The organism is Candidatus Benthicola sp., assembly GCF_058719085.1.
Genome location: NZ_JBZQEK010000058.1, coordinates 57672 through 115342, shown reverse-complemented (window position 1 = coordinate 115342; position 57671 = coordinate 57672). Strand labels below are relative to the sequence as shown.

Genomic DNA, 57671 nt, shown 5'->3' with positions numbered 1-57671 from the left:
AGCGAAAGATCCGCTCACACGACCCGGGAGAGACGGTGGACGTCACGGTCGTCCGGGCCGACGACCTCAAGCCGGAGACGATCCCGGTCCTGCTGGCGGATGCGGGCGAGTTGAGTCGCGAGAGCCAGCCGCGAGTGGCCGAAGCGGAAAGCTCCGACCCGCTTGGAGTCGAGGTCGAGAACCTCACCGGAGAGATCCGCCGGGCACTGGATCTCCCGCGCAGTCTGGACGGCGTGGTCGTCGTGTCGGTCGACCCGAACGGTCTGTATTTCCGCCGTGTGGGCCGCAGCATCGGAACCGAGGGGCTTCGGGGCTCGGTGATCACCTCGATCGACCGTGAGCCGATCGGCGACCTGGACGACTACCGGGAGGCCGTGAATGCTTTCGAGCCGGGCGACGTGGTGGGACTCGACGTCTACAACCCGTTGACCGGTACCACCATGCCGGTGACGCTGGCCATCCCCAACTAGGCCCGGGCTGACCTTAGCGGCTCCGCGGCGGTACCGGCGCGGCGTCCTCTCGTGATCGGGAGGGCGCCGCCGCTTCATTCGGGCCCGCGTGCCGGACTCGACCCGTCCGGTTGGCCGCACCCCCACGCAGGGGTTAAAATGTCGGGCCGTGCGAAGCGCGGATCCGGCGGGCGCGAAAGTGGCGGAATCGGTAGACGCGCCAGCCTTAGGAGCTGGTGGCCCGAGGGCCGTGGGGGTTCGAGTCCCCCCTTTCGCATTCAGGACCCGCGATTCCCGGGGCCGGGTCGAAAGCGGCCCCGGGGCGAGGCGATTCACCACCTGAATTCACACCCATGAGGATTGGTTGATGTCGGCAGATACATCGATTCAGGCTGACGACCGGCAGCTCGACGTGGCGGTCGAAGTCGGCGACGGCTGGACGCGCAAGCTCACGATCACGCTCTCCCCGGAGAGGGTCGGTCGTGCCCGGGCGGCGGAAAGGAAGCGTCTCGCGAAGCGGGTCCGGATCAAGGGCTTCCGGCGTGGCAAGGTGCCGACGGACGTGATCGAGCAGCGCTATGGGGACTTCCTCGACGAGCACGTCCGCAGCGTACTCGTCGAGCAGGCCTACCGGGAGGCGGTGGACGAGACGGAGCTGCGCCCGGCCGGGGCGGCTCAGATCACGAACGTACGCTACGCGCCCGGCGAGAGACTGACCTTCCAGGCCGAGTTCGAGATCATGCCTGCCGTGGAGCTCGAGCGGACCGGCGGGTTCCGGATCGAGCGGGACGTCGCCCCGGTGACCGAGGAAGAGGTCGAAGAGATCCTCGAGCGCATACGATCGGAGCATGCGGACTGGAACGGCGTCGATCGTTCCCCCGAGGAGGGAGACCGGGTGTCCGTCGTGATCGAGCCGCTCGACAGCGCCGAGGCGGAGCCAACGGGAGAGGCCCGACCGTATCAGTTCGTGCTCGGCTCCGGACAGGCCCTCGACGATGTCGAGAGCGCCATTCGAAGCCTTGCACCGGGTGAGGAAGGCGCATTCGAAGTCACCTTCGAGGCAGAGACGGAGGGCGAAACGGGCGAGAAGCGACACCTGCACATCCGTCTGGACACGGTGGAGGAGCAGGTCCTGCCGGAGCTCGATGATGATCTGGCCGGCAAGGCGGGCGATTTCGAAGGGCTCGAGGCCCTTCGGTCGGCGGTTCGTGAGGACCTCGAGAGGCACCATGCGGAACAGGCCGAGGAGCGGCTGCGCGGACAGATCATGCAATCGGTGATCGACGCCAATCCCTTCGCCGTCCCTCGCGCCCTGGTGGAGCGGTATCTCGACGAAATGATCCGCGCGCCGGAGGGGGCCGATGTGGAGAAGGTGCGACAGGCCCGACGCGAACTGGAGCCGATGGCGGAAGCCCGCATCAAGGAGCAGTTGATCCTCGATCGGCTGATCGAGCGCGAAGAGCTCGAGGCCACGGACGCGGAAGTACGGGAAGAGATCGAGCGCATGGCGGAACGGCGCGGCATTTCGACCCAGGAGCTGCGACGACGTCTCGCCCGGGAAGGCCGGTTCGAGTCGATCGGCCGGAATCTTGCTGTGGAGAAGGCGTTCGAATACCTCAAGAAGGAATCCGGGATCGACTGACCCCGCAGGAACCATGGTCCGAGACCGGGTAGGATGAGCATACAACCACGCTGAGGGACGATAAGAAAGGGGACAATGCCAATCTACGCGCCGTACGTGATCGAGAGGTCGAGCCGGGGAGAGCGCAGCTACGACATCTTCTCGAGGCTGTTGATGGATCGCATCGTCTTCCTCGGAACCCCCATCAACGATGACGTGGCGAACGTGGTCATCGCGCAGCTCCTCTTCCTGCAGGCGGAGAACCCCGATCGCGACATCAACATCTACATCAACAGCCCCGGGGGAAGCGTGTACGCCGGGCTCGCCATCTACGACACCATCCAGTATCTCACGGCGCCGGTGGCCACGATCTGCATGGGGATGGCCGCTTCGATGGGCGCTTTCCTGCTGGCTGCCGGGACGAAGGGGAAGCGTTCCGCACTCCCGAACTCCAGGATCATGATTCACCAGCCGTCCGGCGGGTCACAGGGCACGGCGTCGGACATCGAGATCCAGGCGCGCGAGGTGCTCTTCGCGCGCGAGAGGCTTAACGAGCTGCTGGCCCACCACACGGGTCAGAGCATCGAGCGGATCGGCGAGGATGTGGATCGCGACCGATACATGTCGCCCTCGGAGGCCGTAGATTACGGGCTCATCGATCGCATCATCGAGCCGGGAGCCCGGCCCTCATCGTCGGAGGATGGGGAGAACGCGGGCGACGGGACGTCGGGAGAAGTGAAAGCGATGCCGAACGAGGACTCCGATCCGGAACCGGGTTCGGAGACCCGTTGAACGCGGACGTCGTCAGGAGATTCACGCATGGCCGGTGACAAGCACTTGCGCTGCTCGTTCTGCGGGAAATCGAAGGACAGCGTCAAGAAGTTCATCTCGGGGCCGAACGTCTACATCTGCAACGAGTGCATCTCGCTGTGCAACGAGATCCTCGCGGAAGAGGAAGATCGGGAGACCGCGAGTCAGATCGCGGAGGTCCTCACTCCGATCGAGATCAAGGACGTCCTCGATGAATACGTGATCGGTCAGGAAGTAGCCAAGAAGACGCTCGCCGTGGCCGTCTACAACCACTACAAGCGCATCAACAACCAGAGCGTGGTGGACGACGTCGAGATCGAGAAATCGAACATCCTCCTCCTCGGCCCCACCGGCGTCGGCAAGACCCTTCTCGCCCAGACGCTCGCTCGCATGCTGCAGGTTCCGTTCACGATCGCCGATGCGACCACGCTGACCGAGGCCGGATACGTCGGAGAGGACGTCGAGAACATCCTGGTGCGACTGCTGCAGGCCGGTGACTACAACGTCGCCGAGTGCGAGCGGGGCATCGTGTACGTGGACGAGATCGACAAGATCGCACGAAAGAGCGAGAACCCTTCGATCACCCGTGACGTGAGCGGAGAGGGAGTGCAGCAGGCGCTTCTGAAGATCCTCGAGGGAACGGTGGCCTCGGTTCCGCCGCAGGGGGGCCGGAAGCATCCGCAGCAGGAGTACATTCAGATCGACACCAGCAACATCCTGTTCATCTGCGGAGGCGCGTTCGACGGGCTGGAGGACATCATCCAGGATCGGCTCGGCAAGAGGCAGATCGGCTTCGACGACTCCGGCAAGCGTTCTCCGAAGGATGACGAGGACACGCTGGCACACGTGGAGCCGGAGGATCTGCTCCGATACGGCCTGATTCCGGAACTCGTCGGCCGCCTTCCGGTCATGGTCACCCTGCACGACCTGGACGAGGACGCGTTCGTGGAAATCCTCACCCGGCCGAAGAACGCGCTGGTCAAGCAGTACACGAAGATGTTCGAGCTCGAGGGCGTCGGTCTGACCTTCGATCCGAAGTCGCTGCGGGCCGCGGCCAAGAAGACGATCGAGCGCGGCACCGGGGCCAGGGGGCTGCGCGCCGTTCTCGAGCGCGTGATGACGGACATCATGTTCGACCTGCCCTCCCGCGAGGACGTTCGGGAAGTGGTGATCACCGAAGAGACGATCAACGAGGAGAAGGACCCTCTGCTCATCCTCGAGCCGGAACCGAAGCGGCGCGAGGCGTAGCGCGTCCGTGAGTTCGGACCGCACCGGATCGAGTCCGCCCCGCATTCACCGGGTGGAGTTTGCGGGCGCGATCGCCACCCCCGATCAGTCTCCACCCGGAGACCTTCCCCAGATTGCCGTCGCCGGGCGTTCGAACTGCGGCAAGTCCAGCTTGATCAACGCGGTGCTCGGACGAAAGAAGCTGGCCCGCGTATCGGGAACTCCCGGAAAGACCCGCGAGATCAACTTTTACGCGGTGAACGACCTCTTCTTCCTGGTCGATCTCCCGGGGTACGGGTACGCGCGAGCGCCTGAGGAGCTGCGGGACCGCTGGCCCCGCATCATCGACGCGTATCTGCAGGACAACCCTCGCCTTGCAGGGGTGGTGACACTCCTCGATGCTCGACGGGGTGTGTTGCCGATCGATCGTCGTCTGCTGTCGTTCCTGGCCGAAGCCGAAACGCCCGTTCTCTACGTGCTCACGAAGATCGACAAACTGAACCGGTCCGGCCGGCGCGCGGCGGTGGATTCCGTGCGTCGCGAACTGGAAGCGCCGGCGGACCAGGTTCTCGCTACCTCGTCGCGGACCCGGGAAGGACTCGAGTCCCTGGTCGAGAGCATCTTCGCCCTAGTGAATCCAGTGGAGGCAACGTGATCAGCAGGAGACCTTCGAACCCGGCCAACCCGGTGTCTCGCGCGGCCTCTGAGCCGGGCGACTTCGTTCGTCGCACGATGATGGGTTTCGCGGTGATCGTCGCGGCAGCGTGCGGAGGCGCCCCCGCCGGCGAATCTCCGGTCGGGGCGGAACGGGCGATGGCGCAGAACCCGGACGATGGGTGGAGCGAGTCTCTGGAAATCCCGGGAGCCCGACCGCTCCCTCCGGCCGGCTATGGCACCCTGTCACAGGACGACATCACGATCCAGTTGAAGGTTCCCGAGGGAAACCTGTTCATCAAGGCCACTCCGCTCACGGAGTGGGTCATCCGGATGACCGCGCCCGACACCTACCGCCGGCTCAACGGATACAAGGTCTCGCGTGGCGAGAGGATCCTGGACAGCGCTCGCAGGAATGGCGAGCGCGGGTGGCCGCTCGTGCTCTTCGTCACCTTCTACACCATCGCGGTGGAGAGCACGTACGATCCCTTCGATCTTCAGATCCGGGCCGCCAACGTCGTGTACCGGCCGTTCGACATCATCCCCGTCACCCCCGACTTCAATCGGGAACGAATCAGGCAGCAGGAGAGCCAGATCGCCCTCTACCTGTTCGACGGAGACATCGACCTGGATCTCCCGATCGATGTCGAATACAACCGGGTGACCAGCGGGCGGTGGTCGGGAATTCGCAGCCTTCTCGACCGGGAGCTCGCCAAGGTGATGGCGAGGGCGACCCCGTAACGGTGGGATTTCCGGTAGCCATACTCACGCGGGGGTAGCTGCGGGGGCAGGACCGATACGGAGGAAGCCTCAGACCTCGAGGTCGTACTGCCGCAGCTTGCGGTAGAGGGTCCGCTCGCCGATGCCCAGTCGCTCCGCCGCCTTGCGTCGATTGCCGTCCATCTCCTCCAGCGCGATGCGAATCGCCTCTCGCTCGACCTCGTCCATCGTCATGTCCGGGGTCACGCGGATGATGGGGACGTCCTCGGCCATCGGCTCAATCTCTTCGGCCGGGACGAGGTCCCCATCGCGCACGGTAATCTCGATCGGCGCGGCCGGCAGGTCCTCCAGGGGAAGACCCGAGACCAGCTCCCTGTGCCTCCCGCGATATCTCTCGAACTCCGCCCGCAGGTCCTCGAGGTCCATCTTCATCTCGACCAGCGTTCGGAAGATGAACTCCATCTGCGGAATGCGGGCGGCCACCGAGTCGCCGGCCCCGGCCTGGGACTCGATCTCGTAGGCGGAACTGAGCGCTCGCGTCGGCAGGAGCGAGCTCCCCCGTCCCGACCGGATCTCCGGTGGAATGTCCGCCGCCCGGATCACGGAGCCGGGGGCGAGCACCACCATGGACTCGACCAGGTTCCGGAGCTCCCGAACGTTGCCGGGCCAGTCGTACTCCAGGAGGATCCGCATCGCCTCCGGTGCGAGACCCTTGAACTCCCTGTCATGCGCTTCGCTCACGACCCGTATGAAGTGTCGGACCAGAATGGGGATGTCCGGCTTTCGGTCTCGAAGAGTCGGCAGCTCCAGGTGCAGCACGTTCAACCGGTAGTAGAGATCCCGGCGGAACCGGCCGCGGCTCACCGCCTGCCGAAGATCCTGATTGGTGGCCGCGATCACCCGGACATCCACCTGGATCTCCGTATCCCCTCCCACGCGCATGAACCGGCGTGTCTCGAGGACGCGGAGAAAACGGGTCTGCAGCGGCAGCGGCATCTCACCGATCTCATCCAGCAACAGCGTCCCGCCGTCGGCCAGCTCGAACATTCCCCGGCGTCTCGATGTGGCGCCGGTGAAGGCCCCTTTCTCGTGTCCGAACAGCTCGGACTCCAGAAGAGACTCCGGCACCGCGGCACAGTTCATCGCGATGAACGGGCGCGTGTGACGCGGCGACAGCGAGTGAATCGCTCGAGCCGCCAGTTCCTTCCCCGTACCGCTCTCTCCGGTGATCAGCACGGTGGAATTCACCGGAGCGATGAGGTGAATGCGGTCCAGGACCTCGCGGATCGCCTCGGTGCGTCCGACGATGCCGGTTTCCCTCTGCAGTCGGTAGCGATCGAGCTGGCTGCGGAGCGCGACCTGGACCTCGTCCGGGTCGGGGGGAGACGGAATTGCCTCATCGAGATCGAAGAGCTGGGCCGTTCGCCTCAGCTCTTCGGGATCGCTCTCCGGAACCACGGCGAGAAGAGGTGGCCGGGGGATCTCCCCCGAGAACACGCCCGTCACGTTGGCAGCCACGTCCTCATCCAGTCGACCGGTGAGCACGAGAGCCGGCTCCTCGATGCCGGGGCGGAGCCGGGACTCGACCTCCGAAATCGCCTCCACCATGATGACCTCGTGGCCATCGGCCTCGGCCGCCTCACGCACGGCGACCGCGGTCTCCAGGTCACCCATTTCGACAAAGACCTTCGCCACGACTATCTCCGCTCAGTCATGGGGTGCGTGTTCACCGCGAAGCAGCGCGATCGCGTGGTCTGCCAGCGGGGAAAGGACCTCGAGGCCGTCCGTTACCCCACCGGGACTGCCGGGTAGGTTCACCACGAGGGTGCGGCCGCGGATGCCCGCGAGACCGCGGCTCAGGGCCGCCCGGGGAGTGTTCTCCAGGCCGGCCAGCCGGATCGCCTCGGAGATGCCCGGGGCGAGTCGTTCCAGCACGCTTCGCGTTGCCTCGGGGGTCACGTCCCGCGGCGCGACTCCCGTTCCACCCGTCGTCACCAGCAGGTCGCACTCCGCCTCATCGCACATGCGAATCACGGCCGCGGCGATGTGGGCCGTATCGTCAGGCACCGTGGCGCGGGCCACCAGTTCGTAACCGCGGCCCTCACCCCACCGTTCGACCCGCTCGCCGGACTCATCCCGTCGCGTGCCCGCGACCACTCCATCCGACACGGTCAGCACACCGAGGCGCACCTTCGAGCTCGAGCTCACCGCTCCAGCGATCCGCCGTCGTAGAAGGGGAGACGCGTGATCTCACCGGGGACCTCACGATTCCGGATCGTGACCCGGACGGCCTCGCCGGGAACCGCTTCCGGGGGAAGATATGCCGTGCCGATCCCATACCCGAGGGTCGGGCTCATGGTGCCGCTGCGCACCGGCGCAGTGATCTCTCCCCACGTCACCTCGTATCCGGGACGTGGGAACCCTCGTTCGGTCAGCCTGAACCCCCTCAGCCTCCGACCCAGACCGGCCTCCTTCTGCGTTTGCAGGGCGCTCCGGCCCACGAAATCGTCCTTGTTCAACTTCACGAGCCACGACAGCCCCGCTTCCAGCGGAGACGTTCCCTCGTCGATGTCGTTTCCGTACAGGGCGTATCCCATCTCGAGACGAAGGGAATCCCGGGCGCCCAGACCGGCCGGAATCAGTCCGTGGCTCGCGCCGGCCGAGAGCAGCGCATCCCAGACGGATCGCGTGCTCTCGGGTGGCAGGTAGAGCTCGAACCCGGCCTCGCCGGTGTACCCCGTGCGGCTGATGATCCCCGGCACCCCGGCCACCCGACCGGGCTCGAACCAGTAGAAGCCGATGGAAGCGAGCTCGACGTCCACGAGAGGTTGAAGGATGGCCTCCGAGGCGGGTCCCTGAAGCGCGATCAACCCTACGTCATCGCTCTCGTCCGTGAGCTCCGCGTCGAAATCGCCCGCGTAGGAGCTCACGTGGGCCCAGTCCTTCTCGATGTTCGCACCGTTCACGACCAGCCGGAAGCGTTCCTCGTCGAGCCGGTAGACCAGGAGATCGTCCACGATGCCGCCATCGGGAAGACAGAACACGCTGTACTGGACCTGTCCGATGGCGAGAAGCGCCGGGTCGTTGGTCGTGAGGTGCGACACCAGGGCCAGCGCGCCCGGGCCTTCCACCAGGAACTCCCCCATGTGGGATACGTCGAACATGCCGGCCGTCGAACGCACGGCCTCGTGCTCCCGGGTGATCCCCGTCGGATACTGGATCGGCATTTCGAATCCGGCGAACGGGACCAGCTTGGCCCCGAGGGCCACGTGTGCCTCGTGGAGAGGCGTTCGCTTCAGAGTGCTCATGATGGGCTGCCTGGGTCCTTTCCATTCCGACGGCCGCAAATCAGGACGCCGGACCCGGTCGTGATCGAATCAGAGTATGTACCGCCGAAGGTCGTCGTCCTCGACGATCCGCGCCAGACGCTCGCGGACCGTCGGGCCGTCGATCTCGAAGCTCGACGGACCGTCTCCGTTCGGAAGGTCGAACATGATGTCTTCGAGCAGTGTGGTGAGCACCGTGTGAAGGCGGCGCGCCCCGATGTTCTCGAGGCTCTGGTTGACCTCCGCCGCGATGCGGGCGATCTCGTGGATGCCGTCTTCCGTGAAGCGGAGGTCGGCCCCTTCGGTCGCCACCAGGGCACGATACTGCGTGAGCAGAGCGTTCTTCGGCTCCAGGAGGATGCGGATGAACTCCTCACGCCCCAGGCTGTGGAGCTCCACCCGGATGGGAAACCGGCCCTGCAGCTCCGGAATCAGGTCCGAGGGGCGGGAGACGTGGAAGGCGCCCGCGGCGATGAACAGGATGTGCTCCGTTCCGACCATTCCGTACCGGGTCTGCACCGTGGACCCTTCCACGATGGGCAGGAGGTCCCGCTGGACGCCCTCGCGGGAGACATCCGGACCCTGGTCTCGACGGGCACCGGCGACCTTGTCCAGCTCGTCCAGAAAGATGATGCCCATGTTCTCGGCCCGCGCGACCGCCTCGTCCACCACCTCGTCCATGTCGATCAGCTTGTCCATCTCCTCGGAGAGGAGGATGCGCCGGGCCTCGGCGACGGTGACGACACGGCGACGCGTCCGCTTCGGGAGCATGTCCTGCAGCATCTCCCCAAGGTTGAAGTCCATCGACTCCATGCCCATCGTCCCGACATCGAGCGACGGAATCGAACTCTCCGAGACCTCGACCTCGACCTCCCGGTCCTCGAGCTTCTCGTCTCTCAGCAGGCCGCGCAGCTTCTCCCTGGTGCGACGGCGGCGGCCGTCGAGCGAGGCGTCCTCATCCTCTTCGAGCGCCGCCGCCCCGCCGGCACCGACCACGAAGGTGCGGGAAGATCCGTCCGGGTGGTGGGTGCCCTGCGAGCCGATCTCGGTCTCGGCGATGGGAGGAAGAAGCAGGTCGAGAAGCCGGTCCTCGACCCGGTCCGCGGCATGGTCCCGGACCTCCTCCTCCCTTTCGCTGCGGACCATGTTGACCGCGATGTCCACCAGGTCCCGGACCATGGACTCCACATCCCGCCCGACGTAGCCCACCTCCGTGAACTTCGAGGCCTCGACCTTGACGAAGGGGGCTCCCGCGAGCCGGGAGAGACGTCGGGCGATCTCCGTCTTCCCGACCCCCGTCGGCCCGATCATGATGATGTTGTTCGGGAGGATCTCGTCTCGCAGGTCGGGCTCCACGTTCTGCCGCCGCCAACGGTTCCGCAGCGCGATGGCGACCGCCTTCTTGGCTTCGTCCTGCCCGACGATGTACTTGTCCAGCTCCTCCACGACCCTCCTGGGCGTGAGCCATCCGAACCCGTCCGCACGATCCCGCTCGGCCGCGTCGCTCATCCGCCGAGCTCCAGGACCGTGATGTTCGAGTTCGTATAGACGCAGATGTCGGCCGCCACACCCAGGGCCTCCCGCACGATCGCCCGGGCCGGAAGGTCGGAGTGGGCCGCGAGGGCTCGGGCCGCGGCAAGGGCGTACGACCCGCCCGACCCGACGGCGAGGATACCGTCGTCCGGCTGGATGACCTCTCCCGTGCCGGACACCAGCAGACTGTGCTCCCGGTCGGCCACGATCATCATCGCCTCGAGGCGGCGTAGATACCGGTCGGAGCGCCAGTCCTTGGCGAGCTCCACGGCCGCCCGCATGAGATTGGCTGGATGCCTCTCCAGCTGGGCCTCGAACTTCTCGAACAGGGTCAGCGCATCGGCCACGCCGCCGGCGAATCCGGCGAGGATGTCGCCGCCCTTCATGCGGCGCACCTTGGTCGCGCCGGCCTTGACCACGGTATCCTGCATCGTGACCTGACCGTCGCCTCCGATCGCGACGTCGCCATCCCGCCGGACGCACAGTATGGTCGTTGCTCGAAGCGAGCTCACGGTCCGCTCCTCTCGCGGCGGGGTCACCGCCGTTCGTCCGTCTATCGTTCAGTCGGCTCGCGGGTGGGCCTGCTTGTAGGCCTTCACAAGCCGCTCCCTCGACGTATGAGTGTACACGCGGGTCGTGGAGAGGCTCGAGTGGCCGAGCAGCTCCTTCACCACGAGCAGGTCCGCTCCCTCGTCCAGCATGTGGGTGGCGAACGTGTGCCGCAGGGCGTGAACGGACAGCCCCTCCCCCGAAGCCACGCGCTCCAACCACGCGCCGATCGATCTCTGGGCCTGACGCCGCGACAGCCGGATCCCGCGGCGGGACACGAAGAGCGGCCGTCCCGCCCCTTCGAGCTGTCGATTCGACACTTCGGATCGCCGCTCAAGATACGCTTCCAGCGCCTCGCGGGCGCGCCGTCCGAGCGGAACGATTCTCTCCTTGCCGCCTTTTCCCACGACCTTCACCTGCTCGCGGTCCAGGTCCACGTCCCGGTCGTCCAGACCCAGCAACTCTGCCAGCCGCAACCCGCACGAGTACGCGAGCTCGATCAGGGCCCGGTCGCGCACGGCCAGTGGACGGTCCGCGGTGGCGTATTCCTCGAGCAGGACGAACAGGGTGTCGGCCTGGCTGCGGGTCAGATACCCCGGAAGCTCGTTTCCCTTCCGGGGCGTCCGGACCAGCCGGGCGGGGTTGTGGGATACGGCCGAGGTACGGTGTAGAAACCGATAGAACGCCCGCACGGCGGACAGCTTGCGGGCGACGGTCGATCGCGCCAGGCCCCGAGCACCGAGAGCCCCGAGCCACGAGCGGATATCCAGGCGGTCGACATCGTCCCAGCTCCAGTCGGCAAGGTCCACGTGTTCGGTCAGGAACGACTGGAAATCCGCGAGATCGCGCCGGTATGCCTCCACCGTGTTCGGAGACAGTCCTCGCTCGCTTTCTGCGTAGACGAGGTAGTCCTCCAGGGCCGAGCTCCGTCCGGCGCTCACGACGTTGCCCCGGCCGGGGTGCCTCCCGGCCACGCGTGTTCGGCCGCCCACGCCTCGATCGCCTCCAGGGCTCGCCGGGAATGAGCCCTGCGCCTCGCCTTCCGACCCCCGCGGACTCGCTCCTCGAGCGGATCGAGCAGACCGAAGTTGGCGTTCATCGGCTGGAAGTGCTCCGGCTCCGCCTCCCGGAGATAGCGGCACAGCCCTCCGAGCATGGTCGTCCCGGGCGGAAGCACGGGATCGAGGCCACGCTGCATCCGGTCCAGGTTGAGGGCCGCCATAAGACCGCTGGCGATCGATTCCGTGTATCCTTCCACTCCGGTGAGCTGGCCGGCGAATACGATCTCGGGATCGTCCGGGAGCCCACCGTGCGGAGTGAGCGCGCGAGGAAAGCACAGGTACGAATTGCGGTGAATGGAGCCGTAGCGCAGGAACTCGGCATTCTCGAGGCCCGGGATCATGCGAAACACGCGCTCCTGCTCCCCTCGTCTCAGTCGCGTCTGAAAGCCGACCAGGTTCCACATCAGCCCCCGACGGTCCTCGGCTCGCAGCTGGGCGACTGCGTGCTGCCGGCGGCCGGTCTCCGGGTGGTGCAGGCCGACCGGTCGCATCGGCCCGAAGCGAAGGGTGTCCCTGCCCCGATGCGCCATCACCTCGATCGGCAGGCACCCCTCGAAATACGGAACGTTCTCCCAGTCATGCCCCGCGTGAACATCCGCCTCGAGCAGGGCGTCGATGAACGCCTCGTAGGTCTCCTCGTCGAGGGGACAGTTCAGGTAGGCGGCCTCTCCCTTTCCCCACCGGGACCCCAGCCACGCGACGCTCTCATCGATCGATTCCCGCGAGAAGATCGGCGCGATCGCATCGAAGAAGGAGAGGCTCTCGGATCCGAGGCGCTCGCGGACCGATGCCGACAGGGCGTCCGACGTGAGCGGGCCCGTCGCGATGATGACGGGCGATGCCGGCACGAGATCGACCTCCTCCCGCAGAATGCGGATCCGAGGTTCCGACTCGAGACGCCGGGTCACGGCATCGGCAAACAGCCGTCGATCGACGGCCAGAGCGCTTCCCGCTTCGACCCTGCACTCGCGCGCCACGTCCAGGAGACGGCAGCCCAATCGCTGCATCTCGGCCTTGAGCAGGCCGTGCGGCGTGTCGAGGTCCTCGGACTTGAACGAGTTGGTGCAGACGATCTCGGCCAGGCGGTCCGTCTGGTGAGCCGGCGTCGGGCGCTCGGGCCGCATCTCGTACAGGTCCACGGAGTAGCCGAGATCCGCCAGCCGCCACGCCGCTTCCGAACCGGCGAGACCTCCCCCCACGACGGTGACCCGACGACCTGTCATCTCCATCCAGCCATCGATGGACCTGTCGATCTCAACGCCCTATTTCTTCCCGCGACGCTTGCTCCGGCGCCGTCCGCCGCGGGCGGCCCGGGCGGCCAGCAGATCCATCGCCTGTTCGAGCGTCACCTCATCGGGTGACACTCCCTTCGGAAGGGACGCGTTCACCTTTCCGTGCTTCACGTACGGCCCGTAGCGTCCGTCCAGCACGTTTACGGGCTTGCCATCCTCGGGGTGCGGCCCGAGCTCCCGAAGGGGTTTCGCCGCACCGCGCCGGCGCCCGCCCTTGGGTTGCGCCAGCAGCTCCAGCGCCCGGTCCAGCTCGACGGTGTAAACGTCGTCGGATTTCGCCAGAGACCGGAAGTCTCCCTCGTGTACGACGTAAGGCCCGTATCGGCCGATCCCGGCCCGAACGGGCTTGCCGTCCTCGGGGTGCGGGCCGAGATCGCGGGGCAGCGACAGGAGACGGAGCGCCTGTGCGAGCGTCACATCGCCCGTATCCACGCCCTTCGGCAGGGAGGCGCGCTTCGGCTTCTCCCCTCCCTCTTCCTGCTCCCCCAACTGGACGAAAGGCCCGTAGCGGCCGGTGCGGACGTACACGGGGAGCCCCGTCGCGGGGTCTTCGCCGATCGGATGTTCGGCGCGCTCCCGGTCCGCGATGAGCTCGGCCGCCTTTCCAGGCGTGAGGTCGGCGGGAGCCACGTCCTCCGGGATCGAGACCCGGATCGGATCCCCCTCGCCCTCGGCCTCCAGGAACGGCCCGAACCGACCGATTCGGAGCTCCCCTTCGAGGTCGTCGAAATCGCCGAGCGTCGAGGCTTGCCGTGGATCGATCTCGGATTCCCTCTTCTCGAGACGACCTTCGAACCCGTTTCCTCCGCGATAGAAGTCGTCCAGGAACTCGCGCCAGTCGACCTCACCATCCGCGATCGCATCGAGCCCCTTCTCCATCTCGGACGTGAAGCCCGGGTCCACCAGGTCTTCGAAGTGGGCCTCGAGAAGGCCGGTGACCGCGAACGCGATGAAGGTCGGCACGAGCTGCTTCTCCCGATCCGCCACGTATCCGCGCTGGCGGATCGTATCCACGATGGTCGCGTACGTCGACGGCCTGCCGATTCCCTCGTCCTCGAGAGCCTTGACGAGGGCCGCCTCCGTGTAGCGGGCCGGCGGCCGGGTCTCGTGCGAGTCCGGACGAAGTTCGAGGGTCTCCACCCGGTCGCCCGCCTGGAGCGGAGGAAGAAGTACCTCCCGGTCCTCGAGAGCCGCCTCCGGATCGTCGCTTCCCTCCACGTAGGCGCGCAGGAAGCCGGCAAACTCGAGCGTGTTGCCCCGTGCTCGGAACTCGACCCCGTCTCCGAGGATCGAAGCCGACACCCGGAGCTGCCTCGCCTCCGCCATCTGCGTGGCCACGGTCCGTTTCCAGATCAAGTCGTACAATCGGGCATCCACCCCGTGCAGGCGGAGCTCCTCGGCCGTCTTCATTGCGGTTCCCGCGGGCCGGATCGCCTCGTGTGCCTCCTGGGCCCCCTTCGCCTTGGTCTTGTAGTTACGCGGGGACTCGCTGAGATACTCCTCCCCGTACAACGACTCGACCTTCCGACGGGCCGCCCCCAGCGCCTGCCCGGACAGGTGCACCGAGTCCGTGCGCATGTAGGTGATGTGCCCGGCTTCGTAGAGACGCTGCGCCACCTGCATCGTCTGCCGCACGCTCAGGTTGAGCTTTCGGTTCGCCTCCTGCTGCAGCGTAGAGGTCGTGAACGGCGGTGAGGGATGTCGGCGTACGGGCTTCTTCTCGACGTCGGCGACCTGGAAATCGACTCCATCCAGCCGGGTGCGGAGAGCCTCGGTCTCGGGCTCGGTCAATACCACGACGGCCTCGGGGTCCTGCGGCTTCCCGGTGGCGGGATCGAAGTCCGAGCCCCGCACGGCGCGCACCCCATCCACCTGGGCGAGCTGCGCCTCGAATGCCTGTCCGTCCCGGGAGAACGTGGCCACCAGGTCCCACCAGGCGCCACTTCGGAATCTCCGTCGCTCCCGTTCGCGGTCCACCACCAGCCGGACGGCAACGGACTGCACGCGACCGGCGGACAGCGGAGTGCGACTGATCGGATCGACGGGGGAGATCTTCTTCCACAGGAGCGGTGACAGCCCGTAGCCTACCAGGCGGTCGAGGATGCGCCGCGCCTGCTGCGCGTCCACCTGGTTCAGATCGAGATCGCCGGGTTGTTCGACGGCCTCCCGCACGGCCCGGGCGGTGATTTCGTTGAAGCGGACGCGCCGGAAGCGGCGGCCATCGTCCTCGTCGTATCCGAGCTTCCTGGCGATGTGGTATCCGATCGCTTCGCCCTCCCGGTCGGGGTCGGTGGCGATCAGGATGTCGTCGACCGTTCGCGCCTGTTTCTTGAGCTGGTCGAGCAGCTTGCCCTTGCCCCTGACGGTGACGAACTCCGGCTCGTAGCCGTTGTCCACGTCTACGGAGAGGCCCTTCTTCGGCAGGTCCACGACGTGGCCCACCGAGGCCTCGACGACGTAGTCGTCTCCGAGATACTGACTCAGGAGCCGCGCCTTCTTCGGCGACTCGACGATGACCAGGTGTCTGGCGTTCTTCGTGCTCGACATCGATGTCCGTGAGGGTTCAGACCGTTCCGGGGGCGCGCCGTCGTCCCGCGAGCTCGCTGATAATCTCATCCACGACGTCGGAAGGCCTTCTGTGATCCGTGCGCACGTGGACCTCTGATTGCCGGTAGGCCGGAAGCCTCCTCTCCAGCAGCTCCTGCAGTGCGGCTTCCGGGTCCGGGCCCGCCAGAAGAGGGCGAGTCCTGCGTTCAAGCGCAAGTCTCGAGGCAGCCGTCGCCGGATCGACACGCAGCCACACGCGGATCGACCCGGGCCACACATCCCGCAGCTCCTTGCGCGCCATCCACCCTCCGCCGGTCGAGACGACGGTCTCGGAGTCGACCTTCGCCTCGAGGGTGACCTTGCGCTCCAGTTCGCGGAAACCGGCCTCGCCTCGCCGGGCGAAGATCTCCGACACGGAAAGGGCCGTGAGGCGTTCGATCTCGGAGTCGAGATCGATGAAGCTCCACCCACGTCGCTCGGCCAGAAGCCGGCCCACGACCGTCTTCCCCGCCCCGCTCAGGCCGACGAGCACGACGGGCCCTGGTGGAAGGCGCGGGCCGGGGTCGGGGAGCGGCGCCGGTTCCTGCGACATCAACCCCAGCCGTTCGCTCTCTCGCCGGCCCGCTCGAGGAAGGTGTTCAGGTTGTTCCGCGTCTCGGCGAGCGAGTCCCCTCCGAACTTCTCGAGCGTGGCGTCGGCCAGCACGAGGGCCACCATGGCCTCACCGACCACCGCCGCGGCCGGTACGGCGCACACGTCACTGCGCTCCCGGACCGCCTCCGCCACTTCCCCGGAGCGCACGTCGACGCTGGCCAGGGGCTTTGTCAGCGAGCTCAGCGGCTTCATCGCCACACGAAGAACCAGAGGCTCACCGGTCGTGGTGCCTCCTTCGAGTCCTCCCGCGTGGTTTCGGGAGCGGCGGAATCCGCCGGAGCGGACGCGCCCCGATTCCACGGCGATCTCGTCGTGCACCTCGGAGCCGCGTCGTCGCGACGCTTCGAAGCCGAGGCCGATCTCGACCCCCTTCATCGCCTGGATCGACATCAGGGCCCCGGCCAGGCGGCCGTCGAGCCGTCGATCCCAGGACACGTGACTTCCGAGCCCCACGGGCACTCCGCGCGCGACCACCTCGAACTCCCCTCCGAGCGTGTCCCCGTGCTCGCGGGCGGCATCGATCGCCACGATCATCTCGGCCTCGGCAGCTGGATCGAGACACCGGAGATCCGAAGCATCCGACCGCCGGTTCAGGTCCTCGGGCCAGGAATCGGGCGCGGACGCGGTCACCGGGCCGATACGCGTGACATGGCTGGCGACCGAGATCCCCATCTCGCGCAGGAAGCGCCTCGCCACGGCGCCAGCCGCCACGCGCGCCGCGGTCTCCCGGGCGCTGGCGCGCTCGAGCACGTCCCGGGCATCCGCGCGATCGTACTTGAGCATCCCGACGAGGTCCGCGTGTCCCGGCCGCGGAAGGTAGACGCGCCGCAGGGTCTCCTCGTCGGCTTCGGGCCGCGGCTCGACCGCCATGGCGGACGTCCAGTTCTCGTAGTCCCGATTGGGGATCCAGATGGCGATGGGCGATCCGAGAGTCTCTCCCAGACGTACGCCGGCGACGATCTCACCCGCGTCCTTCTCGATCTTCATCCGGCCGCCCCGACCGTAGCCGAGCTGGCGCCTGGCCAGGTCCGCGGCCACGTCCTGCGGCTCGATCGGAATTCCGGCCGGCACGCCCTCGACGATGACGAGAGCCCCCTTGCCATGAGACTCGCCCGCCGTGGTGAACCGGAAGTGCTGGAGCATGGACGACCTTCCGCGTGGAGATGCCGGCGACCCAACGGTTCGCAGTATATGTCAGAGCGACCGGACGCAAAACGCGGGGCCGGGATCGACCCGGCCCCGCGGATGCCATCTGCCGGAGCGAGGGCGGCCCCGCGGGGTCACCCGTTCCGCCCTACGGCACGATGTGGGGCGTCACGAGGATGATCAGGTCGGTCTTCCGCTCCTGGTTCTTCGTCGTGCGGAACAGCGCGCCGAGGACCGGCAAATCCATGAGAAGAGGAATCCCGGTCTCGCTGCGATCCACCTGGCTCAGCGTCAGTCCGCCGATCACCATCGTCTCTCCGTCGTCCAGCAGCAACCGTGTCTGGCCGACCTGCTTGAGGAAGGTGAAGCCGATGTCGGGAATGTCCGTCTGGATCCCGGATCGTTCGGCGTGCACGTCAAGCAGGATCTGGTTGTTGTTGGTGATGTGCGGGGTGACGTCGAGAATGATCCCCGTGTCCTCGTACGACACGGTGGCCGTGGCCTCGACGTTGCCGCTTCCCGTGTCCAGGACCCGGACCGGCGTCTTTTCGCCGACCTGGATCCGGGCATGGTGGTTGTCGACCACCTGGATCGTCGGGGCGGCCTGAACATCCGAGAGCTTGTGCTGCTCGAGGGCCTGCAGCCACGCCGACAGCGAGAAGTCCCCAAACGCCACCGAGGCCAGGATCTCGAGAGAGGGTGACAGGACCTGGTCATTGGCGTTGGCCAGCAGCGCCACGGAGTTACCGCCGAGGTCGACGAGGGTCTCGTTGGTGAGCTCGCCCGGATTGAACGGGTCGGGAACCGCGATCACCTGATTGATCGAGTTCCCCTGCATGTCCTTGAGGTCATAGATGATCCCCAGCTCCATGACGTCGGTGCGATCCACGAAGATGATCTTCGCGTCGATCGCGACCTGCGGGGTCTTGACGTCGAGGTTGCGGATCAGGCTGTCCATTCGCGCCACCACGGAAGGAGCATCCGTGACGATGACGGAGTTGGCGCCGAGGTACGGCACGACCTGCCCTCGATTCGGGGTGGCCAGCTTCTCGAGCGTCGCCGCCACGGAGTCGGCGGACGCATAGTTGACCTTGAAGACGCGCGTCTCGGTCTGCAACGTATCCCGAGCGCGAATGCCTTCGAGCTTGTCGACGATCAGGATGCCTTCGGACTGAAGGCGCCATCCGAGCCCCTGAGAAGCCAGGATCGCGTCGAGCGCCACGTCCCATCGCTGATTGCGGATGTCGACACCCCGCACCGTCATCTCCGCAGCATCGGTGCTCGGAACGATCGACACGCCGGCGAACTCGGAGAAGCCGGCCAGCACCTCGAGCATGCTCGCGCTGTCATAGGCGACCGTCACTCGCGCCAGCTCGGCCGACTCCTGGGGCGTGATCCTGGAAGTGGACGGAAGCGCGGGTGCGGACGGCGTGGGAGAACGATCCGTCATGGCTACGGTACCCGTCGTGACCGCACTGCTGCTCCACGGCTCGAACGCGCCCCCGGGATTGGCAAAGCGAACGGTGTAGAAGCCCTCGTCATCGAGGATCTCGTAGCTCGCCGGTCGGGCGAGGTCGAAGACGAGCCGGACGACATCGTCGCGGAACTGGCTCGAGCGCAGGCGGACCACCCCACCACGTCCGATCCCTTCGAACGACTCCCCGGGAAGCTCGTTCACGGCTCCGTGGACGTCGAGAATGAGGCGAGCCGGGTCTCTCAGAATGAAGTCCCGGACCTCCACATCGCCGTTCATGATGACGGCGATTTCGGTCATATCTCCGGACGGGGAGATCCGGACCTCCTGCACCCGACCCGCGGGCGCCACCGCCCACAGGGCCGTCAGGAGAGTCGCGAGGACCTGTTTGCCGATCATCCGTGCTACTCCTTGTCCGTGTTCTTCACGCGCAGCGTTTCCTGCCGGCTCACACCGAAGACGGTCACCAGGAAGACCGCCTCCTCCGGCGTCACGTCGAGCAGCTGCGCACCACCTACGAAATCGCCTTCCCAGACGCGGTACCGCCGCTGGGTGGAACGATCCACCAGGACGACGATGCTCCCCGCCTCGGGGCTGTATATGATGCCGCTGAGCTCGAGATCCTCGAACCTCGGCCCGAGCTCCGCGCCCGCCTCGAGAGGCTTGAACGGATCGCGGCGACCCTCCCGGGCGTACGTGAACGTCTCCCGCTCGAGCGTCGGAACGTCCTGCGCTCCCACACCGTCAGCCGGAGCGCTCTCCTGCGCCACGAGGCCCGGCGCGGCGATCAGCATCGCCACGAGGATCATGAGCGCGGTCGCCCTGCCGTTCGCCATCATTCGCCGACCTCCGGACTCCCGCCATCCGCCGCTTCGGGCGCCAGCACGAACGTCTCCAGCCCGAACGAGGCAGAAACCAGCTGCCGTCCGCTCGGCGTCTCGCCCGCCGGCGTGACCTGGGTCACGTGAGGCCGAACGATCCGATCGAACGACGCCACCCGGGTCAGGAACGTGGCCAGAGCGTGATAATCGCCCTGGACCTCCATCTGCCACTGCTGGCGCAAGAAGTACGCCCCGCTGTCCGCGGGCTCGGGAAGGCTCGGCTCCACGTTGATCAGTCGGAGATCGAGGGCCTGGCTCTGGGTAGCGATCGCCTCGTAAATCGCCGGAACCTCTGCGTTCGACGGCACCAGCCTCTCCACCAGCTCGAACCGGGTCTCGGCCGCATCGATCCGATCGCGCAGCTGCTGCAGATTGCCCACCCGCGTCTCGGCGATCTGGTTCTGCGTCTCCAGGTCCTCGGCCCGGTCCATGAGCTCCACGATCTGCTCGGCTCCCGGCCGCTGGATGAAGTTGAAGTAGAGCGCCCCGCCCGCCAGAGCGAGCACGATGACGAGCAGCAGGGTCTGCTGACGCTGGTCCTGGGGAAGGATCGCCATGTCAGCCTCCTTCTCCCGCCACCAGCGAATCCTGGGGCTCCGCGTAGGCCACGATCAGCTTGAAGGAGTGCGCGCTGAAGCCGTCGAGATTCGTCTCCTGGCTTCCGAGGATGCGCACCTCACCGACGAACGGTGACTCCTGGAGCCTCCGCACGTACGCCGTGATGGCGAGAGGGTTCGCGGCCATGCCATCGACCTGGACCTGAAGGTCGGGCAACGGGCTGGACTCGCGAATCGAGGTGAGCCAGGCGTAACTGGGGAGCGCCCGGCTGAATTCGTCGAGAAGATGCGGCCACACGAAGCGTCCCTCGTCCAGCCCCTCGAGCAGCTGCAGCCGCGCCTGCACCTGGGTCTCGCGAGCGATCAGGCTGTCACTCAGGGCCCTGAGATCCGATAGGCGGGCCGAATCTTCGACGGCTCCGGCGATCCTCTCCTCGAGTTCCCCCCGCTGGCCCCGCTGCGAGAACCACATCCAGCCGACCAGGAGAAGCACCACGGCGGGAACGGCGATCGCAGCCACGAGCCACGGGTCTCTGCCCTCGGCCGGTCGAGCGGACTTGAGCCACGCGGGCATCGCTCGGGGGCGTCCCCGTCTGCGCCTCGTCGACCCTTCCGGGTGGAGATTGACCTCGATCATCGTCGCGCCCTCACGCGGCCTCTCGAAGCGCCAGACCGACCGCGAGCATCATCATCGGGCCCACGTGCTCGAGGTCCATGCCCTCCACCGCACCGGGCTTGACGCTCAAGACCTCGAGGGAGCTCGCCACGCGGGTCTCCACGCCCAGTCGTTCCGCCAGCGCCTCGACCAGACCGGGCACGCGCACCCCGCCTCCGCACAGGTACAACCGCCCGAGACTCGCCCCCACCTCCTGGGTCTCGAGGAACGCCGTCGCCCGCTCGATCCCGCGACCGACCTCCTGGGCTCTCTCGTACAGGAAGTTGCGCAGGCGCTCATCCACGGAATCGCCTCGCAGTACCGCCTCCGCCTCGTCCGCAAGCATCCCGCGCTCGCGCTGGAGATCCAGCGAAAGCCGCCGGGTACCGAAGCTGAGGTCCCGGGTGAGCACCGGAACGCCGTCTTCGAGGATGTTCACATTGGTAATCTCGTGGCCGATGCTCACGAGTCCCGAGATGCCCTTCATCGCCTCCGGGTAGTTGACCTCGAGGGAATTGTGCAGCGCGAAGGCGTCGACGTCTATGATCCGGGGCGCGAGGTTCGCTTCCTCGAGAAGCGCCACCTTGTTGTCCACGAGCTCGCGCTTGGCCGCGACGAGGAGGACGCTCATCTGGAGCCCCTCGCCCTCCGGGTCCGTGATCTCGAAATCGAGCTGGACGTCGTCCATGTCGAAGGGGACGTGCTGCTCGGCCTCCCACCGTATGACGTCCCGGGCGTCCGCCTTCTTCATCCGGTCCATCTGGATCGGCTTGATGATCAGGTCCCGACCGCCGACCGACGCGACGACGTCCCGCTCGTGAATGCCCTCATCCACGAAGAGCGCATCGATCGTCTCGGCCACGAGGCCCGGATCCATCACCTCGCCTTCGACGATCGCGTCCGCCCCCAGGCGACGCACCACCAACCGCTCGACCTCCGGCGCGTCGCCCGAGTGGTCGATGACCGCGACCTTGATGAAGCCGCTTCCCACGTCGAGGCCAACCGTCTTTTTCTTCCGGCCGATGCCGAATAGGGCCATGATCGACTTCGTTCAGCGAGATGGTTGTCGGAGCGACGGATCGGCCCCATCACAGTAGAGCCGCCCGTTTCCGCGCGTCAATCCGGTTCGGACGGACAGGGGCCGTGACCGCCGCCGCAACTTCACCTGCCTGTGGCGTGTTCGCAACGGTTCATCTCCTGCCGCCGTCTTCAGGGGGCGCCCAGCCTGCGCGTCACCCAACTCCGCGGACCGGCCCCTTCACGGGCGCGGACCGTAACCCTGAGCTCCATGAGGCGAGGGCCGATCCGGGTCGTGTCCACCGAAACGTCGGTGGAGCGGACTCGCGGCGATCGGCGATCCGTCTCCAGCACGTCCACCACCAGCATCGCCTGGGCCGTTCGGGCCGCAGCGATCCGGGCCATTCTCGCGGCCTCGATTCCGATCGCCGCCACACCCAGCACGGTCACGCCGAAGAGCGCGATCGCCACGATGACCTCGGCGAGCGCCAATCCGGCCGCAGACGGCCGCGCCTCCCCGGTCAGCGCGCGCAAGAACTCTACCACGCCATGAAGCCGAAAAACCGGGCCATCAGGGCCCTCTGCCGCCCTTCCACCGTGCATATCGCACGAAAACGTGTCCGAATCCTCCTCGTGCGGCCGCGTCACGGAATTCGGCGGCTCTCGACCCTCAGACGGCCGAGGAAATTGGATACGATCCTCACCATCCGGTCCCCGCGATACAGGTAGACGCTTCCGGGCGCCGCCTGGCCCCGAGAATTGAACCGCAAGGTGGCCGGACGGAGTCGGACGGAGTCGACCCGGACCTCGCCACCGCGGCCCACGGACGCCGCCGCGAGACGTCGGTCCGAATCGTCCAGGAGCACCAGATCGCCCGACCCATCGAGCCGAAGCCGGACTCGTTCCCGCCGCGCCACGGCGAGAGACCGGGCCAGGGCCATGTGATTCCGCACCGATCGGGTGGCTGCCTGCATCGACAGGGCCGCGCCGAGAGAGCGGAAGCCCCCGGCGCCCATGGCCAGCAGAGTCGACAGCACTGTCAGGGCGATCAGCACCTCGGGGAGCGTGGCCCCCCGTCTCCCCCTGCGCGCTTCAGGTCGATGGCTCGCCCCGCGCCGAATCTCCCGCAATGGAATGCTCATCTGCTCCCTCGCTTCGCCGGGCGTCCGCCGAGTGGGATAGGCTAGCCACCGGCATCAACGAAGCGTCATGGGAGCAGCGTCAGGGGCTCGAAGGCTCCGTTTCTGAACAGGAGGTACCGGCGTCCCGGAAACGCGGCCACGAGCTCCAGGTTACGGCTCCGGAGGTCGCGGGCAATGACGAGCGGGCCATCGAGCGTCGGCGCCTGGTCCGCGAGGAAGGGAAGGTAGTTCGAGTACCCGCGGCGATCGTAGGCGATCTCCTCGAGGCACGCGGGAGGGATCGCGGCGCCGGGAAGGAGGCGCAGCGTCGGATCCCCGTTGGAGACGCCGGCAGACGCGGGAACCGGTGCGCCGCCTGCCCCGAGAAGGGTCAAGGCGGCCTCCGTCCGGCTGCCCGACCATCCCTCCGTCTCGGCCTGCCGAAGAATGAACTCGATCGCACAGTGATCGCTGCGCCGGTATGCGGTCTCCGCCAAGGCAGCCGAAACGCCGATCCCGCGCATCCGGGCCAGGAGCCGGTTGCCCCAGCTCACCGGCACGAACACCAGGGCATCGCGAATCCCCTCCCCGTGGGCCTCGGCCGCCATGTCCACCTTCATGCTGGCCAGACCCGACCGGTACACCTCGAATCTGCGGGGAGCGGAGTAGAGACCGGCGTACAGGAGGCACAGGACGACCAGAGCGGCGACCGCGCCGGACAAAGGCACCCGGGTGATCGACAGTCCGGACCACAGGATCCTTCCAGACGACCGTCGAAGCAGCTCAATCAACCCGCGCGCCGTGAGAGGCAACAGGAAGGCGAGTCCCGAATACAGGTAGCGGGGGCCGAGGAAGGCATCCCGGTGCCAGTAGAACAGGTACGCGACCGGCAGAGACAGGAACGCGGCCATGAGCCTCTGGTCCCAGTCGCGCGTAGCCCACCCGGCGGCAAACAGGAGGCCGGCCGGGATGAGGGCGGGGATCGGCCCCTCGAAGAGCAAGGAGGAGAGGAGAGAGAGGTCCGTCAGCTCGTTCCGGAGACCGGCGAGGGGCGTGTGCACGTCGCCCCAGGGCGTGGCGTGAAAGCCCAGGCCGTGCTGATCGCCCCACAGCTTCACGTACCCGGGCAGGAGAGGGTCCCCGGTGGTCGCCGCGTTGTACACCAGGTATATCGCGACGCCGACCAGGGCCCCGGCGCCGCCCAGAAGGACCGAACTCAGATCCCGACGGCCCCACGCCGAGCGCGCCACGAACGGGGCCATCGCGAGACCGATGGCGGCGGCCGTCAGGGGACGACACAGCAGGGCCCCTCCGATCGACAAACCGGCGGCGAAGAGGCTTCCCGGGGAGCCGCCGTCTTCCCACCGGGCGATCCAGTACAGAGACAGGGAGACGAAAAAGAGCGTGGAAACGTGATTCATGTGGCTCGCGCCCATGAACCAGAAGAACGGAGCCAGCGGAACGAGAAGCAGCGTGATCCGCGCCGTCGGCAGATCGTACGCCCGCCGTGCAAATCCGTACAGCAGGAGAGCCGTTCCACAGCTGAGGAGCACGGGCACGAGCCACACCGCCGAGAACGGCACCCCAAGGGCGAGGAGCGCGGAATGACCGGGCGGATACTGGGAGTACCACCTGCCTCCGTCCACCAGCATGTGCTGGACCGCGAAGAAGGCCTCCCCGGGAGGCGCCGGCGCGGTCAGCCTCGCGGTCGCGAAGATCCGGGCCTGGAACACCTGGACCACGCTGTCGACGAGCAGCGGACGTCTCGCGAATGCGAGCCACGAGGTCGTCAGCAGGAGCCCGAGGAGCGCGAAGATCGAGGCGGCCGGAAGCCATCGGGCGCCGCCCTCTTCGCGCCCCAGCGCATCGACGCAGCGAGCCGTCCACCTGGCGGGGACGAGGCGTGCAAGCAAGACGGCCAGCGTCCCGAAGACGAAGAGGCCGAGCAGCGCCTCGGAAGGAGGGACGAGTCCCCGGTCGGCACCCATGTCGCCGAACAGCCACGACAGAGGAACGAGGGGGGCCAGAAGCAGGAGCCAGCCCGCGGCTCTCCCGACGGTCCCCGGCTTCACGTTCGCCGCCGCGCTTCGGCGGGACCGGGCCACGGGGTCCGTCGCCCGGCGCTCAAGCCGAACCCGCGTCCTCGTGAAGCGATGCAACGTCCGCCGATGGCGGCGCTGTCAGGTTGCGGACGCGGCCGACGATCCAGGGGGGTCGTCCCTTGGCCTCGTTGTAGATGCGGCCGATGTACTCTCCGATCACCCCGACGGCGATCAACTGGATGCCACCGAGGAAGAGAATGGACGTCATCGTCGAGGCCCAGCCGAGGATCGCGGCGCCGGAGATCAGCTTCTGGTAGAGCACGTTGAGCAGCACGAGAAACGCGATCCCCGACACGATGAAGCCCATGATCGTGGCCAGCCGGAGCGGAATCTCGGAGAATGCGAAGAAGGCATCGGTGGCCATCCGCGCGAGCTTGAGCAACGACTGCCGGGGCTGGCCCGCGTACCGCGGCGCCCGCTCGAACTCGACACCGGTCTGCCGACCGCCCACGTAGGCCCGGAGCCCGGAGACGTACCGGTCCCGCTCCGGCATCGTGTTCAGCACGTCGACCACCGAGCGATCCATGAGCGAGAAGTTCCCGGCGTCCGCCGGGATGTCCAGGCTGCTCAGCTTGCGGAGGATGCGATAGAACAGGTTGAACAGGGCTCGCTTGGGGAGAGACTCCTTCCGCTCACGCTTCACCGCGTACACGACGTCGTAGCCCGCTTCCCACCGCTCCGTGAGCAGGGGAACCACCTCGGGTGGGTCCTGGAGATCACCATCCAGGAGAACGACGGCGTCGGCACGGGTCATCGCCAGGCCGGCGGAGATGGCCAGCTGCTGGCCGAAGTTGCGAGACAGGTGCACCACCCCTACCCGCGATTCCTCGGACGCGAAACGTGCGAGGAGATCGGGCGTCCCGTCGCGACTGCCATCGTCGACGTAGATGACGCGCCATGCGTACGGAAGGGCCTCGAGCGTCTCGGTCAGCCGGCGATTCAGCTCGGGAAGAATCGCCTCTTCGTTGTATACCGGAACTACGGCATCGAGCGTCTTCACGGCTCCTCCCGGTCGGGATCCCGGTCTCGGTCCGGTTGCCAGGCGTACAGTCCCGCCAGTTCCACCCCGTCCAGCTCGACGGCCAGCTCGGGACGGACGTTCGCGTAGATCCGCCAGTGATACGGTCTGAAGGATGCCTTGCGCGCCACGAGCAGAAGATAGTCCGCCGGCATTCGTTCGGTCACCTCGATATCCTCCCGCAGCATGCCGTGGGCCTGGAGCCATTCGTAGTGATCCACGTTCGGCCAGGCCGACAGCCGGGCCCCGGGCGGCAGGGCTCGGTTGATCTCCTCCAGAAACGCGGGCGTGACGGCCTCGAGCCAGTACGTCGTCTCCATCCCGGCCCGGGCCGCTCCCCTCGGGCCGCCGATCACCTCGTTGTAGTAAGACAGGTAGTAGGGCGCGACCCTCGAGGTCTGCGCGAACGCGGGCACGAAGAACAGCGCCCCCAGAACGAGGGCGGCCGCAGAGCGCCCGGCCTTCGGTAACCGGTGTCGGGCGATTCCGACCATCGACGCGAAGCCACCTCCCGCCAGAACGGCCACGAACGGAAACATGGGCAGCCAAAGACGTACCCCATCGTGGTTCGGCGAGCCGGGTGCCGCCATCAGGGCGATCCAGAACAGGATCTGCGTGAGGCAGAGGCCTCCCACCGCGTCCCTTTCCCATTCTTTGGCCGACACCCAGCCCCCCCAGACGCCGAGGACGAGGATCGACAGCGGCACGGTGATCAGCGTCATCACCATGGCCTGGTGTCCCGGAACCTCGTAGCCCCACGCCCGGCCGAGGTAATACGTGGCGATGGGAATCGTCTCGCTCCGCGACGCGCTGTCGCTCACGAGGCGGAGGGTCTCGGCTACCGGGTCGTGCCACATGAGCGGGTTGAGGAGCCAGGCGACGATCAGCCCGCCGATTCCCCAGCGAATCGCGCCGATGAGGGCGTGCTTCGACCGACCGTAGGCGATCATCCAGAGGAGCATCGCGAGCGGCAGAAGATAGCCCGTGAACTTCGTCGCGAGTGCGAACCCGAGCGCGAGGATACCGACCACCAGGTAGCGCTTCTCGTCGCGCGTGACGTAGAGAGCGAGACCTGCGGAAGCCGCGAACCAGGCGCAGGCGAGCACCATATCGGTGGCAGCGATGTGTGCGTGTCCGATGACTCGAGGCATCAGCAGAAGGGACAGCCCCGCGCCGATCCCGGCCATCCTGCCCCATGCGAAGCCGGCCAGCCAGGTCACGAACGCCACGAGAAGGCAGAAGAAGGCCAGCGGCGTCAGCCGGTAGCCGGCGACCGTCCCGGTCCATCGGCCGAAGGCGCCCTCCGTCGCGGCCATCACCAGCTTGTAGGCGGGAGGGTGGGGGTTCCAGTAGCGACGCCAATCGAAGGTGCTTCGGACTTCCTCCTGACTGAACAGGCTCAGACGATCCGGTCCGTCGGCGATCCGCGACGCCCACTCCTGGATTCGGCGGGTGGAATCGAAGTAATACGGCTCATCCCACGCGATGCCCACGTCATCGAGCCCCGGGTAGAGCGAGGCGAAGGCGACGATGGCGAGCAACGCGCCGGTCCAACCCACGAAGCGCCGCGCCGACCGTTCTTCGATCATTGGGTCCGGTACACCATGAACAGGGGCACTCCACGAAGCGAAACGGCGTAGGCGGGCGTTCCCCCGAAGTCGGCGAGGGCTGACTCCGTGCTTCTCCACTGGGCCCGGCGGTTCAGGACGAAGACGAAATCCGCCGGCAAGGCGTCCCGATCGAGCGCGACCGTCGTGAAGCTCTGCGGACCTTCGCACCCGAGCGACACCCCGGGCGAGCCCTCCGGTCGGGTCAGCCGGGTCTCGGCGCGCCACCCGCTCGGCGCCCATCCGATGGCCTGGTAGAAGCAGATCTCCTCGATGAAGAAGCCCGGATCGATCCTCGCCTCCGGCGGTATGATCCCCGAGAGATCTTCCAGTGCCGAACGGTTCAGGACCTCCTTCAGGTTGCTGACCTCCAGCCCCTTCTCTTCCGCTCCCTCGATTCCGCCGACCAGGGCGTTGAAATACGAGAGCTGGTACGGATGAACCTCGGCCGTGCGGAGGGCAGCCGTGCCGACGCACGCGAGGATGGCCAGGGCCACGATGAAGTCCCGTCGCCTCTCGGTCGCCGGGTACCGATTCTGAATCACTCGGGTGGCCCCTTCCCCGATCGCCACCGCGCCCGTCCCGGCCAGCACGCAGTAGAGAGGAAACAGGGGGAGGAACAGGCGGACCCCGTCATGCATCGGCGCGGACGGAAGGGCGAGGGCGCCGTACAGGACCGCCATGTTGATCAGCACGAGCCCCCGCAGAGCGCCGCTGCGCGGAGCGATCAGACCCGTGAGGGTGGCCAGCAGCAGGGGAACCGGTATGACGATGGCCGTCCAGACGTACGGGTAGTGCCAGGGGGGGCGGAACGAATAGATCTCGCCGAAATACAGCGTGGTGATGCGGGTCGCTTCCACCGAAGCCCGGTCGAGGCCTGCCTGCAGGTAGTCGCGCACCCCCTGGGCCGGGTCGATCCACATCACCGGGTTGACGGCGAAGAAGACGAGCGCGCCCGCGAGGCAGAGCACCAGGAAGGCGGCAAGGCCGCTTCGATTGACCACCAGCCACGCAGCCAGCACCGGCAGGAGGAGAAGTCCCGAGAACTTCGTCGCCGCGGCAGCGCCCAGGAGCAGCCCGGAGGCGAAGAACCAACCTGATCCTCCCTCCTTCACCGCGACATCCAGGCTGGCGATGGACCCGAACCAGAACGCTGCCAGGAAGAGGTCCGTATGGGCGAGGTGACCGTGGGCGAACAGGACCGGCATCGCGGGTACGGCCAGGCCGGCCGCGATCCCCGCAGCGAGGGACCGGGATCGCCACGCCGTGTAGGCTCCGACGGCCGCGGCGAGCGCGGCGAACGTCAGCATCACCGCCCCTCGATACGCCGTGAGCGGATCCACGAGGTCTCGCAGAAGGACCCATGAGAGCCCGCTCAGCTCGCGCGACAGCGGCGGATGCGGGATCCGTTCGATGTACCAGCGCCACTGCTCGAAGACCCGGTCGGGCTGAATGGCCTCCATCGGCGTCCCGGAGAGCAGCGCCTGTCCCAGCTCCCGGGCCCAGGCGAGCTGACGCAACGAGCCGTAGAAATAGTTGCCGACATCGCTCGCGATCCCGTAGTCCAGGGCGGTGAGAGCGGTCACCGGCAGCGTCACGGCGAACAGCCCGAAGGCGAGCCACCGCAGGGCGGTCGGCGTCGGCCACCGCCTCGGCTGCCGGATCATGCCGCCCGCCTCCCGGAAACGGCCCAGGCCGACACGAGAACGAGCAGCCCGATGGCGCTGAAGGCGGCGCCCAGCCGAACCGAGCCAGGATCGAAGCGGAACTCGAGCACGCTCTCGCCGGCCGGAACGACCACGGCCCGGAACACTCCGTTCGCCCTCAGCAGTCGAGCTTCGGCACCGTTCACGGTGACCTTCCAGCCCGGGTACCATCGGTCACTGAGGACCGCCAGCATCGGCCCCGAGGCCCGAACTCGCGCGGATACCCGGTTGGTGCGGTCGGTCCGCTCCAGGACCTCGCCCGTGGCCCCGGGATCGATCGACTCCGGTGCCGCGACCTCGAGCACCGCGCTGCGGCCGAGCGGAAAGTCGTCCTCCAGCACGCGCCGGAGAGCCTCGGCCGGCCCGTTCCGCTGCTCCACCGCGGGGACGAGGTACAGGCGGGACACCGGGTCCGGCACCGCGTACAGCCGGATCGGAAGCTCCGGGTGCGAATCGACGAGCGTCAGCCCGGCGATCGAATCGGCCCCGGCGGTGGCATCGGCGTAGTATCCGACGTTCATCGCGCGGAGAAAACGAAGCGGGTCGTCGCTCCACGCACGCATGGCCGCCTCGTGGGTGAGCGCCACGGAGACCAACTCCACGCCCTGCAGCCCGTCCTGCATCGGAAAGCCGAAGATCTGTCCGACGTTCGGCCCCATCGTCTGGTAGTCGAGGTACATGTTCGACAGTTCCCAGGCCCCCTGCACCTTCACCACGCTACCCATCGCGGCCCGGTGCGGGGACCCTCGGTACCGCACATCGCCCCTCGGCGTCATCGACTCGTCGAGAGCGCGCGCGGTCCAGGGCGGAGTCCGGTAGATGTCGGCTTCGACGGACGGGTTGACCTCCCGGTGCGCCGTGCCGAGGTCCACCGCCGCGAGCACCACGAGAAGTGTGGTGGCGAGCCCGCGGCGCAGGCGGCCGGATCGATACAGACCCGTGACGACGGCCAGGCACGCGATCAGGACGGCGATCCGCACCGAGATGCTCCCGTACAGGCGACCCGCCTCCTGCGGCTCCCGACACAGCATCGCTCCGTCGAGCCAGTCCCGGCACGCGTTCGCGAGACCTCCGTCGACGGCGTACAGCCACACTGCGAACGAGGCGTACAGGGCGGCGCCGGACAGGAGCGGCACCCAGACCTCCGCCTTCGCCCACCTCGACACTCCACTCCGGCTCTTGCGATCCGAGGGGCTCGAGTCGCGGTCGAGCCACCGGTCGGCACCCCGGGCCGCGAGCACGCTCAAGGCGAGCGCCGCCGGGAGCAGGAACTTCTCCGGGTATCGGAATGCCCTGAACGGCGGCAGCCCATCGAACAGCGCCCGGTACAGGAAACTGTGGCTGCCGAGGGCCAGGAGGATTCCGATCGCGGCGACGCCGACCCAGAACGAGGTCCATCGGAGCCCGCGGCCGCGGAGCACCCCGATCGCCGCGAGGACGAGAACGATCGCACCCGGATAGATGCTGAGGATCCAGGGCACCTCCGTGCTCGCCATGTAGCGGGTGGAAAAGCCGTAGGTGCCGGCCCGGAGCGCAGGCGGAAACAGGAAGTGCCAGGCTCCGGCAGGATCGAGGGAGCGGGATGCCGCATACTCCAGCTCGATCGGAAGCGTGCGCACGGAGTGGCTCACGTACTCGGCGAAGGGGAGCAACTGCACCGACACGAGGAGGAGAGCCAGCACGCCGGCGATCGCGAAGGCCGCGGTCTGCCGTCCTCCGCCGAGTTTGCGGTCCTGCACGCCGAGCAGACCATGGGCGAACACCAGCAGGAGAGCCAGGGCGAGCATCTGCGGCTCGCCGCCCAGGAACGCGACCCCGCACAGGACCGCGAACAGCAGAAGGTCTCGGACCCGCTCCCCGTCGATGACCCGGTCCCACGACAGGAACAGCCATGGCACCCAGGCCACCGTCTGCAGGTTGTTCACGAAGTTTCCGAGCGACACGAAGAAGCCGCCCAGCATGAAGGCGACGCCTCCGGTCACCGCCCCCGGCCAGCCATGGCCCCAGCGTCGCAGGAGGAGCGCCATGCCCGCTCCGGCCAGAGGGTAGTGCAGAACGACGAGCCAGTCGAAGGCGGCCGGCATCGGGAGTCCGTACAGGACCGCGCTGCCCGGATAGAGCAGCCCCGGCTGGAGCGATGCGAAGAACGGTTCTCCGCCGGCGACCCACGGGTTCCAGAGCGGCAACTGGCCCGAGCGGACCGTGGAGGCGAGGAAGTGCTTCATGGGGTAGAAGAAGGGAGCGACATCGCGGCTGAAGAACGCCTCGCCCCGAAACAGCACACGGTCGAAGAAGAGGGCGGCGAGAGCGAGGAAGAAGACGGCGGCGGCCCCGCCGGGAGACACGACGCGCCGGACCCTCGCGGGTATGCCGGTCAACCCGACCTCCCGTGCTCGGGGGGAGCACCCTCCGGATGACCGAAGGGCGCGCCGGGAGTTCCCGACGCGCCCTGGTCAGCGATCTTCAAGAGAATCGAAGATCCGGAAGGGATCCTTACGGAGACTTCTGGATCTTGCCCTCGACCGTGCTGCCCGTGCCGACCTCGACCCAGTACGAGTTGCCCGAGCTGTTGTGCGACGCGGTGACGCTGTAGCCACCGGCCGACGCGGCCGACGCCGTGATGCTGATCCCGGTGCTGGTCGTGAAGTTGCCCGCGGCCAGCGCGCCCGGACCGTACGTCTGCTCGTCGGCGAAGTAGGCCTCCTGGGCGGACATCGCGTTGCGGACGTCGCTCTTCGCCGTCGCGTCGAACGCCTTCTCCTTCGTGCTGGCGAACTGCGGAATCGCGATCGCGGCGAGGATGCCGATGATCACGACGACGATCAGCAGCTCGATCAAGGTGAAACCCTTCGTGTTGCGGAGCATGAGTCCTCCATCGGTTCTGGTTCGTGAACGGTTCTTCTTCCGAATGCTCGCTTTCGTTCACCGTTGGAGGACCTTGCCTCCGGCATCGGGTAGTGGCAGACCGTGTGCCGGTGGCTTTCGGGAATCTCAACACCTTATCGATCATGTAGTTACGTGGCACATGAGCGGATTGCGAGGCGGGGCGCCGACTGCGTGCCATTGCACTCTGCAAAGTTTGCGTGCCGTACTGCAACGGTTGACCGGTCAGGCTTCGAGGTCATACCGCTTGATCTTGCGGTACAGCGTGCTCGGATCGATGCCCAGCACCTCGGCCGCCCTCGTCTTGTTGCCGGCCTCGGCGCGCAGCACGTGCTCGATGTACGCGCGCTCGATGATGTCGAGGGGGGGATTGGCGGCCGGCCGGTCCTGCACCAGGGGCTCGGGCGGGGCCTCCCGCAGTCGAGCCGGGAGAGCTTCGGGCTTGATCGTCGCACCCGCGGTGAGAACGACCGCCCTCTCGATCACGTTCTCGAGCTCACGAACGTTCCCGGGCCAGTGGTACTCCTTCAGCACGGCGAGGGCCTTGGCCGACAGTTTCTTGGCGCCCTTCGGGTCGCCTTCCGCCTGCTGAGCCAGAAAATGCTCCGCGAGCAGCTCGATGTCCTCGTCCCGGTTCTTCAGCGGGGGAAGCTCCAGCGTGATGACGTTGAGCCGGTAGTACAGGTCACGCCTGAAGCGCCCTTCCTCGATGTCGCGCTCCAGGTCCCTGTTCGTGGCCGCGATGAGGCGCACATCGACCGGGATCGCTTCCGTCGCCCCGACCGGGATCACTTCGCGCTGCTGCAGTACGCGCAGGAGCTTGACCTGGGTCGATGGAGCCATTTCGCCCACTTCGTCGAGGAAGAAGGTCCCGCCGGAGGCGGCCACGAAGAGCCCCTCCTTGTCTCGCACGGCGCCGGTGAAGCTGCCCTTCACGTGTCCGAACAGCTCCGACTCGAGCAGTCCCTCCGGAAGCGCCCCGCAGTTGAGCGACAGGAACCGGCGGTTCGACCGGGGCGACAGGTCGTGAATGTACCGGGCGAACACCTCCTTGCCGGTCCCGCTCTCCCCGCCGATCAGAATGGTGGACTCGCTGTCCGCCACGCTCTCCGCGAGGCGCAGCGAGGCCTCGAAGGACGGGCTGACGCCGATCGGTCGGCCCGCCTTCAGCGTCTGCTGTTTCTTGAGCTCCCTCTTGAGACCCGCGTTCTCCTGCTTCAGGCGGCCCCAGTCGAGGGAACGACCCAGAACGGCCAGCAGCTCGTCGTTCTCGAACGGCTTCTGCACGTAATGCGTGGCCCCCAGGTTCACCGCCTGGATGGCGGACTGCAGCGAAGCCTGCGCGGTCATCAGGACGACCGGCGTGTTCGGGTTCGTCTTCCGGATCTCCTCGAGCACCTCGATGCCGCTCATCTTCGGCATGCGGACATCCGTCAGCACGAGATCCGGGTCCTTCTCCTTGAACGCCTTCACGCCACCGGCCCCCGTGAGCTCGGAGATCACCTCGAAGCCCTCGCCCTTCAGCAGGACGGTCAGCGTCTCGATCAGGCTCTGTTCGTCGTCGATCAACAGAATCAACGGCTTGTCTCGCATGTCAGCTCCTTCGGTGCCGGCCGGTGCCGGGTCGTGGGTTCGTTCTCGTTCGGCGGGCGGGGTCGGGCCCCGACCCCGCTCAGCGTCTCGTCACGATCGGGTCGCTGTCGGAATGCGTCTTGGCCCCCGAATCGGCCGCCCTCTCCCGTTCTCGGGCTTCCGATCGGTCTCTTCCTCTCCCCGACCGGCGCGGCAGCACCATGGCGAAGGTCGCCCCTTCCCCTGGATTCGAGCTCGCGATCAGGGCCCCGCCGTGCGCCTGCACGGCGCGGTGCGCGATGGACAGGCCCAGACCGCTCCCGCCCTGGCGGCGGGTATAGAACGGGTCGAAGATTCGGGCCAGGTCTTCCGCTTCGATGCCCGGACCGTCGTCGATCACCCGGATTCTCACCGGGTGGCCGAGAGAAACCTCGGAGGGCACGAGGTCCGGTCTCAGCGCATCCGCCACCACGCGCACGGTGACCGCTTCCTCGGGATCTCCTACCTGGACGGCATTCAGCACGAGATTGAACAGCGTCCGATGCAGCAGCTCCGGGTCTCCCCACAGGTTCGACATGTCGTCGAGCACTTCGGACTCGATCGTGGCGCGCCCCTCGGCCGCCGGGTGACGCCGCACGGTCTCGATCACTTCCCGCATCAGCCGCTCCACCTCCACGGGCTTCCTCTCCGCCACCCCGACGCGGGCGAAGTCGCTGAATTCACTCAGGATCCGACTGAGTCGGTCGGATTCCCGCACGATGAGGCGAGCGAGGATCTGCTCGTTCTCGTCGGCCGTCGAGCGCGCGGACAGCTGTTCCACGGCGCTCCGAACCGAGGCGAGAGGATTCTTCAGTTCGTGGGCGAGAGAGGCGGAGAGCTCGGCCACGGCCTCGAGCTTGCCCGTCCGAAGGCGCAGGTTCTCGAGTTGCTTCACGGCCCGCAGGTCCTGCAGAAGGACGACGTGTGATGGACCGGCGCCGACGTCCTGGAGCATCGTCGTGCTCACGGACACCGGAACGGGATCCTCGCCTCTTCCCTCGGCCTCGCGCCCCGAGACGTCGTGGATCTCCGCCTCCCGATCCTGGATCCGCCGACCCGTCTCGATCGTCTCCCTCACCGCCGAGGCCACCTCCGGTGCACGCCGCTCCAGTTCCGGCAGCAGGTCCCGCCCGAGCAGGCCAATGTCGTCGAGGCCGCAAAGGACCGATGCAGCGATGTTCATGTAGACGAGGTTGCCGGAGGCGTCGAGCGTGATGACACCGGAGGGAATGTTCCTCAGCACGTCCGCCGTATCGAGCCTCAGGCGGTGAAGCTCGCCCTCGACGGAGCGGAGTTCGGATCGAACCTGACGGAAACGCGCCCCGACCAGGCTCGCCGCCACCGCGACCAGCATCATGATCAGAACCTGAAGCACCAGAGTCGAGGTGCTCGTGTCCGCCCCGAAGACCAGGTTCACCACCAGATAGAGCACGCCCGCCGAGAGCGCCGTGAGGATCGCCGAGCTCAGCGGAAGGACGAGGGCGTACCCGGCGGCGAGAGCGATGAAGAGGGATACGAACGGGCTTTCGCTCCCGCCCGTGATGTACACGATCCCGTTGATGAGGGCCACATCCAGCACGGCCTGGGAGTAGAGGAAACCGAGACCGATCTCCCGTCCCTTGCGATGGCTGAGCCGGTACGCGATCGGGGTGAGAAACGCGGCAGCGGCCAGCCCGACGATCGCGATGAGCGAGAACTCGGGCGACAGCGAACCCGGCGCCTGTCGCTCCAGGAGGTCCCCCACGAGCACGGCCGACCCGAACACGGCCAGCGAAATGACGAGGCGGGCCGCGTAGATCCAGTACAGCACCTGCAGCGGCTCCAGCAGAGTCGCTGCCCGGCGGTCAGACCTGCTGGTACGGAGCAATTCCTGGCCGTGCCCTCGTGTCGTGTGTACCGCGCCGGGAGGGTCCCGGGAGCATCCGGAGCGCCGTTGCAATTCGCCTGTTCTGTCGAGCCTAACGTAGACAAGGGAGTGCAGAACGCAAGAGGCGGTCGGAAGTTCGTGCGGGGGCTGGAGAAACGGCACGCCGCGGGCGGCGTTTTGACGAGGCTAGATCCAGTCGGGAGGTTCGTCGAACACGGACACCGCGATGAAGCGGCCGTTGCGTACGGTAGCGGTCAGGGAATGGACGCGGTCGGAAGTGTGGCATCGCAGGGCACGCCGGATCAGGGGTCGATCCACCGCAGATGCGTCCTCGTCCGGTGCCGCCGCCGGCCACAGCCCGACGGCCCGGGCGGCCTCGGCGAGGCTCGCATGTCCCGGATCGAACGAAGCCGTCCAGGATGCGATGCGCAGGGTGTCTTCCCCGGCGAGACGAACTCTCAGGCTCATCTCGGGAGAGCGGAACACCATCCAGACCTCGTTGCCGGTCTCGCGCCGGGTGACGGGAGACCCGAGACGTCGAACGAGCTCGGCCTCCTCGAGTCCGACGAGGCCTTCACAGGAACTCACGTGTCGCCTGCCTCCGTGCGGACGGGTCGAGAGAACGACGGCCGGGGGCCGCCGGTCACTGCATCGTATTGATGATCCCGAAGATCGGAAGGTACATCGCGACGATCATGCCGCCGACGACCGTACCGAGGATCACGATCATCAAGGGCTCCATCGCCTTGAGCAGCGACTCGACGGCCGCGTCGACTTCCTCGTCGTAGAAATCGGCGATCTTCGTGAGCATGCCGTCGAGGTCACCGGTTTCCTCTCCGACGTTGATCATCTGGGTGACCATGGGAGGAAAGACCCCGGAAACCTTGAGCGGCTCAGAGATCGACTCGCCGCCCGCGATCGAGTTCCGGCTGTCCATGATCGCATCGTGGATGACCCGGTTTCCGGACGTCCGGGCCGTGATCTCGAGACCGTCGAGAATCGTGACGCCGGAGCTCAACAGCGTTCCCAGGGTGCGGGTGAACCGGGCGACACTTCCCTTCCGGGCGAGGTTTCCGAAGATCGGAAGGCGGAGCACGAACCGGTCCCAGGCCAGACGCCCGGATGGCGTAGCGATCCACCGGCGGAACAGAAACACGCCGCCGGCCACCCCGCCGCCGAGGGCCCACCAGTACGACTGGAGCGTGTCCGAGGCCATGATGACGACCCGCGTGGGAAGCGGCAGGGCCTGGTCGAAGCTCTCGAACATCTGCTGGAACGTGGGGATCACGAAGAGGAGAAGTACGACGATGGCCGTAAGCGCCACGACGCCGATCACGGCCGGGTAGATCATGGCGCCCTTGATCTTGCGCGTCAGGGCCTCGGCCTTCTCGAGGAACACGGCCAGCCTGAGGAGGATCGTGTCGAGGATACCGCCGGTCTCGCCCGCCGCGACCATGTTCACGTACAGCGGACTGAAGACCTTCGTGTGGTCCCGCATCGCGTCGGCGAGCGTCTTCCCGGACTCCACGTCGTGGAGGACTTCCTGAAGGGAGGACTGCATCGCCTTGTTGTCCGACTGCTTGGCGAGGATGTCGAGGGCCTGCACCAGCGGAAGGCCGGCGTTGATCATGGTCGCGAACTGCCGGGTCATGATGACCACGTCGCGGGTCTTGACCTTCCCGCCACCCGGCACCTTGATGCCCTTCGGCTTCTCCCGGATCGAGACGGGGATGAGACGCTGACGCCGAAGGTGGGCGATCACCTCCTCGCGGGTCGCCGCATCGTACTCCGCACGCTTGAGATCGCCGGATACGGTTCTCGCGCTGTATGACCAGACTGGCATGGCTCCGATCGCTCCTTCGGGTCTCAGACGGCGGCGGGCTCGACCTCGCCGATCATGCGCTTGAGCTCCGTGGGATCGGAGCTCACGCGCATGAGCTCGTCGAGAGCGACCTCGTCGCGCATGTACAGGGAGTAGAGGGCATCGTTCAGGGTCTGCATCCCGAACTTCTTACCGGCCTGCATGGCCGAGTAGATCTGATGGACCTTCTCGTCGCGGATCAGGGCACGGATCGCGGGCGTCGCCACCATGACCTCGCAGGCGACCACTCGGCCCCGCCCGATGCGACGCGGGAGCAGCGTCTGCGTGACGACCCCCTCGAGGACGAATGACAGCTGGGCTCGGACCTGGTCCTGCTGATGCGCCGGGAACACGTCGATGACGCGGTTGATGGACTCGGCCGCGGAATTGGTGTGCAGCGTCGCGAGCGCGAGGTGTCCGGTCTCGGCGATCGTGAGGGCGGCCTTCACCGTCTCCAGGTCCCGCATCTCGCCGACCAGGATCACGTCCGGGTCCTGCCGTAGCACGTATTTCAGAGCGTTCTCGAACGAGCCCGTGTCGCTCCCGACCTCGCGCTGATTGACGAGGCAGCGCTTGTGCTTGTGAACGAACTCGATCGGGTCCTCGACCGTGACGATGTGCCCGGATCTCTCCCGGTTGATCTTGTCGATCATGGCGGCCAGGGTCGTCGACTTACCGGACCCGGTCGGACCGGTGACGAGCACGAGGCCTCGGGGCTTCTCGGCCAGCTTGGCGATCACCGCGGGCAGGCCGAGCTCCTGGAACGAGAGGATCTCGAACGGGATCTGGCGGATGGCCATGGCCACGGTACCGCGCTGCCGGAACACGTTACCGCGGAAGCGAGACAGGTTCTGCACCGAGAAGGAGAGGTCCAGCTCATCTTCCTGCTCGAACCGCTTCTTCTGCTGCTCGGTGAGAATCGAGTAGGCCAGCGCCTGCGTATCTCTGGGCCCGAGCTGCGTTCCGTAGCTGCTGTCCTCGAGACGCCCGTCGACGCGAAGCTTGGGCACCTCCCCCGCCGACAGGTGAAGGTCGGAAGCCCCCTTGTCGATCATCTCCTCGAGAAGTGCGCGAAGCGTTCCCGGTGCTGATTCGCTCATCTGATTCCTCTTCCGTTCGTCCGTGCACCCGGTCTCCGGGTCACGCGGCGGTTTCCTTGATCACTTCCTCCAGCGTCGTGATTCCCTTCCGGACCTTCACCAGGCCATCTTCACGGAGCGTGATCATTCCCTCCGAGATGGCGGTCTTCTTCAACTCATCCGTCGATGAACCCTGCAGGATCAGCCTTCGCAGTTCGGGGGTCATGGGCATGACCTCGTACAGACCCTGTCGGCCTGCGTAGCCGGAACCGTTGCAGGCATCGCACCCCTCGCCGCGGAAGAACGTCATGGAAGCGGTCTGTTCCGCCGTCAGTCGCGCGGCCTGCAGGACCTCCGGCAGGTAGGTGGCCTCGGTCCGGCAGTTGGAGCAGATCCGGCGCACCAGCCGCTGGGCCGTGATGCAGTTGAGGGCCGAGGCCACGTTGAACGGCTCGATCCCCATGTCGATCATTCGGGTGATCGTCGAGGCCGCGTCGTTCGTGTGAAGCGTCGACAGGACGAGGTGTCCCGTGAGCGCCGCCTTGACGGCGATGCCTCCCGTTTCCAGGTCCCGGATCTCACCCACCATCACGATGTTGGGGTCCTGTCGGAGGAAGGCCTTCAGCGCGGCCGCGAAGGTCATCCCGATTTCGTTGCGCACCTGCACCTGATTGATCCCGTGCAGGTTGTACTCGACCGGGTCCTCGGCCGTCATGATGTTGACTTCGTCCGTGTTGATCCTGCTGAGCGCGCTGTACAGGGTGGTCGTCTTACCCGACCCGGTCGGGCCCGTCACGAGAACCATCCCGTACGGCTTCGAGATGGCCTCGAGGAAGTCGGCCTCGGCCTTCTGCTCCATCCCGAATTTCTCGAGATCGAGAGTGAGGTTTCCCTTGTCCAGGATCCGGAGCACGATCTTCTCGCCGAACAGGGTCGGAAGCGTGGAGACACGAAAGTCGATCACCTTCCGCCCGATCTTGATCTTGATGCGGCCGTCCTGGGGCACGCGACGCTCGGCGATGTTGAGGTCCGCCAGGATCTTCACTCGCGAGATCAGCGCTGCCTTCATTCGAATCGGCGGCTTCATGATCTCCTGAAGCGCCCCATCGATCCGGTACCGGACCCGGAGGTCCTTCTCGTAGGGCTCGATGTGAATGTCGGATGCGCCACGCCGCACGGCATCGGTCAGGAAGCCGTTGATCAGGCGGACGACCGGCGCCTCCTCCACCTGGGCCTGCAGCTGCGTGGTGGAGTAGACCTCTTCTTCCTCCTCCACGACCTCGACATCCTGTTCCTCGAGCTCTTCGAGAAGATCTCCCAGCCGATCGGTGGCGACCTCGTAGTACTTGTCGATGGCCATTCGCAGCGAATACTCACCGGCCACCACCGCGTCGACGTCGAAGCGGGTGATGAACTTCAGGTCGTCGACCACGCTGAGGTCGGTCGGATTGACCATGGCGACCGTCAGCGTGCGACCGACTCGGCGAAGGGGCAGGACCAGGTGCTTGGCCGCGAAGTCGGCGGGTACGAGCTGGAGGATCTTGCTGTCCACCTCCACCTCGGACAGGTCTACGGCAGGCACCCGATACTGGCGGGACAGCAGGCGAGTCAGCTCGGTCTCGGACACCGCTCCGCTGGAGACCAGCGAAAACCCGAGCCGGGTTCCACCCTGCTGCTGTTCCTTCAAAGCCTTGTCGAGCTGATCGCGCGTGATCAGGTTCTCGCGCAGCAGCAGCTCTCCGATCTGGCTCTGTTCGAGTGAAGTTGACGCCATCTCGCTCCACCGGATGTCGGATTCTATCCAGTTGATACCGGCTCTTCGGGGCCGGGCCGGCCTCTGTTTCGTGACGGGCACGCAAGCCCGCAGCGTCGGGATTCGAGCAAGCGCCGTGCCCGGTGTGGGCCCTGTGCCACACCCGGTGAGCCCGTGGAACCGGCCGGCTGGTTCTCGGCAAGGCCGGGTTTTCGGGTCAGAATCGGACTTGTGGGCGGATTCGACGCAGTACGGCGGGGCCGATACCCGGCACTCGAAGCAGATCCTCGGGTTCCTCGAAGGCGCCCAGCCGCTGGCGCGTGGCCACGATCCGGCCGGCCAGGGCCGGTCCGATCCCCGTGATTTGCTCCAGTTCCTTGATTTGTGCCCGATTGACGTTCACGACCGGGCGCCCCCCATCCGGGGTGGCCCGATCCAGCCGCGAGGTGGCGCGGGCGAGGTCGAGGTGCGGGACCAGGGCCTCCAGGGTGCGGGGACCGATCCCGGATACGCGCAACAGGTCCTCCGGCCGGCGGTACACGTCCCCCCGCCTCCTCGCTTCGAGGATGGCTCGCGCCCTCGACGGCCCGATTCCGGGGAGCCGGCGCAGCTGAGCGGCCGGAGCGGTGTTCGGATCGATCCGCTCGTTCGGGCCCAGCGGGACGCTCGCGGCCTCCTCCTCGACCACCCCGCCGGACACCGTCGCGAGCGTCGACGAGAGATCGATCCTCGGGCGAGCCGGCGCCCCGTCGGCCTCCATCCACGAGAAGTCATCCGCCTCCGGACCGAGCCCCAGGCGGACCGCCGCGCCCAGGAGCAGAAGCCCGGTGGCGAGCAACAGGGAACGCGCCTCGGTTGCGTTGAAGTACGCCATCCACCCTCCTCTCGAAGGGAGATGGCGGCCGCTCTCAACGGAGGGTCAATCGCTCAGCGGTTGAACTGGGTCTAGCCCTCGGCCGCACGGAAGTAGAAGCGTCCGAAGATATTGAAATTGAACTGGTTGGATGTCTGACGCCGGCCCACCTGGCTGCCCCTTCCCGCCCACGAGAATTGCACTCCGAGCGAATAGCCCGTGAAGTCCGTGTCGAGGGCGAAGGTCACGTTCTGGGTCGTCTGGTCGGTGTGGGTGGTGCAATCGTCCAGGAGTGCCTGGTCCACCTGGCCCGTGCCCGATCCGCCGAGTGCTCTGCAGTCCGCGTTTCCGTTGAACGAGTAGTCGAGTGACACGCGGAGGTCGTTCTTGACGAAGGAGATGAACCCCGGAGGAGGCAGGAAGCCCGAAAGCCGCACCGAATGGGACGTCCGGTTGGACTGGCTGAGACCGGTCGCATCGAGGCGCTCCGAAGCCGTGTTGCCGACGTCATAGGTCAGGTTGAACCCGCTGGTCAGGATGAACACGAGGCCCAGGGAACGCACGGTCTGCTCCGCGCTCCGGTTCTGTCCCGTCGTCGTGCTCGTGGTCGTGTTCTGCGTGCGCCAGTCGCCCTGCACGTTGATGTCCCGCACCCACCCGTCCAGGAAGCCCGGGACCGGCACGTCCCGCCACCGCAAGCCGAGCGACGGCCACTCGCGGTCGTTGACCCGTCGCTCGTTGAGCACCGTATAGGTGATTCGATCGCTCGTGCGGTATCCCACATCCAGGTCCAGGCCGAGGGGGAACTGGTACCCGCCGTCCACGGACCAGGAGCGATTGTCGCCCGCCGCGGAGGCCGTATCCGCGTCCATGATCCTCATCTCCTGGAACCCGGTCAGGACGAGCTGGTCCCAGAGGTTGGGCGCCAGGGGCCGGCGGTCGTACGCCGCGGTGAGCCCCTTCCTCCAGTCGATCCGGACCGGGAGAAGTCGGTCCCAGAACGCCCGCAGTCCCGCGGTGAGGCCGGTGGCCTCCTGGCTTCCCGGGATTCCGAACGCCGTGAGGAACTGGTTCGGACGCACGTCGAACTGGAACCCCAGATCGCGCTGCATCGAGAGATCCCGGACGAGGGCCGTGTCCCCGTTCACGTTCTGCAGGTAGGAGACGTTCCGGTTCGTCCGATACGCCGTGGCGAGCGTGAAGTCCGTGTCGAACCAGCTGGCCAGCCGGGGACGCCAGCTCAGGTCCGTGCGAACGTCGCGGCTCATCTCCCACCCGACATCGAAGCCGAGAAACGTCCGGGACTGGCTCTCGAGGGCTTCCTGGCCCGCGGGCTGCTGCGTCCGGAGGTCCGGATTCACGAGATCCCGCGTGGACTGGAAGTTGAATCCCCACACCACGGACGGGAAGGGCTGCAGGGTGAACCCGGTGGTCGGCCGCAACAGGTACTGAAGGTCCACGGTCGGGGTCACCTGGGCATCGGTGGCCTGGTAGGTGCTCGTCTGGAACCGCCGTCGCGTGCTGGTGGACTTGTTGAGATCCGCCGCGAGGCTCAGCCGGCGTGGCGTCCAGCGGAATCTCAGGTCCTTGAAGTTCTGCATCACGACGCTCTCGGATATGAAATTCGGCAGAGCGTCGACCGCGGACCGCAGGAACCCGGGGATGAGCGGGAACGACTTGTCCACCACCTGCCGCGACCAGCCTCCCGTTCCACTCCAACCCGATCCCTGCGCCTCGCTGAGCGTCGTCGTCGTGCTGCTGCTCCGCGAGCTGTAGCCGAAGCGCATCCCGTCGATGGTCGCCCGCAGCAGGGGACTGTTGGAGCGCTGCGGCTTCGAGAGGGCGACGGTCCAACGGGTTTCCGACGATCCGCCCGTTCGCAGGCTGTCGCCGAGGGGCGCGCTGAGGACGTCGGTCTGAGGGAGGAAATACGGATCTTCGCTGTCGGAATTGTGCGAGAAGCCGATCGGAACCGCGAGCCCCCAGGCATCCGGAAGGAACTTGCCGAACTGCAGCGTGGCCCGTGTCCCCCAGTCGACGTTCTGGACGAAATTGGGCTTCTCTCCCAGCTGCCGGAAGAACGGGTTGACCGTGTTCACGTTTGCCTGCAGGGAGAGCACGTCCGCCATGTCCACCTGGAGATCCGCCACGGCCGCGACGCCGTTGTCATCCGGAGCGTCGTCGAGTCTGAGGTCGTCCACCCACACCTCGCCGGGTCCGGCGTCCACCGTGCCCACGTTCTCGACCCCGAGGGCGATCTCCCGAATGGCGGACAGGTTCGGCGCCCGGGACCGGTCGTTGATCACCAGGGCCAGCGTGCTGTCCGCATCCGGAAACACATCCACGTCCCAGAGAGTGAAGGTCGTGTCTCCGGGGAGATTGGAGCCGTTCGCGTTGATGAGGCGCTCCGCCTCCGCTCGCAGCGCCAGCAGGCGCCCGAAGTCGATGAAGTCCTCGGGGAGCCAGTCCGTGCGCTCCGGATTGTCCGGCGAATCCCGGAGGGTCGTCCGGTACATGTAGAAGTTGTTCGGATCGAACCCGAGGCGAATGTAGAAGCGGAGGATGCCTGCCGCCCCCCAATCGTCACCCTGCGCCAGGCTCCAGGCCCGCAACTGGCCGTACGGAAGAAAATCACGTGGACTGTCGGTGTACTTCCGGTAGACCTCCACCCGCTGTCCGACCGGAATGTCGGAAAAGGCGATCTGCAGCGATTGCTCGTTGATCGCCTGGGTCGAAAGGCGCAGCTCATCCGTCTTGTCCGCCTCCTGGTCGTTGATGCCGGGAGGTGACACGTACCGGGCATCCACGGTAGAGATCGGCCCGACGGCGACCTGGCTCGCCGTGCCCGGCAGTTCACCGATCGGTCCGAGCACGCTTCCCGTTCCCGCTCGCTTCAGCCACGGCGATCCCGTGAACTGCATCCGGCTCAGCAACACCCGCGCATTGACCGCGCTCGCGAGAGTGATCCGCACGTACTTGACGTTCTGGCGCTCGTTTCCGGTCGTGTTCTCCTGGAGATCCGGAAACTGCAGGGGCAGCCGATACAGGTTGAACTTGAATTCTCCGTTCGTCGGGCGGTTCAGGTATTGGGACGGCTGCGTGAGCGGGACGACGAAACGGATGTAGCGCTCATCCGTATTCAGGAAGTTGTCCCGGTTGAGATCCTCGCTGTCCTCCAGTCCGTTGTTGTTCGTGCAGTTCGCGCGCTCGTCGCCGAGCGGCCAGGCCGACGCGTTCGGCTGGGAGACACAACCGGTTCCCCACAGCCCCGTATCGTCCTGATTGCCCCACACGCCGACGATCGGATCGACCTCCTGATTGAGCTCTCCGATGCCCGAAGGCTGGCCGAGCGAATCGGCGACCAGAGCGTCTTCGCTGACCACACCGATGTCGACGATGAGCGCGAGGCTCGGATCGACATTGTCCAGCGTCGATGCGTAGAACTGCAGGAACTCGCTCGTGGTCAGATCGATGCCCGTCTGCGACAGGACGGTGGTGAGCGACGACCACCCCGGGCCGCCACCGTCGGGTGGATCGGTGGCCGTGAGCCACAGCACGGTCTCGCGTGTCCCCGCGTTCAGCACGGTGAGCTGGGGATCGATCTGGTTCACGAGCAGGGATCCCTGCAGGTTGCCGTTCTGGTCCTCCCACTGGGACTGCCACACCGTGTTCAGCTGGTTTCCGAGGTCCAGCGTGGGAGGAAGGAACCCGCCGGTGACGTCGGCGCGGGTCGGTACCGATCCGTATCGCCAGGCGCGTGTCCCGAGGCCGAGACGCAGCCCCTCGCCGACCTCGAAGTCCTCCACCCAGGTCGTACCGATTCGATTGGTCGTCGGGCTCGACCCCGCGAGCTCGGCGGACAGCTGCACTCTCGATTCCCTGTCGGTCCGTATCCCCGGCAGGCTGTTGACGAAGTCGTCGAGCGCCCGGGAGGGAAAATCGAACTGCGCCACGGCACCGCCGAGCGTCACCGCGCTGGGCTCGAGCCCGATCTCCGGTCGGGTGAGCACGGTGCCTTCCTTCTGGAACAGTCCCACCATCCCGATCTTGCCGTGCTCGCCGAGCTCGTATTCGCCCGTGAACCCCAGAATGCTCTTCGTTCCGACCTGGAACAGCGGCTTCTGCTCGAATCGCACGGCCAGGCGGGGATCCGCCGCTCCCGCGAACAGGTCGCCGGGACGGAGCAGGGTCAGCTGCCCGATGTCGTAGTCGATCGTGTAGTCCTGACCGGCCACGAGCTCGCGTCCGTTCAGCGTCACGCGCTCGCTGCCCCGCCGAATGCCGATGGCCCCGAGCGAGAAGGTGCTCTGCGCCTCCGTGCTGCGGGCCCGGTACTCCAGGTTCAGTCGATAGAGGAACGCCGTCTCCCGGCTCTGGTCCAGTGGATCGTCGTAGATCGCGAAGTTCTTGTCGGTGTCGACGAGCGGGAACGGTTGACCCTCGAGAGAGGGAACCCGGTTGTCCTGCAGCGGTGGTGGCGTCTTGAAGGGCTCCTGAGCGTTGAACACGAGGTAGACGCCGGAAATCACGCCGGAGCTGGCGAACTCCCCGCTGGAGCTGGGGCGCCAGATCCGGCCGTCGTCCACGTGGTCGTCGCGCGGCTGGTCGTCGAGGCCGAAGATCTCGAGAAACGAGTACTCGATCCCATCGACTTGCCGGACCACCGGGCCGGATTGTACGGGGCCCTGAGAAATGACCAGCTGGACGCTGCCCCACTCCACTTCGTTCGAGCTCGAGATGCGATAGATGTTGTGCATCTCCCGGTCCCACGTCACACCCCCGGGGCGATGCGTCTCCGGATCCCTGTAGAGCTCGAGCACCGGGAGGTCACCAGTCCCGGTATTCGTGATGTCCCGGAAGATCTCCTCGGCGTCGAAGTTCCCGATCGTGTCCCCGCTCACGGCGATGTAGGTGCCCGCGAGCGCTTCATCCTTGAGAATCCGGTTTCGGACCACCGCCCACAGGCCGCTGCGATGGACGATGTAGTCCTCCCCTTCGACCATCGGACGGTAGAAGCCCAGGAACTGAGCGCTGTCGGGAACGGCAGGATCGTCTTCGAGCGGGGACCGGTACGCCAGTCCCCGTGCCTGGATCACCCCTTCCTGGACATTCTGCTGCTGGCTTCCGACGGCCACCTCGTGGCGATACAGCTTGACCGAGGAGGCCGGGCGCAGGCTGTCCGGCACCTCCGTTCCGTCCAGTGCGAGCACGTCGATGTACGGGTACCCCTCGATCTCCCGGGGGTCGACGAGGAAGAAGAACTGGCCCGTCTGGTAGCCCGCATCATCGAGCGCCACCTCGAAGTCCTGGATGACCGAGCTTTCGCCCTCGGTTCCCCCGACGTCGAGGGTCACGTCCCGGTCGAGCACGTTGCCGTCCTGCTCGGCCAGCACGCCCCGCAGCGTCATGGGGCCGAGCCTGGCATCGGCCCGGAACCCGAAGTTCCCGGCCGGAATGCCGCGGGAGAGGTACTGGGAGCGGGGAAGCGGCAGCGTGACCTGTCCGACCTCGGCGAACTCCAGAATCTCGCCGGACTTGCCTTCGTAGTAGACGTTCAGGTCGTTCGTGGCGTTGAACTCGCGCGTCTGGTCGAAATCCACGTTGATGTGAAACCGTTCGGAGATCGTACCCCGGGCCAGCGCCCGGACCTGGAACTCCGGAGTGATCGTCGGCACGGCTCCCGCATTGCACTGCTGACCGATGTTGATCGTGCAGGGGTCGTAGCTCTGCCACCTGGAGTTCATCTGACCGCTGCCGTCGAGCTCCAGCTCGAGATCAGCGTACTGAGCGAGCATGTCCGGCAGGATGTCGATGCGCTGCTCCTCGGCGATTTCGCGAACCAGCGAATCCGGCCCGGTCGAGGCCTCGAGGAGGAAGCGGCGACGACTGAATCCCTCCGGAAACCGGTCCACCGGAAGCCATATCCACGCGAGGGTGTCGGCTCTCGCCGCGAGATGCCGACCGAGCTCCGCCTCCCTGGCGAGCAGCCAGGAACGGGCACTCGTCCACGGATAGCGAACCAGCTCCGGGCCGTACGATTCGAGGACCGACTCCAGGCCGGTATCCCACGGGAAGGGTAACGTGGTCATTCCGAGAGGGAGGCGCTCGGGAACGACCTGTGGAGAAGGGATCGTGTCCGGGCCCGGAACCGGGACCGCCGCCAGCGAATCGCCGACGGGAGACTCCTGCGGTCGGCCCACCTCCTGTGCGAGCAGATCCCCGATGCACAGCAAGGGGAAAGCCAGCAGGACCATGGGCACCGCGAGCTTGTGCCGACGCGGCCTCGACGCGCCGGGCCATCGTCGAGACGAGACGCTGAGCCAGGACATGGACGGCGCAATATAGGGAGCGTCGCCGTGCGGTGGAAACAAGGAGGCCGTCAGGCCGTCGGATCGGGCCGGGGGTGCCGTCCCGGAAGAGGAAGCGGTCGGATGCCCGCGACCGCCTCCTTCAGAAGATGAGCGTGATCTCGGCCGGTGCGGTGATCGGCTGCCCCATGCGGCGACCGGGCTTGTAGTCCATGCGCATGTACGTTTCCCTCAGCCTGCGATTGAAGCCGGAGTTGGATGTCATCGGCCTCAGCTCGACGTCGAGGGCGCGCCCCTCCGGACTGACGAGAACCCGGATCTGCACAGTGGTTCCCCTGATCTCATCGGGCGGATCCCACTCGGGCACGATCACACGCGGCTCGGGAGCGGTCACGCGAAACCGGCCTTCCGATTCGGAGCCGCCGTCCCCCAGCCCGGTGCCGTCGGGTCGGCCCGGGCCTTCGCCCGGACCCGGAAAGGACACGCCGCTGCGCAGATCGGCGAATCGGGCCTGGAGCTGCGACTCCTCCGGAACCTCCACCTCGACCTCCGGCGCATCGAGATCGGGGACCCTCTCGGGGGGTGGCGGCACGACGATCTCCCGGGGCGGTGCGATGGCGATCGCCTGGAGAATGCCGCCGCCCGCCGCGGCCATGGCGTCTCCCATGCGGGGTCCGGCCGCGACCGTTCCGGGCAGCGGCTGAACGTCCGTGCGCCAGGCGAGGAACAGGAGAGCGTGGAGGGCGATGGAAACCGACAGGCCGACACGCACACGGCGCCGGTACCGGCGGGAGCTCTCACTCGCCGTCGTCGGATACCGGTCGTCTGTCGGTGGCCTCTCGGGCCGCGGCTCGTTCATTTCGCTCGTGCCCTCCCCGGGTGGAGACCCGGCCGGCAATCGGCCGGTTGGGGCGGTTTCCTCCCACCTGTTCTAACTCGGCCGAGAGCCCGAGGTTCCCGCTTGCCGGCCCCGGGACGCGGGGACAGATTGGCCCCCTGTCTCCGGCGGACGTGGGGAGCCCCGTCCGCGGCACGGTCTCCTCCGGCGGGGAACGGACGCCCCATGCTCGGTCGAAGGTCCACCTGGCTTCTTCTCGCCCTCCTCGCCACGGGATGCTGGAGGATCGGCGAGCCGACCGAGAGCGCAGCGGTGATCTCGTGGGCCGCCTTCCCCGACACGGTGCTGGTCGGGCAGACGTTTTCCTTCGAGTTCGCGGGGCCGGTGTCCCCGAACGCCTGCGGCCGGCTGGATACCGCCATCGTGCAGGTGTCGGAGGAGGCGATCCGGCTGTCGGGCCGGAGGAGCGTGTACGACACCATGTGCTCGGACAGCCCGGTGGCGTTCTACGAAGCCAGGCCGCTCGAGATCGGGGCGCCCGGGCGGTACCGGGTGGTCTCGGATGGCCGCGAGTTCGGATCGATCGTGGCCGTGGATTCGGGCCGGTTCGCATCGATGAGGGCCCGGGGCGAGGGGACCGTCACCGAGGCGGGAGGGTGCCTCCTGTTCGGCCCGGGGTGGGTGGGTAACCAGAGGCCGTTCGTCCTGCGCGGCGCCCCCGAGGTCGTCCGCGCCGAGATCGATTCAGATCGACGGGTGTACGTGTCGGGCATCCTCGCCGGATTCAGCCTGTGCGGCGCATTCGGTTCCCGACCGGCGATCCTCGTCGACACGGCTCATGTCACGGAGCAGCGGGTGGAAGACTACTACGACACGGATCAGGATTGAACATCGGAGAGCAACCATGGTCTTGTACGGGGAAGCCGACGTCGCCGCGAGCGCCGTGAACCGGAGCTTCAACACCCGGCTCGCCGCCGAGCTGGCCGCCATGCAGGAAGAGGGGGTCTACAAGACGCTCCTCCACATCATGGGCATGCAGGGGGCCGTCGTGGAGCTCGAAGAGTTCGGCGAGACGGTCAACCTATGCTCGAACAACTATGTCGGGCTCTGCGACGTTCCCGAGGTCGTCCAGGGGGTGCGCGAGGGAGCGACCCGCTACGGGGCGGGCACGGCCTCGGTCCGGTTCATCTGCGGCACATGGGATATTCACCGGGAGCTCGAGGACCGGATCGCCGACTTCCTGGAGACCGAGGCATCGATCACCTACACGTCCTGCTGGAACGCCAACGGGGGCCTTTTCGCCCCCCTGCTCTCGGATGAGGACGCGCTGATCAGCGATGCCCTGAATCACGCCTCCATCATCGACGGGATCCGACTCTGCAAGGCCGAGAGGATCATTTACGACCACATGGACATGGACGCACTCGAGGACGCCCTCAAGCGGACCATGGACAAGCGGCACCGCCTCGTCATGACCGACGGCGTGTTCAGCATGGAGGGGGAGATCGCCCCCCTGCCGGAGATCCGGGAGCTGTGCGACCGATACGACGCGATCCTCGCCGTCGACGACTCGCACGGGACCGGCGTCCTCGGCGACACGGGACGTGGCACGCCTGAGTACTTCGGGATGCACGGAGAAGTCGACATCATCACCTCCACGCTCGGCAAGGCACTCGGCGGCATGGCGGGCGGCTTCACGGCAAGCAGCCGACCGGTGGTCGACTACCTGGTGCAGCGATCGCGAACGCAGCTGTTCACGAACGCCATCCCGCCCCACTCCGCCTGCGGGGCGCTGGCAGCAATCGACTATCTCGAGGGTCACCCGGAGAGAGTACGGAAGCTGCGCGACAATACGGAGTACTTCCGCACTCATCTCGTCGGCCTCGGCTTTCAGCCGATCGAGGGAGACACGCCGATCGTCCCGGTGGTCATCGGAGAGACGGCCGCCGCCATGAAGATGAGCCGCGAGCTGCTGGACGAGGGAGTCTTCGTGATCGGCTTCGGGTTCCCGGTGGTGCCGAAAGGAGAGGCCAGGATCCGATGCCAGGTCTCGGCCGCACACGAGACGGCGCACCTCGACCGCGCACTCGGGGCGCTCGAGGTCGTCGGCAAGCGCCTGGGGGTCATCTGATGCCGCCGGCGGTTCTCGCCCCGTCGATCCTGGCGGCGGACTACGCCCGGCTCGGCGACCAGGTGCGTGAGGCCGAGGAGGCCGGCGCGCGGTGGTTCCACGTGGACGTGATGGACGGGCACTTCGTGCCGAACCTGTCCATCGGCATTCCGGTACTGGAGTCGCTTCGCCGAGCGTCGAACTCGTTCATGGACGTGCATCTGATGATCGACAACCCGGCCGACTTCCTGGAACCGTTCGCGGCCGCCGGAGCGGACCTGATCACGATCCACCAGGAGGTGTCCGTCCATCTGCACCGCGACCTGCACGAGATCCGGCGCCTCGGATGCAAGGCGGGGGTGGCGCTCAATCCCTCCACCCCACCGGAGACGCTGCGCGAGATGCTGCCCGCGATCGACCTCGTGCTCTGCATGACCGTGAACCCGGGCTTCGGCGGCCAGGCCTTCATACCGGAGGTACTGGACAAGGTGCGACGCGTGCGCTGCATGCAGGCCGAGATGGGGATCGAGGAGCTTCACGTGGAGGTCGACGGAGGGATCGGGGCGGCGAACGCCCGCGACGCCGTGGAAGCAGGAGCCGACGTCCTCGTGGCCGGTTCCTCCGTATTCCGCGGCGCCGGGTCGATCGGCGAGAACTACACCGGGATTCTCCGTTCCATGGCCGCGGTCGTGTGAGCCGCCGGGTGCCCGAAGAGGTCGGGGTCACGGTAGAGGTTCCATCCTCCCTGCTCGAGCTTACCGGGGGCCGCACGACCCTCCGCCTGCCCGCCACGACGGTGGACGAAGCCCTTGCCCGGCTGCGTGACTCCGAGCCCCTGCTGGCCGGACGGTTGTTCGAGGACGACGGCCGGATCCGGGGTTTCGTGAACATCTTCCTGGATGGCACGGAGCTTCGTCACATCGGACCCGACCGGCGGACGCTGGAAGCGGGGTCGGTGCTCACCATCGTCCCATCCGTCGCCGGTGGGTAGCGCCCGGCATCCCGTGGGGCCGCGGCCGGGGTCCGGGGTGGACGGTCCGAGGTCGACGCGGAGGTCGCGGTGAAGCTGTCTCCGGAAGAGAGGCTGCGCTACCACCGGCAGATCATCCTGCCGCAGCTCGGCCCGGAAGGGCAGGCCCGCCTGAAGGCCGCCTCCGTGCTGGTGGTCGGAGCCGGAGGGCTCGGCTCTCCCGTGGCCCTGTACCTGGCGGCCGCCGGGATCGGGCGTCTTGGAATCGTGGACGGAGATGTCGTCGAGCTCAGCAATCTGCAGCGGCAGGTCCTTCACGACACCGGGTCCGTCGGAAGGCCGAAGACCGGCTCGGCTCGCCAGCGACTCGCCCGACTGAATCCCGACGTGCACGTGGAGGAGTTCTCCTTCCGCCTCGATCGTCACAACGCGCTCTCGACTCTCGAGGGCTGGGATGTCGTGGTGGACGGCAGCGACAACTTCCCTACCCGTTACCTGGTCAACGACTGCTGCGTGCTGCTCGGAGTCCCCTTCGTGTACGGAGCCATCTTTCGATTCGAAGGTCAGGCGTCGGTGTTCGCCCACCCGGACGGTCCCTGCTACCGCTGCCTGTTCCGTGACCCGCCTCCCCCGGACGCGGTTCCCGGCTGCGCGGAAGCCGGCGTGCTGGGTGTGCTTCCCGGCCTGATCGGCTCCATTCAGGGGGCCGAGGCGGTCAAGCTGGTGCTCGGCATCGGACGACCGCTCGTCGGACGGCTTCTCCTGGTCGACACGCTTCCGATGGAGTTCCGGGAGGTCGAGCTTCGACGAGACCCGGAGTGCGTGGTCTGCGGACCCGAACCCTCGATCACCGGGCCGATCGACTACGAAGCCTTCTGCGGCGGGGCCACGTCGCCGGCCCCCGCTCCTCCGGAGCGTCACGCCGTGGAGGAAATGGACGTGGAGGAGCTCCGCCGCCGACTCGCTTCCGGCGACGCGCCCGCGCTGCTCGACGTGAGGGAGCCATACGAGTGGGAGATTTCCAACCTCGGAGAGTATGGAGCCGACCTGGTCCCTCTGGGCCGGCTTCACGAGGTGGTCGGGAAGCTGGACCCCGGTGAAGAGCTGGTCGTCTACTGCCGAACCGGACACCGGAGCGCGATCGCCGTCGAGCAGCTGGTGTCGAGCGGCTTCACGCGAGCCCGGAACCTCCGGGGCGGCATCAACGAGTGGGCGAGGAAGATCGATCCCTCCCTGCCTACCTACTGAGCGCCCCCCGGTCAGGCCATCTCCGAGGCCGCTCTTCAGCGGTCGAGGCGCACACCGCGAGCGAAGTGAACGGCCGGTATGGACCGCAGCTCGTCCAGCAACTCGCGGTCCGGCCTTTCGTCCAGCGACAGAACGGCCAGGGAGTCACCGCCGGCCGATCCCCGGGCCTGGTGGAACTCGGCGATGTTGACGCCGGCGGCCCCGAGCCGGGTGCCTACCTCCCCGAGCACCCCGGGCTCGTCCCGGTTCCGGAAGATCAGCAGGTAGCCGCGCGGCTCGACCTCCACCAGGTATCCGTCGACCCGCAGCAACCGCAGACCCCCATCCATCTCCACGCCGCCGCGCACCACGTGCACCTCGTCCCCGGAGCGCGCGGACACCTCGAGCACTCCTCTGTAGCCGGTCACCTCTCCGACCCGCGCCCTGGACACGGAGATCCCTCGCTCGCGGGCCAGCGGGAGCGCATTGATCAGGTTCGGGGCCGCGTCGAGCCGGACCTTCCAGAGCCCGATCAACACCGCAGAGGAGATCAAACGGAGACCGCGCTGCACCTCACCGCCGAAGCGGACGGAAACCTCGTCCACGCTTCCGGGGAGGACCTCCCCCAGCACCAGCCCGAGCCGCTCGGCGAGGTCGAGGATCGGACGCAGACGGTCGCGATCACCCGGTGCGTACGGGGGCATGTTCACCGCAGCGCTGAAATCGCCCTCGAGGAGGGCCGCGCGCACGGAGCCGGCAATCTCGATCGCCACCTCGCGTTGTGCGTCGAGCGTCGCGGCCCCGAGGTGAGGCGTCAGAACCAGATTGGGCGCATCGCGAAGCGGGTGATCCTCCGGAAGCGGCTCCGACTCATACACGTCGAGGGCCGCTCCGCCGAGCCGACCGGACACGAGGGCGTCGGCAAGCGCCCCCTCGTCCACGATGCCGCCACGAGCCGCGTTCACCAGCACCGCGTGCGAGGGAAGCCGCGCGAGGCGATCCGCGCTCATGAGACCCTCGGTTTCCCGGGTGAGCGGCACGTGGAGCGTCAGATAGTCCACTCGCGGCAGCAGATCGTCGAGATCCAGTCGCTCGACGTAGAGATCGCGAGCCCTCTCCTCGGTCAGATAGGGATCCGCCACGAGCACCTTCATGCCGAAGGCACGGGCGCGCTCGGCCACGGCTGCCCCGATGCGCCCCGCCCCGACGACGCCCAGCGTCTTACCCGACAGCTGCCCGCCGCGGAACGTGCCCCGCTCCCAGCTTCCGGAACGGACCGATCGATCCGCGGCAGGGATTCGGCGCGCAGCCGCCAGGAGAAGAGCGAAGGCCAGCTCGGCCGTGGAGACGGTGTTGCCGGAGGGAGCGTTCATGACCGCTATGCCCCGGCGCGTCGCCGCATCCACGTCGATGTTGTCGAGCCCGACCCCCGCGCGGCCGATCACCCGAAGCTCGGGACCCGCTTCGATGAGACGGGCATCCGCCCGGGTGCCGCTGCGGACGATCAGCGCGGCCGCACCAGCGAGCGCTTGCTCGAGCGCCTCGCGGCCCTCGGAAGAGCAGTCCCGCACCGACAGAAGACCGTCCTGCTTCAGGACCGAGACACCCTCGGATGCCAGCCGATCGGCCAGCACGACGGTCGGCACGTCCTTCATGCAGGGGCTCCGATCTCCGCCTCGATCACCGGTCCGAGCTGCCCCAGCAGTTCCTCGAGCTCCTCCGGCGTATGGTCTCCCATGTGACCGATCCGGATCGTGGATGCCTTCAGCTTTCCGTAGCCGGGCGCGAGCGTGTACCCTCGCTCTCGCATCGCCGCCACGATGTGGGGCCCCGACAGTCCCTCCGGCAGGGTGACGGCCGTCACGGTAGGGGAACGATATCCTTCCGGAGCGAGAACCGAGAAGTCGGCTCCGGTCCTCCGGGACAGGTCGGCGACCCAGTCCCACGTCCGGACAGCCATGTCGAGATGACGGGCCCAGCGTGCTTCGAGTCCCTCCGCGGCGATTCGGTCGAGCTGCGCATCGAGCGCGTAGAACAGGTTCACGGCGGGCGTGTTCGTGGTCTGGAACTCCTGCGCCCGTCGCTCGAACTCGAGGATGTCGAAGTAGTAGCTCCGCGCGGGGACCTCCCGTGCCCGGGTGATCGCCCGCTCCGACGCGGCCGCCAGCGCGAGCCCGGGAGGAAGGGCCAGAGCCTTCTGTGAGCCCGTCAGGAGGAAATCCAGTCCCCACTCATCGAACTCCGCCCGCGCACCACCGACGGACGTCACTCCGTCGACCGCGATCAGGACGCCTTCGTGTTCCCGGATCACGGCCGCGATCTCGGCGATCGGATTCAGAACGCCGGTGGAGGTCTCCGAGTGAACCACGGTCACGAGATCGTAATCGCCGGGCCTCGACTCGAGAATCCCTCGCACGAGCTCCGGCGTGTGGGGAGAGCCCCACTCCACCTGGAGGCTGTCGGCTGGACGTCCGGTCCGTTCCGCGATCTTGTAGAACCGCTGACCGAAGGCGCCGCCCACCAGGCACAGGATCCTCCGCCGACTCAGGCCGGTGATCGCCGCTTCCATGAAGCCGGTCGCCGACGAGGTGGACACGTAGACGGGACGCTCGGTTCGGAAGAGGGCCCCGAGTCCGGGCGCCATGCCCGAGAGCAGCTGTTCCATGGCCGAGCCGCGGTGTCCGATCACCGGACGTACCATCGCGGCCAGCACTTCGGGGCGCACTTCGGTCGGTCCGGGAAGGAAGAATCGGCCGAATTGATGGGAGTTCATCGGTCTCTCTGCATCCGAGAGGTCTCTACGCCCGCCGGTTCGGAGGACGCGTCTGTCGCGGCCAAGATCCGGCGGTCGAGGCCACCTTGCAAGCGGGCGGGCGGCGGGGGCCGGCAGAGGTTGACGGAACCGCAGGTCCGTCCGAAGTTGACGCGCGGATCGGCGCGAATGACGCGCCTGCGGTTAGCCGGTCCATTCACCTGCGAGTCAATTTTAGATGCGATACGTCGTCATGACCCACGTTCCGCCCGAGGAAGTCGTCCGACGGGCGAAGGAGTTCTTCTCGGCTCATACCCGCCTGAGGGTGGCAGAGGAGACGGACGTCTCGATCCGTTTCGAAGGCGATATCGGCAGGGCCACGATCCGGACGGACCGTGCGCACGGACACACGAACGTTCGAGCGGAAACCGACCGGGTCGTCGGTCTCGATGTCACGGACGTCACCAAGCGGTTCCTGTACACGCTGGAGCACGTATGAGCGAAGCACCGTCGGGCCACGGAGAAGGTTCGACCCGGTCCGCCGACAGGGTCACCGTCCGGCTCATCATGCCGGATCGCTGGCTGGAACACGTGGCGGAACTGTCGCCGGAAACGCCGGTCGCGACCGCCAAGCAGCTCGGGCTTCGAGCCATGTTGCTCCGCGACGGCGATGACCCGGCCGACTACTTCGTCGAATACGCCGAGCGCAAGGTCGGGGACGAATCGCAGAGCCTGGAGCAGATCGGGTTCCGGTCCCGGGACATCCTGTCGATCCGCGCCTACGACCTCGGTCACTACCGGCCATTCCAGGGCTGAGCAGGCGGTCCGCGCTTCGCGGGCCGGGCCGGCCACCCCGGCCCGGTTTCGTCCTCAGGGTCGAGCGGAGTTCTTCCCGAAGCGACTGAAGTACGAGCGCGTCTCCCGCAGGACCAACCCGGACAGGAGCAGGAGGCCGATCAGGTTCGGGAGCGCCATCAGTCCGTTCATCACGTCGGAGATCCTCCACACGAGATCGAGCTTCGCGACCGCGGCGACCGCCGTCACGACCACGAAGAGAAGCCGGTAGGGCACTACGGCCCGCGGTCCGACCAGGTACTGGAGGTTTCGCTCCCCGTAGTACGACCACCCGAGGATCGTGCTGAAGGCGAAGAAGCTCAGGCACAGGGCGACCAGGTTGTGCCCCCACGCCCCGGGCAGGCTGGTGCTGAACGCGTGCTGCGTCAGGCTCGCCCCATCCAGCCCCGCCTCCCAGGCGCCCGTCGACAGGATGGCGATCCCGGTGAACGTGCATACGACGATCGTATCGATGAACGTCTGGGTCATCGAGATCAGCGCCTGGCGCACGGGCTCGCGGGTCCGCGCCGCGGCCGCGGCGATCGCCCCGGTGCCCAGGCCCGACTCGTTGGAGAACACTCCCCGCGCCACGCCGTTGCGGATCGCCTGTCCGATGGTGTAGCCGGCTGCTCCGCCCGCCGCGGCCTGACCGCTGAACGCGTGTTCGAACACCAGGCCGAACGCCCCGGGCACCCGGTCGAGGTTGAGCCACAGTACCAGGCCGGCCGCCCCCAGATACAGCAAGATCATCATCGGTACGAACACGCCCGTGAATCGGCCGATCGAACGAACGCCGCCCAGGATCACGAGCGCCACGAGAAACGCGGTCGCCACACCCACGCCGAGCCTCGAGAAGCCGGTGGCATTGCTCACGGCCTCGGCCACGGAGTGGGACTGCACCCCGTTTCCGATCCCGAACGCGGCGATGGTGGCGAAGAGGGCGAAGGTGAGCGCCAGCACCCGGCCCAGACGCCCCCAGCGGATACCATTCTCCAGAT

General features: G+C 67.0%; 48 protein-coding genes and 1 tRNA gene (2 of these 49 cut by a window edge). 14 read left to right on the top strand and 35 right to left on the bottom strand.

The features are described 5' to 3' along the window. From AC36XV_RS04610 to AC36XV_RS04580, 7 genes are all read left to right on the top strand, one after another. A protein-coding gene (locus tag AC36XV_RS04610; protein ID WP_492202503.1) for a trypsin-like peptidase domain-containing protein crosses the window boundary here: on the top strand, positions 1–470 show its 3' end. 1111 nt of this gene lie to the left of the window's left edge; the window shows 470 of its 1581 coding nt (coding positions 1112–1581); the start codon falls outside the window, past its left edge; it ends in the stop codon at positions 468–470. 172 nt (positions 471–642) lie between these two features. Next, positions 643–726 (top strand) — tRNA-Leu (locus AC36XV_RS04605). 90 nt (positions 727–816) lie between these two features. Next, the gene (tig, locus tag AC36XV_RS04600) at positions 817–2091 is read left to right on the top strand and encodes a trigger factor (protein ID WP_492202502.1); all 1275 of its coding nucleotides are present in this window, start codon (positions 817–819) and stop codon (positions 2089–2091) included. Between the two features lie 75 nt (positions 2092–2166). After that, positions 2167–2862, top strand: a complete 696-nt coding sequence (clpP, locus tag AC36XV_RS04595; protein WP_492202501.1) for an ATP-dependent Clp endopeptidase proteolytic subunit ClpP — start codon at positions 2167–2169, stop codon at positions 2860–2862. 27 nt (positions 2863–2889) lie between these two features. Next, positions 2890–4128 (top strand): ATP-dependent Clp protease ATP-binding subunit ClpX, encoded by a 1239-nt coding sequence (gene clpX / locus AC36XV_RS04590; RefSeq protein WP_492202500.1) that lies wholly within the window; start codon positions 2890–2892, stop codon positions 4126–4128. Between the two features lie 7 nt (positions 4129–4135). After that, positions 4136–4762, top strand: coding sequence for a ribosome biogenesis GTP-binding protein YihA/YsxC (yihA, locus tag AC36XV_RS04585; protein ID WP_492202499.1), 627 nt, complete (start codon positions 4136–4138; stop codon positions 4760–4762). Beyond that, positions 4759–5502, top strand: coding sequence for a hypothetical protein (locus tag AC36XV_RS04580; RefSeq protein WP_492202498.1), 744 nt, complete (start codon positions 4759–4761; stop codon positions 5500–5502). The genes yihA and AC36XV_RS04580 overlap by 4 nt, the downstream gene beginning before the upstream one ends. Before the next feature lie 69 nt (positions 5503–5571). Here the strand turns inward: AC36XV_RS04580 and AC36XV_RS04575 are convergent, their stop codons facing one another. The 32 genes from AC36XV_RS04575 to AC36XV_RS04420 all read right to left on the bottom strand — a co-directional run bounded on the left by AC36XV_RS04575 (position 5572) and on the right by AC36XV_RS04420 (position 48801). Further along, on the bottom strand, positions 5572–7176 hold the full coding sequence (locus tag AC36XV_RS04575; protein ID WP_492202497.1) for a sigma-54 interaction domain-containing protein: 1605 nt from the start codon (positions 7174–7176) through the stop codon (positions 5572–5574). 12 nt (positions 7177–7188) lie between these two features. Beyond that, positions 7189–7689, bottom strand: a complete 501-nt coding sequence (locus tag AC36XV_RS04570; protein ID WP_492202496.1) for a MogA/MoaB family molybdenum cofactor biosynthesis protein — start codon at positions 7687–7689, stop codon at positions 7189–7191. Next, positions 7686–8789 (bottom strand): glycine cleavage system aminomethyltransferase GcvT, encoded by a 1104-nt coding sequence (gene gcvT / locus AC36XV_RS04565; RefSeq protein ID WP_492202495.1) that lies wholly within the window; start codon positions 8787–8789, stop codon positions 7686–7688. The genes AC36XV_RS04570 and gcvT overlap by 4 nt, the downstream gene beginning before the upstream one ends. 69 nt (positions 8790–8858) lie before the next feature. Then, complete coding sequence (gene hslU / locus AC36XV_RS04560; RefSeq protein ID WP_492202494.1) at positions 8859–10316, bottom strand: ATP-dependent protease ATPase subunit HslU; 1458 nt, start codon at positions 10314–10316, stop codon at positions 8859–8861. Further along, positions 10313–10852, bottom strand: coding sequence for an ATP-dependent protease subunit HslV (gene hslV / locus AC36XV_RS04555; RefSeq protein ID WP_492202493.1), 540 nt, complete (start codon positions 10850–10852; stop codon positions 10313–10315). The genes hslU and hslV overlap by 4 nt, the downstream gene beginning before the upstream one ends. A 48-nt stretch (positions 10853–10900) precedes the next feature. Continuing rightward, entirely contained in the window at positions 10901–11830 is a 930-nt protein-coding gene (locus AC36XV_RS04550; protein WP_492202492.1) for a tyrosine recombinase XerC, read from the bottom strand. Beyond that, positions 11827–13173 carry a methylenetetrahydrofolate--tRNA-(uracil(54)-C(5))-methyltransferase (FADH(2)-oxidizing) TrmFO gene (gene trmFO, locus AC36XV_RS04545; RefSeq protein ID WP_492202491.1) on the bottom strand — a complete coding sequence of 449 codons (1347 nt, stop codon included), beginning with the start codon at positions 13171–13173 and terminating at the stop codon, positions 11827–11829. The genes AC36XV_RS04550 and trmFO overlap by 4 nt, the downstream gene beginning before the upstream one ends. 39 nt (positions 13174–13212) lie before the next feature. Then, positions 13213–15789, bottom strand: a complete 2577-nt coding sequence (topA, locus tag AC36XV_RS04540; RefSeq protein ID WP_492202490.1) for a type I DNA topoisomerase — start codon at positions 15787–15789, stop codon at positions 13213–13215. Between the two features lie 16 nt (positions 15790–15805). Further along, positions 15806–16381 carry a shikimate kinase gene (locus AC36XV_RS04535; protein WP_492202489.1) on the bottom strand — a complete coding sequence of 192 codons (576 nt, stop codon included), beginning with the start codon at positions 16379–16381 and terminating at the stop codon, positions 15806–15808. After that, positions 16381–17586, bottom strand: coding sequence for a chorismate synthase (gene aroC / locus AC36XV_RS04530; RefSeq protein ID WP_492202488.1), 1206 nt, complete (start codon positions 17584–17586; stop codon positions 16381–16383). The genes AC36XV_RS04535 and aroC overlap by 1 nt, the downstream gene beginning before the upstream one ends. A gap of 151 nt (positions 17587–17737) precedes the next feature. Further along, positions 17738–19462, bottom strand: a complete 1725-nt coding sequence (locus tag AC36XV_RS04525) for a secretin GspD/PilQ domain-containing protein (RefSeq protein ID WP_492202487.1) — start codon at positions 19460–19462, stop codon at positions 17738–17740. A gap of 5 nt (positions 19463–19467) precedes the next feature. Continuing rightward, positions 19468–19902 carry a hypothetical protein gene (locus AC36XV_RS04520; protein WP_492202486.1) on the bottom strand — a complete coding sequence of 145 codons (435 nt, stop codon included), beginning with the start codon at positions 19900–19902 and terminating at the stop codon, positions 19468–19470. After that, on the bottom strand, positions 19899–20501 hold the full coding sequence (locus AC36XV_RS04515; RefSeq protein WP_492202485.1) for a type IV pilus inner membrane component PilO: 603 nt from the start codon (positions 20499–20501) through the stop codon (positions 19899–19901). Before AC36XV_RS04515 ends, AC36XV_RS04520 begins: the two co-directional genes overlap by 4 nt. 1 nt (position 20502) lies before the next feature. Next, the gene (locus tag AC36XV_RS04510) at positions 20503–21075 is read right to left on the bottom strand and encodes a PilN domain-containing protein (protein ID WP_492202484.1); all 573 of its coding nucleotides are present in this window, start codon (positions 21073–21075) and stop codon (positions 20503–20505) included. A 73-nt stretch (positions 21076–21148) separates the two neighbouring features. After that, on the bottom strand, positions 21149–22195 hold the full coding sequence (pilM, locus tag AC36XV_RS04505) for a type IV pilus assembly protein PilM (protein ID WP_492202483.1): 1047 nt from the start codon (positions 22193–22195) through the stop codon (positions 21149–21151). Positions 22196–22365: 170 nt separating this feature from the next. After that, positions 22366–22707, bottom strand: a complete 342-nt coding sequence (locus AC36XV_RS04500; protein ID WP_492202482.1) for a hypothetical protein — start codon at positions 22705–22707, stop codon at positions 22366–22368. A 110-nt stretch (positions 22708–22817) separates the two neighbouring features. Continuing rightward, a complete protein-coding gene (locus tag AC36XV_RS04495; RefSeq protein WP_492202481.1) occupies positions 22818–23315 on the bottom strand; it encodes a GspH/FimT family pseudopilin in 498 nt (165 codons plus the stop codon). A gap of 65 nt (positions 23316–23380) precedes the next feature. Continuing rightward, the gene (locus AC36XV_RS04490; RefSeq protein ID WP_492202480.1) at positions 23381–25366 is read right to left on the bottom strand and encodes an ArnT family glycosyltransferase; all 1986 of its coding nucleotides are present in this window, start codon (positions 25364–25366) and stop codon (positions 23381–23383) included. Between the two features lie 52 nt (positions 25367–25418). Continuing rightward, a complete protein-coding gene (locus AC36XV_RS04485) occupies positions 25419–26396 on the bottom strand; it encodes a glycosyltransferase family 2 protein (protein ID WP_492202479.1) in 978 nt (325 codons plus the stop codon). Then, entirely contained in the window at positions 26393–28003 is a 1611-nt protein-coding gene (locus AC36XV_RS04480; RefSeq protein WP_492202478.1) for an ArnT family glycosyltransferase, read from the bottom strand. Before AC36XV_RS04480 ends, AC36XV_RS04485 begins: the two co-directional genes overlap by 4 nt. Continuing rightward, a complete protein-coding gene (locus AC36XV_RS04475) occupies positions 28000–29688 on the bottom strand; it encodes a glycosyltransferase family 39 protein (protein WP_492202477.1) in 1689 nt (562 codons plus the stop codon). The genes AC36XV_RS04480 and AC36XV_RS04475 overlap by 4 nt, the downstream gene beginning before the upstream one ends. After that, positions 29685–32105 (bottom strand): hypothetical protein, encoded by a 2421-nt coding sequence (locus AC36XV_RS04470; protein WP_492202476.1) that lies wholly within the window; start codon positions 32103–32105, stop codon positions 29685–29687. The genes AC36XV_RS04475 and AC36XV_RS04470 overlap by 4 nt, the downstream gene beginning before the upstream one ends. A gap of 115 nt (positions 32106–32220) precedes the next feature. After that, on the bottom strand, positions 32221–32592 hold the full coding sequence (locus tag AC36XV_RS04465; protein ID WP_492202475.1) for a type IV pilin protein: 372 nt from the start codon (positions 32590–32592) through the stop codon (positions 32221–32223). Positions 32593–32835: 243 nt separating this feature from the next. Further along, complete coding sequence (locus AC36XV_RS04460; protein WP_492202474.1) at positions 32836–34203, bottom strand: sigma-54-dependent transcriptional regulator; 1368 nt, start codon at positions 34201–34203, stop codon at positions 32836–32838. Between the two features lie 79 nt (positions 34204–34282). Beyond that, a complete protein-coding gene (locus tag AC36XV_RS04455; protein WP_492202473.1) occupies positions 34283–36031 on the bottom strand; it encodes a two-component system sensor histidine kinase NtrB in 1749 nt (582 codons plus the stop codon). A gap of 243 nt (positions 36032–36274) precedes the next feature. Next, positions 36275–36676 carry a hypothetical protein gene (locus AC36XV_RS04450; protein WP_492202472.1) on the bottom strand — a complete coding sequence of 134 codons (402 nt, stop codon included), beginning with the start codon at positions 36674–36676 and terminating at the stop codon, positions 36275–36277. A gap of 55 nt (positions 36677–36731) precedes the next feature. Continuing rightward, complete coding sequence (locus AC36XV_RS04445) at positions 36732–37931, bottom strand: type II secretion system F family protein (RefSeq protein WP_492202471.1); 1200 nt, start codon at positions 37929–37931, stop codon at positions 36732–36734. A 23-nt stretch (positions 37932–37954) separates the two neighbouring features. Continuing rightward, positions 37955–39049, bottom strand: a complete 1095-nt coding sequence (locus tag AC36XV_RS04440) for a type IV pilus twitching motility protein PilT (protein WP_492202470.1) — start codon at positions 39047–39049, stop codon at positions 37955–37957. Between the two features lie 40 nt (positions 39050–39089). Next, positions 39090–40802, bottom strand: a complete 1713-nt coding sequence (gene pilB, locus AC36XV_RS04435) for a type IV-A pilus assembly ATPase PilB (protein WP_492202469.1) — start codon at positions 40800–40802, stop codon at positions 39090–39092. 196 nt (positions 40803–40998) lie between these two features. Continuing rightward, on the bottom strand, positions 40999–41655 hold the full coding sequence (locus AC36XV_RS04430) for a ComEA family DNA-binding protein (protein WP_492202468.1): 657 nt from the start codon (positions 41653–41655) through the stop codon (positions 40999–41001). 71 nt (positions 41656–41726) lie between these two features. Then, positions 41727–47888 carry a T9SS outer membrane translocon Sov/SprA gene (gene sov / locus AC36XV_RS04425; protein WP_492202467.1) on the bottom strand — a complete coding sequence of 2054 codons (6162 nt, stop codon included), beginning with the start codon at positions 47886–47888 and terminating at the stop codon, positions 41727–41729. Between the two features lie 196 nt (positions 47889–48084). Then, positions 48085–48801, bottom strand: coding sequence for an energy transducer TonB (locus AC36XV_RS04420; RefSeq protein WP_492202466.1), 717 nt, complete (start codon positions 48799–48801; stop codon positions 48085–48087). 204 nt (positions 48802–49005) lie between these two features. On the opposite strand from AC36XV_RS04420, the gene AC36XV_RS04415 reads away from it, so the two are divergent. The 5 genes from AC36XV_RS04415 to moeB all read left to right on the top strand — a co-directional run bounded on the left by AC36XV_RS04415 (position 49006) and on the right by moeB (position 53108). After that, on the top strand, positions 49006–49668 hold the full coding sequence (locus AC36XV_RS04415; RefSeq protein ID WP_492202465.1) for a hypothetical protein: 663 nt from the start codon (positions 49006–49008) through the stop codon (positions 49666–49668). Between the two features lie 55 nt (positions 49669–49723). Then, on the top strand, positions 49724–50911 hold the full coding sequence (locus AC36XV_RS04410; protein ID WP_492202524.1) for a glycine C-acetyltransferase: 1188 nt from the start codon (positions 49724–49726) through the stop codon (positions 50909–50911). Beyond that, the gene (rpe, locus tag AC36XV_RS04405; RefSeq protein WP_492202464.1) at positions 50911–51585 is read left to right on the top strand and encodes a ribulose-phosphate 3-epimerase; all 675 of its coding nucleotides are present in this window, start codon (positions 50911–50913) and stop codon (positions 51583–51585) included. Before AC36XV_RS04410 ends, rpe begins: the two co-directional genes overlap by 1 nt. Further along, the gene (locus tag AC36XV_RS04400; protein WP_492202463.1) at positions 51582–51881 is read left to right on the top strand and encodes a MoaD/ThiS family protein; all 300 of its coding nucleotides are present in this window, start codon (positions 51582–51584) and stop codon (positions 51879–51881) included. Before rpe ends, AC36XV_RS04400 begins: the two co-directional genes overlap by 4 nt. A gap of 69 nt (positions 51882–51950) precedes the next feature. Beyond that, a complete protein-coding gene (moeB, locus tag AC36XV_RS04395; protein WP_492202462.1) occupies positions 51951–53108 on the top strand; it encodes a molybdopterin-synthase adenylyltransferase MoeB in 1158 nt (385 codons plus the stop codon). A gap of 35 nt (positions 53109–53143) precedes the next feature. Here moeB and serA read toward each other — a convergent pair whose 3' ends face one another. After that, positions 53144–54742, bottom strand: coding sequence for a phosphoglycerate dehydrogenase (gene serA / locus AC36XV_RS04390; protein WP_492202461.1), 1599 nt, complete (start codon positions 54740–54742; stop codon positions 53144–53146). After that, entirely contained in the window at positions 54739–55860 is a 1122-nt protein-coding gene (locus tag AC36XV_RS04385) for a pyridoxal-phosphate-dependent aminotransferase family protein (protein ID WP_492202460.1), read from the bottom strand. The genes serA and AC36XV_RS04385 overlap by 4 nt, the downstream gene beginning before the upstream one ends. Positions 55861–56077: 217 nt before the next feature. Here AC36XV_RS04385 and AC36XV_RS04380 point away from each other — a divergent pair, with 217 nt between their 5' ends. Beyond that, the gene (locus AC36XV_RS04380) at positions 56078–56338 is read left to right on the top strand and encodes a hypothetical protein (RefSeq protein WP_492202459.1); all 261 of its coding nucleotides are present in this window, start codon (positions 56078–56080) and stop codon (positions 56336–56338) included. Then, positions 56335–56655 carry a hypothetical protein gene (locus AC36XV_RS04375; protein ID WP_492202458.1) on the top strand — a complete coding sequence of 107 codons (321 nt, stop codon included), beginning with the start codon at positions 56335–56337 and terminating at the stop codon, positions 56653–56655. Before AC36XV_RS04380 ends, AC36XV_RS04375 begins: the two co-directional genes overlap by 4 nt. A gap of 54 nt (positions 56656–56709) precedes the next feature. On the opposite strand, the gene AC36XV_RS04370 is transcribed toward AC36XV_RS04375, so the two are convergent. After that, a protein-coding gene (locus AC36XV_RS04370; protein ID WP_492202523.1) for an alanine/glycine:cation symporter family protein crosses the window boundary here: on the bottom strand, positions 56710–57671 show its 3' portion. 412 nt of this gene lie beyond the right edge of the window; only the last 962 of its 1374 coding nucleotides appear in the window; its start codon lies beyond the right edge, outside the window; the stop codon is at positions 56710–56712.

What these genes read in the sequence shown, in the direction of transcription:
- gcvT (WP_492202495.1), bottom strand. Translation starts at nt 8,789, where the DNA reads ATGAGCACTCTGAAGCGAACGCCTCTCCACGAGGCACACGTGGCCCTC.
- AC36XV_RS04460 (WP_492202474.1), bottom strand. Translation starts at nt 34,203, where the DNA reads ATGCGAGACAAGCCGTTGATTCTGTTGATCGACGACGAACAGAGCCTG.
- AC36XV_RS04420 (WP_492202466.1), bottom strand. Translation starts at nt 48,801, where the DNA reads ATGAACGAGCCGCGGCCCGAGAGGCCACCGACAGACGACCGGTATCCG.
- topA (WP_492202490.1), bottom strand. Translation starts at nt 15,789, where the DNA reads ATGTCGAGCACGAAGAACGCCAGACACCTGGTCATCGTCGAGTCGCCG.
- tig (WP_492202502.1), top strand. Translation starts at nt 817, where the DNA reads ATGTCGGCAGATACATCGATTCAGGCTGACGACCGGCAGCTCGACGTG.
- aroC (WP_492202488.1), bottom strand. Translation starts at nt 17,586, where the DNA reads ATGCTCCAGCACTTCCGGTTCACCACGGCGGGCGAGTCTCATGGCAAG.
- AC36XV_RS04380 (WP_492202459.1), top strand. Translation starts at nt 56,078, where the DNA reads ATGCGATACGTCGTCATGACCCACGTTCCGCCCGAGGAAGTCGTCCGA.
- pilM (WP_492202483.1), bottom strand. Translation starts at nt 22,195, where the DNA reads ATGGCCCTATTCGGCATCGGCCGGAAGAAAAAGACGGTTGGCCTCGAC.
- hslU (WP_492202494.1), bottom strand. Translation starts at nt 10,316, where the DNA reads ATGAGCGACGCGGCCGAGCGGGATCGTGCGGACGGGTTCGGATGGCTC.
- AC36XV_RS04465 (WP_492202475.1), bottom strand. Translation starts at nt 32,592, where the DNA reads ATGCTCCGCAACACGAAGGGTTTCACCTTGATCGAGCTGCTGATCGTC.
- clpP (WP_492202501.1), top strand. Translation starts at nt 2,167, where the DNA reads ATGCCAATCTACGCGCCGTACGTGATCGAGAGGTCGAGCCGGGGAGAG.
- AC36XV_RS04535 (WP_492202489.1), bottom strand. Translation starts at nt 16,381, where the DNA reads ATGTCGCAGGAACCGGCGCCGCTCCCCGACCCCGGCCCGCGCCTTCCA.
- AC36XV_RS04445 (WP_492202471.1), bottom strand. Translation starts at nt 37,931, where the DNA reads ATGCCAGTCTGGTCATACAGCGCGAGAACCGTATCCGGCGATCTCAAG.
- AC36XV_RS04480 (WP_492202478.1), bottom strand. Translation starts at nt 28,003, where the DNA reads ATGATCGAAGAACGGTCGGCGCGGCGCTTCGTGGGTTGGACCGGCGCG.
- AC36XV_RS04510 (WP_492202484.1), bottom strand. Translation starts at nt 21,075, where the DNA reads ATGCCCGCGTGGCTCAAGTCCGCTCGACCGGCCGAGGGCAGAGACCCG.
- AC36XV_RS04375 (WP_492202458.1), top strand. Translation starts at nt 56,335, where the DNA reads ATGAGCGAAGCACCGTCGGGCCACGGAGAAGGTTCGACCCGGTCCGCC.
- rpe (WP_492202464.1), top strand. Translation starts at nt 50,911, where the DNA reads ATGCCGCCGGCGGTTCTCGCCCCGTCGATCCTGGCGGCGGACTACGCC.
- AC36XV_RS04385 (WP_492202460.1), bottom strand. Translation starts at nt 55,860, where the DNA reads ATGAACTCCCATCAATTCGGCCGATTCTTCCTTCCCGGACCGACCGAA.
- AC36XV_RS04520 (WP_492202486.1), bottom strand. Translation starts at nt 19,902, where the DNA reads ATGATGGCGAACGGCAGGGCGACCGCGCTCATGATCCTCGTGGCGATG.
- serA (WP_492202461.1), bottom strand. Translation starts at nt 54,742, where the DNA reads ATGAAGGACGTGCCGACCGTCGTGCTGGCCGATCGGCTGGCATCCGAG.
- AC36XV_RS04440 (WP_492202470.1), bottom strand. Translation starts at nt 39,049, where the DNA reads ATGAGCGAATCAGCACCGGGAACGCTTCGCGCACTTCTCGAGGAGATG.
- AC36XV_RS04495 (WP_492202481.1), bottom strand. Translation starts at nt 23,315, where the DNA reads ATGAGCATTCCATTGCGGGAGATTCGGCGCGGGGCGAGCCATCGACCT.
- sov (WP_492202467.1), bottom strand. Translation starts at nt 47,888, where the DNA reads ATGGTCCTGCTGGCTTTCCCCTTGCTGTGCATCGGGGATCTGCTCGCA.
- AC36XV_RS04475 (WP_492202477.1), bottom strand. Translation starts at nt 29,688, where the DNA reads ATGATCCGGCAGCCGAGGCGGTGGCCGACGCCGACCGCCCTGCGGTGG.
- AC36XV_RS04525 (WP_492202487.1), bottom strand. Translation starts at nt 19,462, where the DNA reads ATGATCGGCAAACAGGTCCTCGCGACTCTCCTGACGGCCCTGTGGGCG.
- clpX (WP_492202500.1), top strand. Translation starts at nt 2,890, where the DNA reads ATGGCCGGTGACAAGCACTTGCGCTGCTCGTTCTGCGGGAAATCGAAG.
- AC36XV_RS04515 (WP_492202485.1), bottom strand. Translation starts at nt 20,501, where the DNA reads ATGGCGATCCTTCCCCAGGACCAGCGTCAGCAGACCCTGCTGCTCGTC.
- AC36XV_RS04430 (WP_492202468.1), bottom strand. Translation starts at nt 41,655, where the DNA reads ATGGCGTACTTCAACGCAACCGAGGCGCGTTCCCTGTTGCTCGCCACC.
- AC36XV_RS04415 (WP_492202465.1), top strand. Translation starts at nt 49,006, where the DNA reads ATGCTCGGTCGAAGGTCCACCTGGCTTCTTCTCGCCCTCCTCGCCACG.
- pilB (WP_492202469.1), bottom strand. Translation starts at nt 40,802, where the DNA reads ATGGCGTCAACTTCACTCGAACAGAGCCAGATCGGAGAGCTGCTGCTG.
- trmFO (WP_492202491.1), bottom strand. Translation starts at nt 13,173, where the DNA reads ATGACAGGTCGTCGGGTCACCGTCGTGGGGGGAGGTCTCGCCGGTTCG.